General features: G+C 42.9%; 51 protein-coding genes, 1 tRNA gene and 2 pseudogenes (1 of these 54 running past the window's edge). 32 read left to right on the top strand and 22 right to left on the bottom strand.

The annotated features are described in order from the left end of the window. Positions 1–1,152, bottom strand: partial view of an MFS transporter gene (locus IKL48_02760; GenBank protein ID MBR3603595.1) — the 5' portion only. 171 nt of this gene lie to the left of the window's left edge; 1,152 of the gene's 1,323 nt are visible here — the first part of the coding sequence; the start codon lies at positions 1,150–1,152; the stop codon falls past the left edge of the window. A gap of 153 nt (positions 1,153–1,305) precedes the next feature. Here IKL48_02760 and IKL48_02755 point away from each other — a divergent pair, with 153 nt between their 5' ends. The 3 genes from IKL48_02755 (at position 1,306) to IKL48_02745 (ending at position 3,832) form a co-directional block, all read left to right on the top strand. After that, a complete protein-coding gene (locus IKL48_02755) occupies positions 1,306–1,800 on the top strand; it encodes a YajQ family cyclic di-GMP-binding protein (protein MBR3603594.1) in 495 nt (164 codons plus the stop codon). Positions 1,801–1,808: 8 nt separating this feature from the next. Further along, on the top strand, positions 1,809–3,059 hold the full coding sequence (locus tag IKL48_02750; protein MBR3603593.1) for a tetratricopeptide repeat protein: 1,251 nt from the start codon (positions 1,809–1,811) through the stop codon (positions 3,057–3,059). Positions 3,060–3,178: 119 nt separating this feature from the next. After that, positions 3,179–3,832, top strand: a complete 654-nt coding sequence (locus IKL48_02745; protein MBR3603592.1) for a DedA family protein — start codon at positions 3,179–3,181, stop codon at positions 3,830–3,832. Positions 3,833–3,862: 30 nt separating this feature from the next. Here IKL48_02745 and IKL48_02740 read toward each other — a convergent pair whose 3' ends face one another. Continuing rightward, positions 3,863–5,455 (bottom strand): glycoside hydrolase family 3 C-terminal domain-containing protein, encoded by a 1,593-nt coding sequence (locus IKL48_02740; GenBank protein MBR3603591.1) that lies wholly within the window; start codon positions 5,453–5,455, stop codon positions 3,863–3,865. 49 nt (positions 5,456–5,504) lie between these two features. Continuing rightward, entirely contained in the window at positions 5,505–6,590 is a 1,086-nt protein-coding gene (locus tag IKL48_02735; GenBank protein ID MBR3603590.1) for a metallophosphoesterase, read from the bottom strand. Between the two features lie 112 nt (positions 6,591–6,702). Between IKL48_02735 and IKL48_02730 the strand changes: the two genes are divergently transcribed. The 3 genes from IKL48_02730 to IKL48_02720 are packed head-to-tail and all read left to right on the top strand — an operon-like array spanning position 6,703 to position 11,050. Beyond that, entirely contained in the window at positions 6,703–8,166 is a 1,464-nt protein-coding gene (locus tag IKL48_02730; GenBank protein MBR3603589.1) for a glutamate--tRNA ligase, read from the top strand. A 2-nt stretch (positions 8,167–8,168) separates the two neighbouring features. Beyond that, positions 8,169–9,905, top strand: a complete 1,737-nt coding sequence (locus tag IKL48_02725; protein MBR3603588.1) for a hypothetical protein — start codon at positions 8,169–8,171, stop codon at positions 9,903–9,905. A gap of 11 nt (positions 9,906–9,916) precedes the next feature. Further along, positions 9,917–11,050, top strand: coding sequence for a type IV pilus twitching motility protein PilT (locus IKL48_02720; GenBank protein MBR3603587.1), 1,134 nt, complete (start codon positions 9,917–9,919; stop codon positions 11,048–11,050). 59 nt (positions 11,051–11,109) lie between these two features. Here the strand turns inward: IKL48_02720 and IKL48_02715 are convergent, their stop codons facing one another. Further along, positions 11,110–12,456 (bottom strand): excinuclease ABC subunit UvrC, encoded by a 1,347-nt coding sequence (locus IKL48_02715; GenBank protein ID MBR3603586.1) that lies wholly within the window; start codon positions 12,454–12,456, stop codon positions 11,110–11,112. Between the two features lie 166 nt (positions 12,457–12,622). Here IKL48_02715 and rpsT point away from each other — a divergent pair, with 166 nt between their 5' ends. Continuing rightward, positions 12,623–12,937 (top strand): 30S ribosomal protein S20, encoded by a 315-nt coding sequence (gene rpsT, locus IKL48_02710; protein ID MBR3603585.1) that lies wholly within the window; start codon positions 12,623–12,625, stop codon positions 12,935–12,937. Positions 12,938–13,054: 117 nt separating this feature from the next. Here rpsT and holA read toward each other — a convergent pair whose 3' ends face one another. The 4 genes from holA to IKL48_02690 are packed head-to-tail and all read right to left on the bottom strand — an operon-like array spanning position 13,055 to position 18,100. Next, positions 13,055–14,068 (bottom strand): DNA polymerase III subunit delta, encoded by a 1,014-nt coding sequence (holA, locus tag IKL48_02705; GenBank protein MBR3603584.1) that lies wholly within the window; start codon positions 14,066–14,068, stop codon positions 13,055–13,057. Further along, positions 14,068–14,649 (bottom strand): hypothetical protein, encoded by a 582-nt coding sequence (locus IKL48_02700; protein ID MBR3603583.1) that lies wholly within the window; start codon positions 14,647–14,649, stop codon positions 14,068–14,070. Before IKL48_02700 ends, holA begins: the two co-directional genes overlap by 1 nt. A 9-nt stretch (positions 14,650–14,658) precedes the next feature. Then, positions 14,659–17,172, bottom strand: a complete 2,514-nt coding sequence (locus IKL48_02695) for a leucine--tRNA ligase (protein ID MBR3603582.1) — start codon at positions 17,170–17,172, stop codon at positions 14,659–14,661. 43 nt (positions 17,173–17,215) lie between these two features. Continuing rightward, positions 17,216–18,100, bottom strand: a complete 885-nt coding sequence (locus tag IKL48_02690; GenBank protein MBR3603581.1) for a tyrosine recombinase — start codon at positions 18,098–18,100, stop codon at positions 17,216–17,218. Between the two features lie 176 nt (positions 18,101–18,276). On the opposite strand from IKL48_02690, the pseudogene IKL48_02685 reads away from it, so the two are divergent. The 5 genes and pseudogenes from IKL48_02685 (at position 18,277) to metG (ending at position 22,577) form a co-directional block, all read left to right on the top strand. Further along, positions 18,277–18,396, top strand: a pseudogene (locus IKL48_02685) (prepilin-type N-terminal cleavage/methylation domain-containing protein). 440 nt (positions 18,397–18,836) lie between these two features. Then, complete coding sequence (locus IKL48_02680; GenBank protein MBR3603580.1) at positions 18,837–19,439, top strand: HAD hydrolase family protein; 603 nt, start codon at positions 18,837–18,839, stop codon at positions 19,437–19,439. Positions 19,440–19,441: 2 nt separating this feature from the next. Beyond that, positions 19,442–20,080, top strand: coding sequence for a dTMP kinase (tmk, locus tag IKL48_02675; protein MBR3603579.1), 639 nt, complete (start codon positions 19,442–19,444; stop codon positions 20,078–20,080). Next, positions 20,059–21,060, top strand: coding sequence for a DNA polymerase III subunit delta' (gene holB, locus IKL48_02670; GenBank protein ID MBR3603578.1), 1,002 nt, complete (start codon positions 20,059–20,061; stop codon positions 21,058–21,060). Before tmk ends, holB begins: the two co-directional genes overlap by 22 nt. Before the next feature lie 11 nt (positions 21,061–21,071). Continuing rightward, on the top strand, positions 21,072–22,577 hold the full coding sequence (metG, locus tag IKL48_02665; GenBank protein MBR3603577.1) for a methionine--tRNA ligase: 1,506 nt from the start codon (positions 21,072–21,074) through the stop codon (positions 22,575–22,577). Positions 22,578–22,620: 43 nt separating this feature from the next. Here the strand turns inward: metG and recG are convergent, their stop codons facing one another. Next, a complete protein-coding gene (gene recG, locus IKL48_02660) occupies positions 22,621–24,708 on the bottom strand; it encodes an ATP-dependent DNA helicase RecG (protein MBR3603576.1) in 2,088 nt (695 codons plus the stop codon). 46 nt (positions 24,709–24,754) lie between these two features. Between recG and IKL48_02655 the strand changes: the two genes are divergently transcribed. Next, positions 24,755–25,435, top strand: a complete 681-nt coding sequence (locus IKL48_02655; protein ID MBR3603575.1) for a hypothetical protein — start codon at positions 24,755–24,757, stop codon at positions 25,433–25,435. 30 nt (positions 25,436–25,465) lie between these two features. After that, entirely contained in the window at positions 25,466–26,905 is a 1,440-nt protein-coding gene (locus IKL48_02650) for a hypothetical protein (GenBank protein MBR3603574.1), read from the top strand. A gap of 43 nt (positions 26,906–26,948) precedes the next feature. On the opposite strand, the gene IKL48_02645 is transcribed toward IKL48_02650, so the two are convergent. The 11 genes and pseudogenes from IKL48_02645 to IKL48_02595 all read right to left on the bottom strand — a co-directional run bounded on the left by IKL48_02645 (position 26,949) and on the right by IKL48_02595 (position 41,497). Further along, positions 26,949–28,658: a sigma-70 family RNA polymerase sigma factor gene (locus IKL48_02645; GenBank protein MBR3603573.1), complete on the bottom strand. Its 1,710-nt coding sequence runs from the start codon at positions 28,656–28,658 to the stop codon at positions 26,949–26,951. Positions 28,659–28,661: 3 nt separating this feature from the next. Then, the gene (locus IKL48_02640) at positions 28,662–30,443 is read right to left on the bottom strand and encodes a DNA primase (protein ID MBR3603572.1); all 1,782 of its coding nucleotides are present in this window, start codon (positions 30,441–30,443) and stop codon (positions 28,662–28,664) included. A gap of 107 nt (positions 30,444–30,550) precedes the next feature. After that, positions 30,551–30,745, bottom strand: a complete 195-nt coding sequence (locus IKL48_02635) for a 30S ribosomal protein S21 (protein MBR3603571.1) — start codon at positions 30,743–30,745, stop codon at positions 30,551–30,553. Between the two features lie 130 nt (positions 30,746–30,875). Then, positions 30,876–31,934: a recombinase RecA gene (gene recA, locus IKL48_02630; protein ID MBR3603570.1), complete on the bottom strand. Its 1,059-nt coding sequence runs from the start codon at positions 31,932–31,934 to the stop codon at positions 30,876–30,878. Between the two features lie 27 nt (positions 31,935–31,961). Next, positions 31,962–34,490, bottom strand: coding sequence for an ATP-dependent Clp protease ATP-binding subunit (locus IKL48_02625; GenBank protein ID MBR3603569.1), 2,529 nt, complete (start codon positions 34,488–34,490; stop codon positions 31,962–31,964). 284 nt (positions 34,491–34,774) lie between these two features. Then, positions 34,775–36,493, bottom strand: coding sequence for a proline--tRNA ligase (locus IKL48_02620; GenBank protein MBR3603568.1), 1,719 nt, complete (start codon positions 36,491–36,493; stop codon positions 34,775–34,777). A gap of 1 nt (position 36,494) precedes the next feature. Further along, entirely contained in the window at positions 36,495–37,589 is a 1,095-nt protein-coding gene (gene ispG, locus IKL48_02615) for a flavodoxin-dependent (E)-4-hydroxy-3-methylbut-2-enyl-diphosphate synthase (protein MBR3603567.1), read from the bottom strand. Next, positions 37,589–38,722, bottom strand: coding sequence for a site-2 protease family protein (locus IKL48_02610; protein MBR3603566.1), 1,134 nt, complete (start codon positions 38,720–38,722; stop codon positions 37,589–37,591). Before IKL48_02610 ends, ispG begins: the two co-directional genes overlap by 1 nt. A 9-nt stretch (positions 38,723–38,731) precedes the next feature. Then, positions 38,732–39,931 (bottom strand): 1-deoxy-D-xylulose-5-phosphate reductoisomerase, encoded by a 1,200-nt coding sequence (locus IKL48_02605; GenBank protein MBR3603565.1) that lies wholly within the window; start codon positions 39,929–39,931, stop codon positions 38,732–38,734. Beyond that, positions 39,928–40,743 carry a phosphatidate cytidylyltransferase gene (locus IKL48_02600; protein ID MBR3603564.1) on the bottom strand — a complete coding sequence of 272 codons (816 nt, stop codon included), beginning with the start codon at positions 40,741–40,743 and terminating at the stop codon, positions 39,928–39,930. Before IKL48_02600 ends, IKL48_02605 begins: the two co-directional genes overlap by 4 nt. A 625-nt stretch (positions 40,744–41,368) precedes the next feature. Further along, positions 41,369–41,497: pseudogene (locus tag IKL48_02595) on the bottom strand (prepilin-type N-terminal cleavage/methylation domain-containing protein). 347 nt (positions 41,498–41,844) lie between these two features. Here IKL48_02595 and IKL48_02590 point away from each other — a divergent pair. From IKL48_02590 to IKL48_02580, 3 genes are read left to right on the top strand one after another with little or no spacing between them, the layout of a single operon-like run. Then, positions 41,845–43,485 (top strand): acyl-CoA dehydrogenase family protein, encoded by a 1,641-nt coding sequence (locus tag IKL48_02590; GenBank protein ID MBR3603563.1) that lies wholly within the window; start codon positions 41,845–41,847, stop codon positions 43,483–43,485. 9 nt (positions 43,486–43,494) lie between these two features. Then, positions 43,495–44,283, top strand: a complete 789-nt coding sequence (locus tag IKL48_02585) for an electron transfer flavoprotein subunit beta/FixA family protein (protein MBR3603562.1) — start codon at positions 43,495–43,497, stop codon at positions 44,281–44,283. Further along, the gene (locus IKL48_02580) at positions 44,280–45,476 is read left to right on the top strand and encodes an electron transfer flavoprotein subunit alpha (protein ID MBR3603561.1); all 1,197 of its coding nucleotides are present in this window, start codon (positions 44,280–44,282) and stop codon (positions 45,474–45,476) included. The genes IKL48_02585 and IKL48_02580 overlap by 4 nt, the downstream gene beginning before the upstream one ends. 455 nt (positions 45,477–45,931) lie before the next feature. Here IKL48_02580 and IKL48_02575 read toward each other — a convergent pair whose 3' ends face one another. After that, positions 45,932–46,198 carry a hypothetical protein gene (locus tag IKL48_02575; protein ID MBR3603560.1) on the bottom strand — a complete coding sequence of 89 codons (267 nt, stop codon included), beginning with the start codon at positions 46,196–46,198 and terminating at the stop codon, positions 45,932–45,934. Between the two features lie 146 nt (positions 46,199–46,344). Here IKL48_02575 and IKL48_02570 point away from each other — a divergent pair, with 146 nt between their 5' ends. From IKL48_02570 to IKL48_02505, 14 genes are all read left to right on the top strand, one after another. Continuing rightward, positions 46,345–48,048 carry a sensor histidine kinase gene (locus IKL48_02570; protein ID MBR3603559.1) on the top strand — a complete coding sequence of 568 codons (1,704 nt, stop codon included), beginning with the start codon at positions 46,345–46,347 and terminating at the stop codon, positions 48,046–48,048. Further along, the gene (locus IKL48_02565; protein MBR3603558.1) at positions 48,045–48,755 is read left to right on the top strand and encodes a hypothetical protein; all 711 of its coding nucleotides are present in this window, start codon (positions 48,045–48,047) and stop codon (positions 48,753–48,755) included. Before IKL48_02570 ends, IKL48_02565 begins: the two co-directional genes overlap by 4 nt. Beyond that, the gene (locus IKL48_02560; GenBank protein ID MBR3603557.1) at positions 48,752–49,363 is read left to right on the top strand and encodes a 3'-5' exonuclease; all 612 of its coding nucleotides are present in this window, start codon (positions 48,752–48,754) and stop codon (positions 49,361–49,363) included. The genes IKL48_02565 and IKL48_02560 overlap by 4 nt, the downstream gene beginning before the upstream one ends. 53 nt (positions 49,364–49,416) lie before the next feature. Continuing rightward, the gene (locus IKL48_02555; protein MBR3603556.1) at positions 49,417–50,964 is read left to right on the top strand and encodes a 2,3-bisphosphoglycerate-independent phosphoglycerate mutase; all 1,548 of its coding nucleotides are present in this window, start codon (positions 49,417–49,419) and stop codon (positions 50,962–50,964) included. Positions 50,965–51,007: 43 nt separating this feature from the next. Continuing rightward, positions 51,008–51,235 (top strand): DUF167 domain-containing protein, encoded by a 228-nt coding sequence (locus IKL48_02550; protein ID MBR3603555.1) that lies wholly within the window; start codon positions 51,008–51,010, stop codon positions 51,233–51,235. Positions 51,236–51,405: 170 nt separating this feature from the next. Continuing rightward, positions 51,406–51,723: a 30S ribosomal protein S6 gene (gene rpsF, locus IKL48_02545; GenBank protein MBR3603554.1), complete on the top strand. Its 318-nt coding sequence runs from the start codon at positions 51,406–51,408 to the stop codon at positions 51,721–51,723. Between the two features lie 10 nt (positions 51,724–51,733). After that, positions 51,734–52,183: a single-stranded DNA-binding protein gene (locus tag IKL48_02540; protein ID MBR3603553.1), complete on the top strand. Its 450-nt coding sequence runs from the start codon at positions 51,734–51,736 to the stop codon at positions 52,181–52,183. A gap of 159 nt (positions 52,184–52,342) precedes the next feature. Beyond that, positions 52,343–52,519, top strand: a complete 177-nt coding sequence (locus IKL48_02535) for a 30S ribosomal protein S18 (GenBank protein MBR3603552.1) — start codon at positions 52,343–52,345, stop codon at positions 52,517–52,519. 18 nt (positions 52,520–52,537) lie between these two features. Next, positions 52,538–53,029 (top strand): 50S ribosomal protein L9, encoded by a 492-nt coding sequence (gene rplI, locus IKL48_02530; protein MBR3603551.1) that lies wholly within the window; start codon positions 52,538–52,540, stop codon positions 53,027–53,029. 171 nt (positions 53,030–53,200) lie between these two features. Continuing rightward, entirely contained in the window at positions 53,201–53,488 is a 288-nt protein-coding gene (locus IKL48_02525; protein ID MBR3603550.1) for a hypothetical protein, read from the top strand. Positions 53,489–53,503: 15 nt separating this feature from the next. Next, positions 53,504–53,785: a hypothetical protein gene (locus IKL48_02520; GenBank protein MBR3603549.1), complete on the top strand. Its 282-nt coding sequence runs from the start codon at positions 53,504–53,506 to the stop codon at positions 53,783–53,785. A 106-nt stretch (positions 53,786–53,891) separates the two neighbouring features. Further along, positions 53,892–54,269, top strand: a complete 378-nt coding sequence (locus IKL48_02515; protein ID MBR3603548.1) for a RidA family protein — start codon at positions 53,892–53,894, stop codon at positions 54,267–54,269. Between the two features lie 11 nt (positions 54,270–54,280). Beyond that, positions 54,281–55,864, top strand: a complete 1,584-nt coding sequence (gene malQ, locus IKL48_02510) for a 4-alpha-glucanotransferase (protein ID MBR3603547.1) — start codon at positions 54,281–54,283, stop codon at positions 55,862–55,864. After that, positions 55,857–56,789, top strand: coding sequence for an NTP transferase domain-containing protein (locus IKL48_02505; protein ID MBR3603546.1), 933 nt, complete (start codon positions 55,857–55,859; stop codon positions 56,787–56,789). Before malQ ends, IKL48_02505 begins: the two co-directional genes overlap by 8 nt. Position 56,790: 1 nt before the next feature. Here IKL48_02505 and IKL48_02500 read toward each other — a convergent pair whose 3' ends face one another. Continuing rightward, on the bottom strand, positions 56,791–57,324 hold the full coding sequence (locus tag IKL48_02500) for a hypothetical protein (GenBank protein ID MBR3603545.1): 534 nt from the start codon (positions 57,322–57,324) through the stop codon (positions 56,791–56,793). Between the two features lie 206 nt (positions 57,325–57,530). On the opposite strand from IKL48_02500, the gene IKL48_02495 reads away from it, so the two are divergent. Further along, positions 57,531–57,602, top strand: a tRNA-Lys gene (locus tag IKL48_02495). The last annotated feature ends 69 nt before the right edge of the window (positions 57,603–57,671 follow it).

Below are 57,671 nucleotides of genomic sequence, written 5' to 3'. Positions count from 1 at the left end.
ATAGGCGTTGACAGTATTGTTGACAAGTTTATCTACAATTTTCTGCGCACCCAGCATACCGATGGTAGCACCCACACCGTTGGTCATCAAGATAAATAAACCTTGTGCGCTGGAGCGGATAGATTCATCGGTTTCTTTTTCCACAAATAAAGAGCCGGAAACGTTAAAGAAGTCAAAGGCTACACCGTATACAATCATGGAAAGCACGAGCAAGGTAATCCCGCCCAAGCTGACCGGATTGCCTAAACCGAACAAACCAAAGCGCAATACCCACGCAAACATACTAATGAGCATAACTTTCTTGATGCCGAAGCGTTTTAAGAAGAAAGGAATTAACAAAATACAGAACGTTTCGGAAATCTGAGATAAAGAAATTAAGGCATTGGCATTGCTGGCACCCCAAGAGCCGGCAAGCCCTTGCAAACTGTTATAACTGTGAATGAAAGGATTTGCATAGCCGTTAGTGATTTGTAAGCAGCTGCCAAGCAAAATGGAGAATATAAAGAAAATTGCCATTTTTTTATCTTTAAACAAGGCAAATGCTTTTAAGCCCATGGCTTCGGCAAAAGATTTCTTTTCTCCGGATTTGGCGGTGGGGCATTGAGGCAAAGTAAAACTATAGATAGCCAACACAATGCCTAAAGCAGCAGATAAATACCATTGGGCAAAAGTGTTTTGGAAGCCCGTAAAGTTAGAAACCAACATGGTGCAGATAAAGCCAATTGTACCCCAAATACGAATCGGCGGAAATGCGGAAACGGGGTCTAAGTTTACCTTGTGCAAGCTGGTGTAGGCCACAGAGTTGGAAATACCTAACGTGGGCATATAAAAAGCCACACTCAAGGTATAGCAGGTATAAATGGCTTTAAAACTGACTTCGGCTTGAGAGCCAAAATAAGCCGCACCTGCCATAAAAACTGCCGTCAAAAAGTGGCACACGCCCAACATTTTTTGGGCAGGCAACCAACGGTCAGCCAAAATACCGATAATAGCCGGCATGAAGATAGACACAAAACCTTGTGTGGCATAAAAGAGCCCAATGTATTGTGCCAGCCCCACGTTTGCTAAAAAAGCACCCATGGAGGTTAAATAAGCACCCCAGACGGCAAACTGGAGGAAGTTCATGATGATGAGGCGAAGTTTCATGTTCATAAGTGTATTTTACGACTGTGAATCAGTACATTCTCCTAATTTTTGTCGGATTTTAGGTAGGTACGGCATTACATCATCTTACCAACCCTATTGTACAAAAAATATATAATATGTGTAATACAGATATTTCCGCATAGGAAACAGGAGGAAAAAATGGCTGATTACAGTTTTGACGTCGTAAGCAAAGTAGATTTAAATGTAATTTCTGAGGCGGTGACTGCGGCAGACAAAGAAATTGCCAACCGCTATGATTTTAAAGGCAGCAACTCCAGCATTGAACTCAATGAAAAAGACAATGAATTGAAACTTCACTCCAGCGATGAATATAAAGTGGCTTCTTTGCGCGATGTGCTTTTTACGCGTTTGGCCAAACGCGGTGTGGCTCTTAAAAATTTAAATCAGGGCAAAGTGGAGGCTGCTTTGGGCGGTAATGCCAAACAAAGCATTAAAATCCAACAAGGCATTCCCTCAGATAAAGCCAAAGAAATTTCTAAATATATCAAAGATGCCAAACTGAAAGTGGCGGCCTCTATTCAAGGCGATCAGTTGCGCGTATCTTCCAAATCTAAAGACGAACTGCAAGCCACGATGGCCAAATTGCGCGAAAAAGATTTTGGCTTAGATTTGCAATTTACCAACTATAGATAGGTATCTGTATGAAAAAAATTATTTCAGTCGCTTTGATGTGCGCGCTATGGTTGCCGGCTTTTGCGGAGAATGATGCTACACTGAATTTTTATCAGAGACAATCTTTAACCAAAGGAAATACCTCCGGAGAAGACCGCGCCTTTGCCGCTGCCTTAGCCAGAGATACCGCCTTGTGGATTGCGGCTCATCCGCAAGATCCGGAAGTGAAGACGGCTCTTTTAATGCAAGCAGATTATTATTTGCGTGCTCGGCAAGAAGCAAAAGCATTGGTGGCTTTATATCAAGTGCGTTTTTACTTCCCTTCTATGCAGGATTTATCTTTGCTTTCTTCTAATGTAGAGCAAGCGATGGATCATTTGAGCCGTTCTCAAAAGGCTCAAGCCTTACGTATTTTGGCTACGGATACTTCTGCATTAACCCAAAAACAAAGAGAAACAGCCTTGCTTGAAACTTTGGTGAAAGGAAAGTTAGAAAAAATCTATGAGCCGGTGTGTGGGTTGTTTGAACAGTTTTTTACCAAAAACCCTGATTATGCAGGAAACGATAAATTAACCCTGTTGTATGGGGATTGGCACCGCCAAAACGGCAACTACAATGCTGCTATTTTGGAATATAAAAAAGTAAATGAATTGTTTGAAGATACCCCGTATAAAGCAGCCGGATTGCGCATGGCGGCCGACGTGTACGGCGGAGATTTGAAAGAATATGAAACAGCTGTGTTCATGTATAACCAAGTGTTAAAACAATATCCTGATTCAAGTGAAAAAGGAATTGTTTATAAACACATGGCTGTTTTAGAAGAAAACCAAAAAGATTACGGAGCTGCTTTGGCTTACTATCAAAGAGCCATCACCGAACTTGGCTCCAAACCGGCCGCTTATGAAGCATGGATTGGCAAAGCAGATGTTTTGATCAAGAACAAAGAATATCAAGCTGCCTATGATACGCAAGTAAAAGCAGCTGAAATATTTGCTTCAAAAGAAGATAATTATGTGTCTGCTTTAACTGCAGCGGCAGATACGGCCCATCGCCGTTTGAAGGACCCCGCTCAAGAGGCGGCTGCTTTGGACAAAATCTTATTGATTTATCCGCAAACTCAAACGGCTCCTGAAGTGATGTATGATTTGGGCTATGCTTTGGAGAAACAAGGCAAAGATGCCCAAGCCATTGCCACTTATAAAAGGCTGATTATCAACTATCCGACGGATCGCTTGGCTAATCGCGCACAGAGCCGTATAAATAAATTAGCAAAACAATAGTGCTTTTTGAGTTGTTTTGATTTATACACAGGGTAAAACATGAGGTTTTACCCTGTCTTATTTTAAAGTTAAAATCGCTTGCTGTTTTTAAGAATTTCTGATTTGCTAAAATATATATTATGGAACTATTTTCTCAAGTAATGGATATTTTTTTACATTTAGATGCGCACCTCAATGCATGGGCCGGTGTGATGGGGGCTTGGTTGTATGTGGTGCTTTTTGTCATAGTATTTTGCGAAACAGGGTTGGTAGTGACACCATTTTTACCGGGTGATTCTTTGCTTTTTGCTTCCGGTGCTTTGGCTGCGATGGACGCAAGCCCTATTCATTTGTGGTTGTTGATACCGTCTATTTTTGTAGCCGCCGTATTGGGAGACAGCGTAAATTATGAAATAGGCAAATGGCTGGGACCAAAAGTGTTTAGCCGTAAAGACAGTTGGCTTTTAAATCAGGACCACCTGCACAAGGCACATGCTTTTTATGAAAAATACGGTGGTAAAACCATTATTTTGGCGCGTTTTATCCCTATTATCCGTACGTTCGCACCGTTTGTGGCCGGTATCGGTAAAATGAGTTATTTTCATTTTATTTCTTACAACGTAATCGGCGGTTTGGCATGGGTATTGCTTTTTGTAGGGGGCGGATATTGGTTTGCGGACTTGCCATTAGTACAAAATCATTTTCATTATGTTATTGTGGCCATTATTGTGATTTCGGTGCTTCCGGCCATCTATGAGTTTTGGTCAGAACGAAGAAAATTAAAGAAAAAATAAATTAAAACCCAGCCGAAAAGGCTGGGTTTTTTATTGAGTGACAGGTAAAGAAACCGGCAGTTTGCCTTGTGGCTTTAGATTGCCCAAAATGATATCCGCCGCCGTTTTTAGTACATATCTGTTAAGCCCGTAAGTAGCCAATACGGTATTGGCGTGCGGATAATTGGCGATATCATAGGGACTCATGGTGGAGATAAATACATTTCTCGGATTTTCTTTGAAAAGAGCCTGAATGGTGTTTTTTTGATTGATATTCGTTTTGTCGGCCCATTGTAAACTGGTGACCACCAATAAGTCTGCCCCGTTGGCACATTCTCGGGCACGCTTGGCGTCTACTGCCTTAGGTGTCAAAGCCGCATTATATCCGCGCACCTCCCAACCCTTTTCCATAAAAGGTTGGGCAAAGTTGGGCAATTGGTCTGCAAATCGTGAAGGAGAAAAGAAAATAGCACAGACGGTGGGTTTCTTGCCGCGCAATACTTCCGGATTGAACGGGAGCAGATTAACCCGGTCTCTTACGAGAGTGACGGCACGATTGCTGATTTTTTCCAATTCTTCTCTATAAGCTTGATCAATGGGTGGTGGAATAGTGGCAGAAGCATCTAATAAACCTAATTCTTTTTTTAGGTTAAAAATTTTTTCGGCTGCTTCATTGACGTGTGCAATACTTTTTTTGTTGGTAGAAATTTGTTTGTAAATGCGCGAGAAGGTGGTTTGCGGTTTAATATAGCGTCCCAATAAAATTAGGTCTGACCCGGCATTTAGAGCGCGTACAGCGCAGTTAGCAATCGTGCAAAATTGAGTGGCAGCCTTCATGTCCAGACTATCCGTCACCACCAAACCTTTGTATCCTAATTTCCCTCTTAATAAATCTTGTACGATGGGCTTGGAAAAAGTGGTAATGTTTTTGTTATCCAAAGCCGGATAAATAATGTGGCTGGTCATTACACCCTGCACACCGTGTTCGATGGCTTTAGCAAAGGGGGCGATGTGGGTTTTTTCCAATTCTTGGTAAGATGATTTTACAACCGGTACCTGATAATGCGAATCAACGGAAGTATCTCCATGACCCGGAAAGTGCTTTACCACACTTACGATACCGGCCGCTTTAAAACCATTCATCAAAGAAATGCCCATCTTAGTGACATTGGCCGGATCTGAACCAAAGGATCGCACGCCGATAATCGGATTGTGCGGATTGCTGTTAACGTCCAACACCGGAGAAAAGTTGATATGCACACCGGCTCTTTTGAGTTCAAGCCCTGCTAAATAAGCAATAGTAGCGGCGCCTTCTTCATCTGCGGCGGCGGAAAGCATCATATTAGTCGGCAAATAGTCAAACCCCAAAGTGATGGGGGTATAAACGGTGCCGCCTTCATAATCAATGGAAATGAGAAGGGGGATTTTGTGTGGGCTTTTGGCGGCCCAGCTTTGCAATTTGGCAATTAAATCTTTTGTTTGGGCCAAAGAATAATTGCCCCATTGAATAAGCGCCCCACCCACTTTTCCGCTTTCGATAATAGGGCGGAAAATGTCGGCACTGTCTATATCTACAAATACGGTTAAAGTTTGCCCTAGTTTTTCTTCCAAAGACAAGTCTTCAAACCGGATTTCTTCAGCCATTGCCGTCCATCCGGAAAAGAGAAAAATAAATAAAAAAATTAATAATTTTTTAATCATGATTTTTTATATGCAAAAGCGGAATTTCCGCTGTTGTTAAGAAACGTAAAGGCATTCCCCAGTAAAACATTCCTGACGTCACATACAATTGGGATTTGTCAGAAAGATTGTACCGGCCGTATATATATTTATATCTTAATTTTACAAAGAAATTAAAGGGGAATATTTGCCCATTATGTGTGTGGCCGCTAAGCATCAACGGAATTTGATACGCTGCAGCCACGTGTGTTAGCAAGGGTTGATGACTTAATAAAACTCGCGCGCGATCGGGGTGAGAGTTTTTTAACAAATTTTCTAATTGAGAGGCTTGCACTCGAGAGGTAAGGATATCATTAACTCCGATAATTTCCAACCCATTGGGTAAGAGGTGTATTTTGTTGTCCAAAAGGTGAATGTTGGCCTGTTTGTAAAATTCGAGGGATTTTTCTAACCCTACATAATATTCATGATTTCCCAATACGCCAAACGTTCCGTATTTTGTTTTTAAATCAGCCAAAGCCTGTGCGTATTGCTGCCGATGAGGACCATACTCAAACAAATCTCCCAACACGAAAACGGCATCCGGATTTTCTTGAGAAATTTTGTTCAAAGCCTTTTTAAATCGATCAACAGATACTCCTACCCCTAAATGCGCATCAGATAAAACGGCAATTTTCATTTGAGGAGCATGTGGCATAGAAATCTCCACATGCTTTATCACAGGGGGTTTGATTCCACCCAGCATGGAAAGAACCATCACTACACTCAATGTCGCCATACTGCTATATGTAATGAATGTTTTGCTCTGCCAGTGGAAAAGGGCACATAAGGCTTGTAATAAGATAAAGGCCAAAATAATGAAAAAGAAGATAAACACAAGACCAGCCCACGTATATGCCAAATAATAGGCGATTTTCTCCCAAAAACCATAGTGGCTGCGTGTATAGGATAGGGTAAACAGCATTAGTAAAGTTAATGAAAAAGGTACAAGCAGCGAGGGGATTTTCCAGCCTAAAGAAGGAAAGGAAAAATAAAACCAAATCCCAATAACTATTTGCATGATGAGCAGAATTAAGCCGGCTACTGCAAAAAACCCCATAAAACCTCTAAAAAAAGAAAAAAAATATCTTCATTTATATTTTAAATAATTTCCCAATAATAAGTATAATATATCTATATGCAATAATTTATTTTTATCGAGGAAAACAGATATGACAGTTAGAGTTCGTTTCGCCCCTTCACCGACGGGATTTTTACATATCGGAGGAGTGCGTACTGCCCTTTTTAACTACCTTTTTGCCAAAAGAAATAATGGCACTTTTTTGCTTCGCATTGAAGATACGGACGAAGAAAGAAGCACACAAGCTTCCACCGATGCCATTTTTGAGGGTATGCAATGGATGAAACTAAATTGGGACGAAGGCCCAATGCCGGACGGCACCAACAAAGGCCCGGATACTCCCTATTATCAAGCCATGCGTGCCGATCAGGGAATTTATAAAAAATATATTGACCAATTGATTGCGGAAGGCAAAGCCTACAAATGCTACTGTACGGCAGAAGAATTGGAAGAAAATCGCCAAAAATGTATTGCAGAGCATCGCCCTCCCAAATATAGCGGAAAATGCCGCGATTTGACACCCGAACAACAAAAAGAATTGGAAGCGCAAGGACGCAAATATGTCATTCGTTTCCGTATGCCTGAAGAAGGAGACGTAGAGTGGGAAGATATGATCCGCGGTCATGTGAAGTTTGCCAGCAAAGATTTGTATGATTTGGTAATTCAAAAAACCAGCGGTTATCCGACGTATAACTTTGCCGTAGTGGTAGATGACCATTTGATGCGTATGACACATGTGGTGCGTGGGGATGACCATATTTCCAACACGCCGGCCCAAATCCAAATTTACCGCGCTTTGGGGTGGAAAGAGCCTGTTTTTGCTCACCTGTCTATGATTCATGGACCCGATGGAAAAAAACTCTCCAAACGTCATGGGGCCACCAATGTGGTTGAATTCCGCAATATGGGTTATTTGCCCGAAGCCTTGAAAAATTACTTGGCCTTGCTCGGTTGGGCTACCAGTGACTCTCAACAATTGTTTGCTGAAGGGGAGTTGGAGGCCAAGTTTGATATCGCCGGTTGTCAGCCAAGCCCTGCCGTCATGGACCCTGAAAAATTAAATTGGATGAATGGCGAATATATCCGCCAAACCCCCATTTCTAAATTAACCGATTATGCCTTGCCTTTTATCGAAAAAGCCGGCATTGATATCAGCCAAGTCAGCCGAGAACAATTGGAAGGCATTGTAGGTTTGGAACAAGAAAAATATAAATTGTTGACCGAAATTCCGGACTTGATTCGCTTTTTCTTTGAAGCCCCTGTTTTTGAACAGGAAGCCTTAGATAAAGTATTTGCCAAACCGGAAGCAAAAGCCGTATTGGAAGGTATTGCTAAAACTTATAGCGAGTTGGCAGACTTTACGGAAGCTTCTTTAGAAGCGGCCACTCGTGCTTTTGCCAAAGAAAACGGCTATAAAGCCGGTCAAGTGTTCCATCCGGTGCGCGTGTCCGTATCCGGCCGCACACATGGACCGACCTTATTTAAAATGCTTGAGTATATGGGCAAAGAAACGGTGGTAGCCCGTTTGCAAGCGGCACAACAATATTGTAAATAAATATGAGAAAATACTGTCTCTTTGAGGGTGGAGATGTGGTGGGACCTTTCTCGGCGCAAGAGTTGTTGGCGCGCGCAGGGTTTGGTGCGCACAGTTTGGTTTGTCCCGATGAGTACAGTGATGAAGAATCTTATTGGAAGGAAGCCGGAGCCTATGAGGAGTTTGGCTTCAGCTCATCTGTGAAAGAAGCGGAAGAAGAAAACGAAGATGCCGTCACTACGGCTCAGTCTGAGCAGTTTTTAAGGGCAATGGATAATGTTATGTCTGAATTGTCTTCTCTGGAAGTTGTGGAGAAACTGCCGATCCCAACAGATGCTGCCTCTTTCCATTTACCGCAAGAAACAACCGATTCTCAAACAAGGGAGCCTCAAAAAACAGAAAATTTGCCTCACGTGGAAGAAGCATCATCTGTTCCCACGTCTTCAACGGGGCGTAAAATTTCTGCATTATTGTTGCAGGCTTCGGAAGAAATGAAGAAGCAAGATGAGCCGGCCGAGCCAAAAAAGGCCGAAGATTCTTTGAAATCTTCTTCTCAAATGCCTCTTTTGCAACCGGCGGAAGAACCTGCACCGGAAGATATACAGCCTAAAGAAGAAACAAATTGGGAAATGGAACCCGTTGCTCGTACAATTTCCAAAGTAAATCCGTTGGAAGAATATTTTAATACGATGCGCAGTGGGGATTTGGGAAATATTTTAGGTATACCCGACCCGAAAGAGAACTCAGATATGAGTTTGTCTCGCGCTATTCAAAATCAGTTTGAAAAATCAGAACCCGGCATTTCTCCGTCTTCCGAAGTGGAAGACCCGTTTGATGAGTTTGCCCCCAAATCGGCACCGGAAGAATTGGACGAAAATTTATTTTCCGATAAAACATTGATAGAATCTGATCAAGAAACGCAAGAACGTTTGATGCGTTCTTTGCCGGATTTACAGCAGGCAGCTCCTTTAAAAGTGGTTGGGCAAGGGCCTTCAAAATTAGAGGAACCGCTTCCCCCGCATCAGTTGGAAATTGCCCCTGAGCAAGACCCCGAAAAAACAGAGCCGCCCACTGAGCAAGAATTGATTGTGCCGGAACAAGAAGATGACCCCAACGATCATACCGTAAAAACAATTTTAGAGGGGACCTTGCGGGTGGATACGCAACGAAGCGAAATTCCGGAGCCGATAAAAGAAGTTCCTGCTGAAGCGACCAAACAGCCTGCAACGGCAGAACAGGCAGAAGATAGCCTGCAACACAGAGTGGTCAAACAGAAGCCTCAAAGCAAATGGAAGATGGTAGTGTTGTTGGGTGGATTGTTTGTGTTGAGCGGTATTGTTTTGAATTTGCTTATACCGGAAGAAGAAACGGTGCAACAGCCTGGCATTGAAAAGGTAGAGGTAAAGCCGGAAAAGCAAAGCCCTGTTTCTGCTAAAGAGCTCATCGCGGCGATGCAGAACCAACAAACAAAAAACCCTGTGGAGTTGGCTAAGGAAATAGTGCAACAATATTTTTTGACGCAAGAAAATGTGACGATAAGTGAATATTTGCAACAACGTTATCAAAATGAACTGCAAAGCGGTTATGCAGCCTCTTGGTCTGCAGAGCCTTTGCATAAAGATGTATATGTAGTGAAGTATCGCTTAGCCAAAACGCGGAAAGAACCGATAGTATATGTCTTTCAGGTAAATGTGGCTAAGAAAAAATTGACCGGTGCTTTAAATAATATTACACTTGATTTAGTGGGTAAGATCAGATAAGAGAGGGTTTTATGTCAGAAAACGTGCAACAAACTCAAACCGAAGAAACGGGTAAATATAAAACAATTATCATGGACGACTTGTTCCAAATAATGAAAAAGAACAACGCCTCCGATATTCACTTGACGGTCGGTGTGCCGCCGGTGCTCCGTGTGCAAGGTCGCTTGTATCAATTGGGCCAATATGAAGCCCTTACTCCGGAAACGGCACAACAACTGATTTACTCTATCATGACAGATGATCAACGTCAGACCTTTGAAGAAACCCTAGAGTGTGACTTTTCTTTCGGTTTAAAAAGTTTGGGCCGTTTGCGTGTAAACGTTTATAAACAGAAAGGTTGTGTCGCGGCGGCTTTGCGTTCCATTCCCAACGAATTTAAAACCTTTGAACAACTTGGTTTGCCGGCCGTTGTTTATAATTTGATGAAACTTAATAAAGGCTTGGTCTTGGTGACCGGTGCCACCGGATCCGGTAAATCTACCTCTTTGGCCAGTATGATTAACTATCTCAACGAAAGAGAAAGCAATCATATTATTACGGTAGAAGATCCTATTGAGTTTGTGCATCCGCATAAACGCAGTATCATCAACCAACGTGAAGTAGGGGCAGATACACATTCCTTCCAAGCGGCTTTGAAACACTTCTTGCGCGAAGATCCGGATATTATTCTGGTAGGTGAGTTGCGCGATATTGAAACTATTGAAGCCTGTTTGACATTGGCTGAAACGGGCCACTTGGTGTTTGCTACATTGCACACGAATGATGCTATCCAATCTATTAACCGTATTATTGACGTCTTTCCGCCCAATCAGCAACCGCAGGTTCGCACGCAGTTGTCCTTTGTGTTGGAAGCCGTTATCTCTCAACAACTTATACCCACTTTAGATGGAAAACGTGTTTTGGCGGCGGAAGTGTTGATTGCCAACTCTGCTGTGCGCAACTTGATTCGCGATGGTAAGGCGGAGCAAATCATGAGTACCATGCAAACCAATGCCGGTATCGGTATGGTGACGATGAACCAAACCTTAGGAGATTTGTATATTCAAAAGAGAATTTCCTTCCAAGAGGCTATGTTGCATAGTGCTGATCCCTCCGGCTTAAAGGGATACTTGACCCAAAAAACGGGACAAACTTCTTTTAAATAGAAGATCGAAACACTCTTTAAACCGCGTAAAACTTTCTGTTTTACGCGGTTTTTTGTGAATTAAGCAAGATGTCCTTTGTTGGAAAGGGTGGCTTTGTCGCGCAGTTTGCGGTGATAGGTGACGGCGAAGCGATGTACTTCATCTCGAATTTCCATGAGCATATTTAATGCAGGGTCTCCCAGAGGAAGTTTGATACTTTCTTCTTGTCCAGGCACATAAATACCTTCGTGCGTTTCTGCCAGAGAAATCATCGGAATATATAATCCCGCTTTTTCACAGGCATTTAAAGCGGCTGTAATTTGACTTTTTCCGCCATCTAATAAAATTAAGTCCGGTTTTTGTGCGGGATCTTTTTTGATTTGGCGTAAACGGCGGTATATGCTTTCCTGCATCATAGTAAAATCACTTCCGCCTTTTTCGGGCAATTTGGAGCGAATTTTAAATTTGCGATAATGTTCGTGATTTTTCTCCCCATTAACATAACATACCATGCACCCCACTGCTTCTCTCCCGAACAAGTGAGAATTGTCAAAAGCCTCAATATGCGCCGGTAATCGCGTTAGTCCAACAATGTGTGCCAAACGTTTTAATTTGTCCGAGTTAGCAATGGCTTGTGATATTTTTTCATCTTTATATTCTCCCACAATTACACGCTCTCTCATGTGGTCTAAGGCTTGTAAAAAGTTGCGGTAGACGGCGGCTTGTTCGTATTTCATTTCATCGGAAGATGCTTTCATTAAAGAGGTGATTTGTTGGGTAATATCTTTAAAATCTCCTTCTAAAAATAGGGCCATTCGTTGAGCCACCTGCCGGTAGTCTTCGTAGGAAATTTTACCTGTGCATGGGGCAGAACATTGCCCCGTGTGAAAGTAAAGACACGTATTTATCTTATGTGGTTGCAGTTCTTTTTCGCGTGAAAAATTCCACTTACAAGGACGCAACGGGGCATATTTGCTTTTCCATAAAAAGCGCATCAAATTGCGTACGATGCTGGCTTTTGGATAAGGACCGAAAAACAAATCTTTTCCCACTGTTTTTCTGCGTACAACACTTAGGCGTGGGAAATCCTCACTCATGGATAGTTTTAAATAAGGGTATTGTTTGCCGTCTTTTCCGAGTGAATTAAAAAAAGGTTGATACTTTTTGATCAGTTTTTCTTCTAAGACTAAGGCATCGCGTTCCGAAGCGGTGGTCACATAATCAATTTTCCAAATCATGGGGAGCAGGCAGGGCAATTTCCAACCGCGAGAGTATAAATTGCTGTCTTGAAAGTACTGTTTTACGCGGTCAGCCAAGTTTTTGGCTTTTCCGACATAGATAACCGTGCCCTCTTTAGAGCGCATGATATATACACCGGCTTTTTTAGGCAACAACTCTATTCTCGGGTCCATGCCATATTCTAGCATTTATACCATTTGCCAAACAGGGGGAAAAAATGGTTTAATATACATAAGAACTGACGGGGCTTCTGGTGTGTGAAGCGGCCCGGAGTTTGATTTTCGGTTGACCCCCGTCTATAAAATAGGGTAAAATATATACCAAGAGAGATTTCTCGCGAGGAATTAATTAAAAATGGCAAAATTGAAAACTGGTAGACATACCGGCGCTTTAAAAGCGCAAAGACAAGCTGAGAAAAGAAATTCTCAGAACAAAGGCCTGATGAAAAAAGTGCGCGTCACCACCAAGAAAGTGCTCGCCGCTGTAAAGGCCGAATCCGCCACCGTAGCGGAAGACTTGAAATTGGCTGCGTCCAGCATTGATAAAGCCGCTAAAAAGAAAACCATTCATTGGAAAACTGCGGCCCGCAAAAAATCCCGCTTGGCCAAAGCCGTAAACAAAGGCGTTAAAGCTCCGGTCAAAAAGACTGCTGCTAAAAAAGCCAAATAAGTCTAAACGGATAATTTAAACCCGCCTGAAAAGGCGGGTTTTTTGTTGAGTTTTATTTATAGATTAATAAAACCTCCTGTTTTGAGGAGGTTCGGATAATAGTTTAGAGATTAATGGTTAACGACCCGGAAAAAGGGTCATTATAATTGATTTGAGTGTATTTTTGGGATCTGACGCAGTAGAGGTTTTAAAGGATTTGTCAGCCTCTATAATTTTATCTAAGGTTTTTAAAAAAGTGTCTTCGCTCGGGAAATTGCGTGCATTATTGACAAGAGAGTTTTCCCAAAACATGAGTCCAGCTGCACGTGTAATTTCGGCCGGAGCCATGCCGGCATTAGCCATGCGTTTAATACGTGCCATTTTGAGCACCGGATAAGAAATTTTGCCTAAGACACCCACAGGGTCCTCTCCGGAGTCTAAAAGTTTTTCTATCAAGTCGATGGCTTTGTTCTTGTTCATATACTGAACGGCGTTGGATAAATCAAACGGATTTTCTTCTTTTGAAAATCCAACCCCGGCCAAAACATCGCTTTTGGAAATGTTTTTGTTTTCTCGATCAGCCGTATAAAGGGCTAATTTTTCTATTTCCTGTGATAAAGCATTTAAATCTGCTCCCACTGCTTCACACAAGGTTTCTACCGCTTCAAATTCGCCCGTTAATCCTTTTTCTTTAAGGCGCTCTTTCACCCAAATAGCCAGATCGTCTCTTTTCAATTCATCAAAATTTACCAATTCTCCGTGATCGGCCGCTACTGAGGAGAGTACTTTTTCTGTTTTGAATTTTTTGCTGTCGTCATGAGTTAAAATAAGAACAGTAGTTTCTAGCGGGTTTTGCAAATAGCGGATAATAGCTTCTTTGGGATCTTTGCGCAGTTTTTCAATGCCGGTCAATATCACAAGGCGCCGTTGTGAAAAAACAGGTGCCGTATTGGCCAGAGCCAAAACTTCGGTCAAATCGGCTTTATCGGCAGAAGAACTGAAAATATTAAAATCGTCCGGTTGAACAATGGCCGTAATTTTCTTGATGATTTCCTGCTTGCGGAAAAGATCTTCCCCCGTTAGTAGATAAACGGGGGAGACCATGCCTTTAGCTAAAGATTGTTGCAGTTTGGAAATCGTAGATTTGGACATTATTGTGTGATGGTGGTGTATTGTGGGTTCTGCATGACTTTCTTTTTGCTTTCGCTCATAACAGAACCAAAACCGTCTACCGTACGTTTGACAATATCTTTGGAAAGTTTTTCCCAAATACGTTCGCGGGCTTGTTGTTCGGTCAGGCCACCCGGCAAGGTAGAGGCGGAATAAGTCTGCGTGCCTAAGAAAGCCGGCTCTCTCCAGACAGGAGTGTTGGTGGATTTGTCCATCAGCACTACATCAAGCCATACGTCCATTTTGTAGACGGTAGGAATGAGCTGGCTATCGTATTGAATAGGTACGTTTAAATAGCGCGTGATGGTGGATACGATAACCCCTTCGGCACCATTGTTTTCATTGACTACTTGATAACTGCCATTTTTTAAAAACTCATCATATAAACGAATATATAATTTGTCTTCCATAGCAAAAATTTCTGTTTTATTTAAAATAGGGCGGATAGCGATTTTGCGTATATGCTGCGGCATAATTTGGGCTTGAGGTTTATAATAGGCCCCCTCGCTGGCACAACCCACGACGCACAAAGCACATAAAACAGATAATATTAGTTTTTTCATCAAATTCTCCTATTTTTTGGGCGCTGCAATAATGCTGATAATACGCGCCGGTACCACGATGATTTTTTTGATTTCACAACCTTCCAAGTATTTTTGTACTTTTTCGGAGGACAGGGCGGCTTTTTCCATTTCTTCTTTAGAAGCAGTGGCCACGACTTTAATGCGATCTCTTACTTTTCCGTTTACCTGCACACCCACTTCTACCATTTCTTGAGCAATGATATCCGCATCGGCTTTCGGCCAAGTTTGCTTGACCAAGAAGTCTGCATGTCCGCTGGTTTGCCAAATTTCTTCGGTGATGTGTGGAGCAAACGGATGCAGTAGTTTTAAGAACGTTTCAAACGTATCTTGACTGACAGATTGCAATTTGCTGATTTCATTAAACAACACCATCAAAGCAGAAATAGCCGTATTGAAATGGAAATTTTCAATATCTTCTGTTATCTTGGCGACGGTCTTATTTTTCAAAATTTCAATTTCTTTAGGGTTGCTGGCAGTAGTTAATTTGACAGAGTCGTTCCAAGCCACAATACGGCGTAAGAAACGGGCAATGCCTTCAATCCCTTTCATGTCCCAAGGTTTGCTGGCTTCAAAGGGGCCCATAAACATTTCATACATACGGAAAGCATCGGCCCCGTATTGAGAAAGAATATCATCAGGATTGATAACATTCTTTTTGGATTTGGACATCTTTTCCACCATGGGGGATAGTTCCTCCCCAGAGGTTTTTAAGAAGGCTTTTCCATCTTTGAAATCAATTTCCTCATAGCCGTGATAATTCCCCATTTTGTCGCGGTAAGAAAAGGCCAAAATCATGCCCTGATGGCGTAATTTCTGGAAAGGTTCTTTGGTATGTACTACACCCAAATCGTAGAGTACCTTGTGCCAGAAACGAGCATATAACAGATGCAATACGGCATGTTCGGCACCGCCGATATAGCAATCCACCGGTCCGTAGGCTTTTTCAATTTCAGGATCTACTAAGGCTTGGTCATTATGAGGGTCCATATAGCGCAAATAATACCAGCAAGAGCCGGCCCATTGGGGCATGGTGTTGGTCTCACGCAAGGCAGGGCCTGCGCATTGTGGACAAGTGGTGTGTAGCCATTCTGTGGCATTGGCTAACGGAGATTCTCCGGTGCCGGAAGGCTCAAAATTTTTCATCTCGGGCAAGCGCAAGGGCAGCTCTCTCTCGGGCAAAGCCACTACTCCGCATTTTTCACAGTGGACCAAAGGAATCGGTTCACCCCAATAACGTTGGCGGGCAAACACCCAATCTCTGAGTTTATAAGTAGTCTTTCCTTGTCCAACCCCTTTTTCCTTTAACCATTCAATCATTTTGGCTTTGCTTTCGCGTACGCGCAAACCATTTAAAAAGCCGGAGTTAATCAATTCTCCGTCTCCGGTGAAGGCTTCTTCTTTCACTCCTTTTTCAGACTGAATGACTTCAATAATATCTAAGCCGAATTTTTTGGCAAAGGCATAGTCTCGCTCATCATGAGCAGGTACGGCCATAATGGCCCCTGTGCCATAACCCATAAGCACATAATCAGACGTCCAAACAGGGATTTTGTTTCCGTTGACCGGATTAATGGCATAAGCACCGGTAAATACACCGGTTTTGTCTTTATTGAGGTCGACACGTTCCAAGTCACTTTTATTAGCAGCAGCAGCCTGATAGGCGGCTACGGCCTCTTTTTGTTCGTCGGAAACGATGCGAGTCAAAATCGGATGTTCGGGAGAAACTACCATATAGGTAGCGCCGAACAAAGTGTCTGGACGGGTGGTAAAAACGGTCAATTTATCTTTAGTGCCGTCAATTTGGAAAACAACTTCCGCCCCTTTGCTTTTGCCAATCCAGTTTTTCTGCATGGCCAATGTGCTTTCCGGCCAATCTAAACCTTCTAAATCTTCCAAGAGTCTTTCGGCATAGGCGGTAATTTTTAAAATCCACTGGCGTAAGTTTTTACGTTCGATTTGACTTCCGCAACGTTCACATTTACCGTTAAATACTTCTTCATTAGCTAAGCCCGTTTTGCAAGAGGGACACCAATTTATAGGTACAGTGGACTCGTAAGCAAGGCCTTTTTTGAATAATTGTAAGAAAATCCATTGTGTCCATTTGTAATATTCGGGATCGGTAGTGTTGGTTTCGCGCTTCCAATCATAAGCTAAACCCAGAGATTTAATTTGACGGCGGAAATTGTCTACATTTTTTTGGGTAGTTTCTGCCGGATGGATACCGGTGGCAATGGCATAATTTTCTGCCGGCAAGCCAAAAGCATCCCAACCCATCGGGTGCAGTACATCAAATCCGTTCATCAATTTATAACGTGTTAAAATGTCAGAGGCGGTGTAGCCTTCGGGGTGTCCTACGTGTAAGCCCACACCTGACGGATACGGGAACATATCCAGACAATAGAATTTTTTACCTTTCGGCAGTCTGGGGGTAGAGAAAAGGTTTTCCTTTTCCCAGCGTGCTTGTTGTTTTTTATCAATTTCTTGGAAGTTTTCAATAGTCATAATCTTTATTCTACCAAATCCTATAAAATTGCGAAGAAAAATCTTATCCGCGCGGATGATATTTTTTGTGTTTGTCTTTTAAATCGCCCACGTCCAAATGGGTATAAATTTGGGTGGTGGTTAAATTGGCATGCCCCAGCATTTCCTGTAAACTGCGCAAATCTGCACCGCCTTGTAAAAGATGACTGGCAAAAGTGTGACGGAAAAGGTGTGGGTGTAATGGTTGAGAAATACCGGCCTTGCGGCCCAAAGCAGCCAAATCTTTCCATACGCTGACGCGACTGATTTTAGTGCCTCTATTGTTTAAAAAAAGTTCAGACCCCACTATTTTGCTGGCAAAATGAGCCTCTCGGACTGATAAATAATACTTAAGCCGTTGGCAACATGCAGGGTGCAACGGTACAAAGCGTTGCTTGCCTCCTTTACCAAAAGCCAACACCCAGCCTTCTTGCGTATTTACATTTTCTAAGTTCAGGTTAATCAGTTCGCTCACGCGAAGGCCGGCTGCGTACAAAAGTTCTACAATAGTTAAGGTGCGGATTTCATCAAATTTTTCTGCCGGATAAGAGAGCAACCGTTCCATTTCTTGACGCGAAAGTTGCTCCGGCAAGGATTGAGGCAATTTGGGGGATTTTAAAAAACGGGTTGGATCTTCCTGTATTTTCCCTTCTATCAGTAAGAACTTATAAAAACACTTCACCGCTTCTTGTTTGCGAAAAACACTGTTAATGGATAGTTTTTCATTTTGCTTTAATTGATAGGTATAACTGTCCAAAAACTGAGGGGGTACTTTTTCGGGAGAGAGTTCGTTGGCGGTGCAATATTCAAAATAATGTGCCACATCAGCCACGTATGCCGCAAGAGTATTGGGGCTGAGTTGACGTTCAAAAGTTAAATGATTTTTAAAATCTTCCAGCAATGCGTCCATAAAAAACCTAAATAGTTAACATAATATTATAAATATTATAGATTTTTTGGCCTTTCTTTGCTAAAAAGTACTTTAATTTTTAACACGTTTTTTTGGTACAATCTTGGAAATATGCCGAATAATCAAATTTAAAAGACTGGTTGGTGAACTTTAAATGGGTTTAAAAGGAGAGAAAAATGAAAAAAGGTTTTACTTTGATAGAACTGTTGGTGGTGGTGCTTATTATCGGTATTTTGTCGGCAGTAGCCTTGCCGAAATATACTTTAGCGGTGGAAAAAGCCCGCGCAACGGAAGTGTTGGCAAATATAAAAGTAATTGAAGACCAAATGAAACTGTATTTAATGTCTTCTACGTCCGATGCTTGTTTTTCCAATTTTACGACAGTTGATTTGGGGATAAAATTAGAAAGAGAGAACGGCGGGGGAGGCAACTGCCAAGGTTTCTTTGGTGAGTATTTATCTAAATATTTTTCTTATTACCATCCCTATATTCATGACAACGGAAAGATGTATATTGAGGTGAGCAGATTATCAGACAGCCCTTATTATAAATTTTATGTTGCAGGAACTCCCGATAATCTAATCCGTCAATGTTATACAGGACAGGATACATACGGGCGCAAGATTTGTAAACAGTTGGAAAGTTTGGGCTGGGAATATGTAGATGCTGATTTTTAAAGTTTTTTGGCTTTATTTTCGCCCCGCTTGATAGCGGGGCTTTTTGCTATAATAAAAGTATGAATGAAGATCTCTTGGCGCGTGCGCGCAAAATCAAAGTAGTCCTAACTGATATAGACGGCATTTGGACGGATGGAAAACTGCATTTTTTTCTTACGCCCGAAGGTCGCGTGGAAGAAATCAAATCTTTTAATGCCCAAGACGGCATTGCCGTTATGATGTTGCGCAGCAGTGGTATCAAAAGCGGAGTCATCACCGGCCGTCGTCATGAAACCACCATCACTCGTGCGCGTAATTTGGGCATGAACTACTTTTATCAAGGATTTTTAACAAAGTTGGGTCCGCTGGAAGATGTGCTGAAAAGGGAAAAAATTACCGCTGAAGAAGTGGCCTATATGGGAGATGATTTAACCGATTTGCCGCTATTGGAAAAAGTGGGCCTTGCCGTCACTGTGCCCAATGCCGTTGCGGTAGTCAAAGAAGCGGCTCATTTTATTACTTCCAGATGCGGCGGAGACGGAGCCTACCGCGAAATGGTGGATTTGATAGTTTCTGCACAAGAAAAAATGGAACCTATGTTGGCCGATATCCGCGCCAGCCGTTGGACGCGTCCTGCCGCAGAAGAATTGCAAATCGTCACATCTGAAGAAGGGATTTCTTAATTATGAAAGGAAAATTTATTGTTTTAGAAGGGCCGGACCGTTGCGGTAAATCGACCCAAGCCAAACTGCTTTACAACTATTTGTTAGAGCAAGGTTTTGATGTGGTACTTACGCGCGAACCGGGCGGTACGCCGGCGGCTGAAAAAATTCGCCAAATTGTGCTGGAGCCGGATTTGGATATTCGTCCTGTGGCGGAGTTGATGCTTTATGAGGCCAGCCGCGCCCAACATACGCAGGAAAAAATTATCCCTGCTTTGCAAGAGGGGAAAATTGTTATTTGCGAGCGTTATACTATGTCCACCTGTGCTTATCAAGGGTATGCGCGTGGGCTGGATTTGAAAATGATTGAAACGCTTAATGACATTGCTACTACAGGAATTAAGCCGGATTTAACACTGGTATTTTTGATGTCTGATAAATATTTTTCTTCTCGCGGAGAATATTTATTCTCCGACCGTTTGGAAAGAGAAGACCGCGAATTTAGAGAAAACATGAGACGCGGATATAAAAACATGTTGGGCCGTACCGAAAATGCTCACTTGATTGATGCTGACGGCGATGTAGATGTCATTCGGGAAAAAGTGATTTCTCTGTTAAAAGAACACCATATTACAGATTTATGTCCTTCAATGAAATCTTAGACCAAGCGGCCGCTACGCAGTACCTCAAAAAAAGTGTGATGGGGCATGTGCCCCAAGCCATGCTTTTCTGTGGTCCGTCCGGCGTAGGAAAGAAAAAAGCCGCTTTGGAGTTTGCCAAAGCACTTAATTGCCAAGATTTTATTGCTCGGCAGGAGGGGGACTCTTGTGGTGTGTGTGAGCATTGCCGCGCTATAGCAGCCGGCAGATATGCCGATGTGGTGCTGGCAGATTTTTTATATCAAGCCAGGCTGGAACTTAAAAAAGACCCCAACGATAAAAATTACGAAGAAGAATTAGAAAAGGAACTAGCCAAACAACAACGCATAAAAGTGGACACTATTCGTGATATTACGGCCAAAAGCCAACAGAAAAGTGCCATAGGCGGTTGGAAAGTATTTATCGTGGATGAGGCCCAGAGTATGCAGGCTGAAGCGGCCAATGCCTTGCTTAAATTTATAGAAGAACCGCCTCAAAAAACAGTATGGATTTTGCTAACAGATAAAAAGGCCTCCATGCTTAAAACCATTTTATCACGTTGCCAGCCTTTGCAGTTTGCACCGTTGCAGCAAAAAACGGTGGCACAACTTTTGGAGCAAGTGTCGCCAGAAACGGAAAATGCCGCGTTGGCGGCTCAATACGGGCAAGGCTCCATTACGCGGGCCCGTTATGCTGCACAAGCATTGGAACTTTTGCAATCGGCCTCACAGGGCCCCGCTTGGCCGGCTTCAGTAGCGGCTGCATTGCCGCGTACGATGGTGGCTGCGCGTCAACAGGCACAAGCAGTGCTTGATGTGCTGATTCTGGCCGTACATCAGGCGTGGGTAAAAGAGGAAAACTATTCCCAGCGCCAAATATTACAACAGATTTTAAAGAAGTTAGAAAATTACAAAATAGCCGTTTTGCGCAATGTATCCCCTGCGTTGACGGTGGAAACAGCCTTGATGAGTTTGGATAAATGCCCAATAGATCTTTTTGGCTGACGGAGAATAAAATGAGTAAGAAATTTTTTGTGACAACCCCCATCTATTACGTAAATTCCGTACCGCATATCGGTCATGCTTATACGACGATTGCTTTGGATATTTTGGCTCGTTATAAACGTCAACAAGGGGTGGATGTGCACTTCTTAACAGGTACAGATGAACATGGTGCCAATATTGAAAAATCGGCCGCCGCACAAGGGGTTTCCCCAAAGGAATGGACAGATAATGTATCGGCTCAGTACCAAGCGATGTGGAAGGTTTTAAATATTTCTTATGACGATTTTATCCGCACAACTGATGCCAAGCATGAACATGTGGTGCAGGCTATTTTTGAGAAACTCTTAAAACAAGGGGATATTTATAAAGGTTCTTACTCAGGTAAATATTGTTTGTCTTGCGAGCAATATTACGATGAAAGTGAAATGTTGGAAGGCGGTATTTGCCCTGTCCATAAACGTCCGTTGACCGAAGTGCACGAAGAAACTTATTTCTTTAAACTTTCCAAATATCAAGATGCTTTACTTAAATTCTATGCCGATAATCCGGACTTTTTAAGTCCTAAATACCGCGCTAATGAAATCATTAATTTCGTGAAAGGCGGTTTAAGAGATTTATCCGTCACCCGCACCAAAGTAAAATGGGGGGTACCGGTGGTGTCTGACCCGGCACATACTGTATATGTATGGTTTGATGCTTTGATTAACTATGTCTCCGCTACCGGAGCAGGAACGTTGCTTTGTGAAGACAAGTCCGAACATGAAGAACATTTAAAGAAAGTAGGTGCAGAAAAATTTGAAGATTTTTGGCCGGCTAATTTGCATATGGTCGGTAAAGAAATTTTCCGTTTTCACAGTGTGATTTGGCCTGCTATGTTGATGGCATTGGGCCTTCCGCTACCCAGCAAAGTGTTTGCGCACGGTTGGTGGACGGTAGAAGGGGAAAAAATGTCCAAATCTTTGGGCAATGTGGTAAACCCGGTAGAACTAGCTGAAAAGTACGGTGTTGATCCGGTGCGTGCCTTTTTATTCCGCGAAGTGCCCTTCGGTCAAGACGGTGATTTCTCTATGCAGAGTTTTAAAAATCGCTATAATTCCGATTTGGCCAATAATATCGGCAATTTGCTTTCCCGCACGTTGAATATGGCTGCCAAAAACGTAGGTGATTTGCCCGAAACGGCTGCCGCTGATTGCGCTACCGAAAAAAGAGCATTGCAAGTGGCCGCCAATATTGATGCTCAATATAATGAGCTGGCTTTTGATAAAGTATTGGAAAGCATTTACGGATTTGCCGGTGAACTCAACAAATTGGTAGATGAAAAGAAACCGTGGGAGTTGGCTAAAACCGATAAAGAGGCCGCTTCGGCAGTTTTGTTGGAATTAGTGTGCGGACTTCGTTTTATTTCTAAGTGGATTGAGCCCTTTATGCCGACGGTGGCCCAAGAAATGCAACGCCGTTTGGCGGCAGGGAAGATCGAGAAATATGCTCCGCTGTTTCCCAGATTGGAAGATAAATAAATCTTACTATAAAAAGCCTCCTTTTGGGAGGCTTTTTTATTTTTTAACTTAAATCTATTAAGTGCCAATTTTTTTGATACAATTCTATGAGCCTTTGTTTAAAAGGGGCATGTTCCTGTTTTTGAAGCAGAGGGTCTTCTTTTAAAAGTTCATCTCGGTCCTCTATAGCCCATTGTAAAATATTGTGATCTTTTAAAAGGTCCCCTGCTTTAAACTCCAATTCTCCGCTTTGGCGCGTGCCCAAAATTTCACCCGGTCCGCGCAGTTGCATATCTCGTTCACCTATTTTAAATCCGTCGCAAGTATCACAGATAATGCCCAATCTTTCACGTGCTAGGCTTGACTTGTGCTGAGGCACCAAAACGCAATGACTTTCGTGCTTGCCTCTGCCTACCCTGCCGCGTAATTGGTGCAAACTTGCCAAGCCGAAACGCTCTGCGTTTTGAATAACCATGACGGTGGCATTAGGCACATCTATGCCTACTTCAATGACGGGAGTAGCTACTAAAATATCCGTTTTATGGGCGGCAAAGTCTTGCATGACACTTTCTTTTTCACTGCGGCTCATTTGTCCATGTAGCATGGCTAATTTAAACTGCGGAAAAGTTTTTTGTAATTTTTCAAATTCTTCCGTGACCGCTTTGGCGGAAATGCTTTCGCTTTCTTCAATTAAGGGATAAACAATATAGGCCTGTCTTCCTTTTTTAATTTCATTTTCTACGATATGATTGGCCTGAAATTCGTCGGCTTGGCGCGTTTGTATGGGTTGGCGTCCGGGTGGCAGTTCTGTCAGCGTGGAAACGGCCAAATCTCCGTAAAAGGCCAAGGCTAATGTGCGCGGAATAGGGGTGGCGGTCATGGTTAAAAGGTCTAAGCGGGCGGTTTTTTCTTTCAGCTTTCCGCGTTGCTTTACTCCAAAGCGATGTTGTTCGTCTATGACCGCTAAAGTTAAATTTTTAAATTTTACATCATCTTGTATCAGCGCATGAGTGCCCACTACGATGGAGATGGAGCCATCAGAAAGTCCGGCTAATATTTTCTTGCGTTCGGCTGTTTTGGTACTTGAGGTTAATATAGCCACAGGTACTTTGAGTTTATGAAGGATTTTTTGAAAGGTTAAAAAATGTTGCTCTGCCAATATTTCTGTAGGGGCCATCAGCGCGCTTTGAAACCCGTTTTCCACCGCCAGCAACATCGCCGAAAGAGCTACTATCGTTTTGCCTGAGCCGACATCTCCTTGTAATAACCGATTCATCGGCAACGGAGATTGCAAATCGGCAAAGATTTCATTAATCACTTTTTTTTGGCTATTGGTAAAATCAAAACCCAAATTTTGACGAAAAGGGGTGAGTAAATGTTTTTGGATTTGGTAAATATAATTTTTGGTGGCTATTTTATGTTGGGTGCGTTTGATACCCCAAGCGGTAGCCAAGAGTAAAAATTCTTCATATGCCAAACGGGAGCGGGCATTTTCCAACTCGGCTAGACTGTTTGGGAAATGAACCGCGCGCAAGGCTTGGTTGCTGGCCAAAAATTTGCGCTTTTGCGTTAAAGAGGGGGGTAAAATGTCCGGCTCGTTTTTGGCCTCACTTTCTTGCAAGGCTTCTTGCATAAATTGACGGAACTGTTTGTTGGTCAGGCCTTCTGTCAGACTGTAAATAGGGGTGATTCTGCCCGCATGCCACGCGCCGGCCGGATCGGAAACGGGGTAATATTCTTCTACCGTTATTTTATTGTCAAAAAAGTTGTTTCTGTTTTCTTTTCTTCCGATTACCCAAATCTCCGCATTGATTTTGAAATCTTTTTTTAAAGCAGCAAAAGGATCAAAGCGGAAGGAACCAAAAGATCGTTTTTTAAACCAAGTACATTCTATTTGACGGTTTTTTTCATCTGCCAGAAATGCTTTAAAAATTAAAACCGAACGAGCCGGAATATTTTGCACACGCAATACGCGCCCTTTAAATACCAGCAATGAAACAGGATTTAAACCGGCATTGGGGGCATTTTCTCGACGGTCTTGATAGGTGCGTGGATAATAATGCAATAAATCCGCAACGGAAAAAATTTCCAAGCGTTCAAATAATTTGGCTTTAGCCGGTCCGATTCCTTTGAGGTATTGAATGGTGCCCATACGTTTATTTTACAAATATTTGATAAAATACAAAAAAGGAGGCACTATGAATTTTGAAACCATTTCCGTAAACGTGAGTGAACATTTGATTTCTTTGGCAGAACAAACCGGGCGTGTATTAGGCTCTTTATTGGCGGCGATACTGATTTTGGTAGTAGGGCTTTATTTGTCTCGTTTTGTGGGTTCTTACGTTAAGAAATTACTTAATAAAATCTCTTTTGACGATAAAACCGCTAAACTTGGCGTGAATGAATTGTGTATGCGTTTCGGGTTGGGAAAATCTCCTACCTATATTATTTCTTTTGTGTTGGCGTGGGCGGTTATTTTTTATGCGGTGGTGCTGGGGGCCGATGTTTTGCACCTGACAATTATCCGCGATTTGTTTACTCGTTTCTTAGAGTTTATTCCTACTCTTTTTGTATCGGTATTAATTTTATTTGCCGGTTTGTTGTTGGGTAAACTGCTCTCTAATATTATGGAAAATTCGGCTAAAGTCAACGGTTTGAAAGGCGGTGTGGTCATGGCACGGGCCGTTTATGGTTTTGTAGTGTTTTTCTTCGGACTTGTGGCAGTGGAAAATTTGGGTATTGCCAGCCAAATTGTCAATAATGTAGCCGTAGTGATATTGGCTTCTTTTGGTTTGGCTTTTGCAATTGCGGCAGGACTAGGGGCTAAACCTTTGGTGGAAGATTTTCTGCGAGAAACATTTAAAAAAGATGAAAAATAAAAAATTAAATCTAAAAAATAGATTTTTTAAATGAAGAAATGGCTAGTTTTTCTTTTGATTTTCTGTGGTATGAATGCTCTTTTTGCAGGAGAGTGGGGTGCCTTGCGGGATTATCCTTCTCAAACAGACAGTGGTGTCAACGGGGAAAAGTATTTGATACACAAAGTATTAAAAGAAGAACAAATAGTGGTAGACTTGATCCTGGATGTTAGAGATGTGGATAAACGGGAAAAGATGGAAAAAATGATTTGGGATTCTTATTACCAATGGTTTGCCTATCCAGCACAGAAAATTAAAGAACAGGAACGAGAGGAAGAATTTGCCGATATTTTACCATTGTTGAATAAAGAAGTGAGTGTTCGTTTTTCTATAGATAATCCGGATATTTATATTGCGGTTGTGGATCAAGACTTTGTAATTCAAACCTGCGGTGAAGGAGCTTTTGGTTGCTATCATGCTCACAGCGAGTATAATCCGGATATTCCCATAATTTATATAGCAAGAAATGACTTTCGGTTGAAAATTTCGAAGGGATTAAATTATTCTAAAGAAACCATTGCCCTGCATGAAATTGGTCATTCTTTGGGCCTAAGCGATCAATATGATTTGGGCAAAGATGCCACGACGCATTCTGTGTATCATTCTACTTCTCCCCGCAGAAGTATTATGCGCCAATCCACAAAACTCACCTGTGACGATGCTGACGGAATTATTAATTTAATAGATATTGCGCGCGGTACTAGCCGCGGTGGTGAGACCGGTTGGCGAAGTTTGTGCAGAAAATCTAAAGATTACTATAGTCATGGAAAAACCTTAACCAACGCTTCGTATCATATTGATTTTAATCAAGAAGATTTAACATGGACTTTGATGTTCCAGGATAACAATGGCTTGCAAAAATATGTTTCTTTTCGGCCGGAAACACAAAAAACGATGAATCCTTTTTCTGACATAGCAGAAACGGTACTCGAAACAGATTCTTTCCAGCGTCCCGTACGGGCCCATTTGGCTACAGGGGAAGATGTTTATTATAGTTATGGTTATGATAAAAAAATTCGCTTAGTGGCTAATCAAGCAAAGGCTCTGCTGGTAGAAGGATGGAATCAGGTTCGGAAAAAAACGAGATATAGTTATATTTATGGAAAAAAATATGAAGCCTATTTTGGAGGAGATGGCGAGTTTAAAACTTTTTCTGCGGTTTATTACCCCCGAAAAGGCGGTGCTTTATCTTATGAGGAAGGGGAAAATTTTTTCGAAAGGGACCGTTATGTAGAGATGAAGTTTGATGGAAAAAGAAATTTAAAAGATGAGTTTTGGTCAGAGGCAAGCATCACTCCGCCCGCCAAGCCAAAGAATGTTTCTGCGGAAAGATTGGATAAAGTAGAAATGCTGTTTCAAGCAGAAAACACAGAACGTGCAAAACAACAATTACGCAGCAATTTACTTAAATGGTATCAGAAAGTAAAATAATTTTTAAAATAAATCCCCCCGCTTTTGGCGGGGGGATTTGTTTCTACTCTTGATAATCTTTTAACATCTTGGTGCGGCTGGGGTGGCGCAGTTTGCGAATGGCTTTGGCTTCAATTTGGCGCACGCGTTCGCGCGTCACATTAAACATTTTGCCCACTTCTTCCAAGGTGCGCGGATAGCCCGAATCAATCCCAAAGCGCAAGCGGATAATTTTGGCTTCACGCTCAGACAGAGTGGCCAATACGTCGGCCACTTCTTGCTTGCGCAAGAAATCAGCCGCAGACGTAGTAGGCGTCGGTCCGCTCTTATCTTCAATAAAATCTTCCAGGTTGGAGTCTTCGTCTTCACCGATAGGGGTGGAGAGAGAAATCGGATCCTGCATGATTTTGAGTACACTTTTTACTTTTTCCACAGGTAAACGCAATGTTTTTGCATAATCTTCCAAAGAAGGTTCCTTGCCGTGTTCTTGGCGGAATTTGTTGGTCACTTTGGTCAGTTTGGAAACTAATTCTTTCATGTGTACCGGAATGCGGATAGTATTAGCCTGATCTGCGATAGCGCGGTTGATGCTTTGGCGAATCCACCAAGTGGCATAGGTAGAAAATTTAAAACCGCGTTTATATTCAAATTTCTCTACCGCTTTCATCAACCCCAATCCACCTTCTTGAATCAGGTCAGAAAGTTCTAAATTAGAATTGACGTGCTTTTTGGCAATAGAGACCACCAAACGCAAGTTGGCTTTGATGAGTTTGAGTTTGTCTTGCAAAATCATGTTTTCAAAGAAAACGATGCGGTCATTGAAGGACAAAAATTCTCTTTCCGTCATCGGCAAGGCCTCCACCATGCGTTCATGACGGGCGCGAACTCCCTCAATATTCGTCAAGGCTCTTTCCAATTCTTCAATAGAGAATTTGGTTTTCTTTTTAAATTCTTTTTCGGAAATCTTTTTGTTTTTATAAGAATTGACCAGTTTTTTGACGTTTTCATATGTGCCGAAATATTCATTAAAGCGGTTGATATCACCGGAAGTTTCGGTCAAGCGGTCGGCCAAATTTTTAATTTTATTGGTTAAACGTTTAATTTTATTTTGGTTTAAGTTAAGTTTAATAATGCGCGCTACCACTTCTTTTTGTTTTTCTTCCAAAAGTTCAATATTGCGATTGCGTTTTTTATCGGAGATGTTTTCATCGCGCAATTCCTTCATCAGCTTTGTGATTTCTTGTTCGCGTTTGCCGATAAACTGAGCCGCTTCTTTGAGTTTTTTACGCATATTATTGAGCTCACGCGTAGTGCGTTTACCGCGCGGCATCAATTCTTTGGTGGTCATTTCCTCTTGGTCTACGAGTTCTTCCCAATTGCAAATTTCGCGCATGGTGATGGGGGACTCTAACACAAGTTTGCGCAGTTCTTTTTCGCGTTCGCGGATATTGCGAGCTAAAGTGATTTCTTCGTCGCGGGTTAAAAGAGGTACACGGCCCATTTCAGACAAATACATGCGGATAGAGTTGGAAATGTCCGGACTGGAGGACCAATCTTCAGTCAATATTTCTTTTTCGGCGGAGCTGGATTTAGACTTCTTTTCATCTACTACTTGGATACCTTTGTCTTCCAAAGTACCCATCAAGCCGTCAATTTCTTCGGCACTCATCAGGTTGGAACTTAAAGAACGGTTAATTTCGTCTAAAGAAATCATGCCGCTTTCTTGGCCGATTTCTACCAATTCTTTTAATGCTTTATTTCCGGTATTTGCCATTTGTTATGTACCTCTATCCGTTAATTTTTTTAATCTGTTTTGTAGCTCAGTCATTTTTTTGAGCAACTGCGCAGGTACCTGTCCGGCACCGGCAGTTTTGATTTGTTGTCTAACGGCATTAAGTTGCCGTTGCAGGGCTTCTCTTTCTACGGCCTTGCGGCACGCGGAAATATCACGCTGCGGTTCAAAATCTTTGGGCAGTTCCGTCATCATGAGCCTGGTGGCTAAGTTGGCCGTTTGGGGAGCCAGCCGACACACACGATCTATAAATCCTTCCGAAGATGAATTTTCTGCCGCTGCTTGGCAGATAACTTTTAAAAGAGCCGCCAATGCTTGACTATCAAACAAATCTGCTAAATGGTTGCTTTCCGCTGCGTATTGCGGATAGCGCAACAACCATCCTGTTAAATTTTCTTCTGCAGCATTATGTGTTTGTTTTTCCGTAAAGTGTTGTTGCACCGGTTTTTGCTTTTGGAGACGATGTTGAAAGCGCGTGGATGCATATTCTTTACTGCGCAATCGTTCTAATACCAAAGCCTCCTCTACTCCCACTCTTTCGGCTACATATTTTACCCATTCTCTGCGCACAATCGGGTCCGGTTGTTTTAAAAGGGTTTCCACAAGTTCATTGACAATAGCCGTTTTGGCTTGTGCTTGCAAAGGTTGCGGATATAAATTCAACTGTAATTGGGTGTGAAACTCTATTAAATCCTGTGCTTGGTCCAATACGCAGTTAAAGTTTTCTTTTCCGTATTTGGTGATATATTCGTCTGGGTCTAACCCCTCAGACAAAGACGCTACCTTTACAAATACCCCTTGCTCAATTAAAATTAAAGCCCCACGTAATGCTGCTTTAATACCGGCTGCATCGGGATCAAAAAGCACGACCACATTATCAGTATAACGTTTAAGCAGACGGGCATGATCTTCCGTTAAACTGGTGCCTAAAGGAGCCACCGTATTTTCAAAGCCGGCCTGATGACAGGCAATCACGTCCATATATCCTTCTAAGAGTAGGGCCCTGCCTGCTTTTCTGATGGCGGGTCCTGCAAAATTGATACCGTAAAGCACTTGGCTTTTGTTAAAGAGCAACGTTTCGGGGGAGTTTAAATATTTCGGTTCTCCCTCTGCCAAAATACGCCCGCCAAAACCAACGGTTTCCCCACGTTGGTTGATGATGGGGAAAATTAAACGACCGCGAAAATAATCACGCGGACCATAAGCGGTAATAACCCCCAGCCCAACCTCTTTGAGTTGTTGGGGGGTATATCCTGCACTTTGCGCTTCTCGGCACAAAGCCGTAGCATCATTTTTGGCAAAACCCAACTCAAACTTAAGCGCGGTTTCTTTGGTCAGATTGCGCCCTTTTACATAATTGCGGGCGAACTCCCCACCGACGGACATTAAATTTTTATGAAAAAAGTTTTTGGCAAAATCCAATGTTTTGCGTGCATCAATACGCTTTTGTTCATCTGCTGAAAATCCATGCGTAGGCTTGTACTCCACTCCGGCAATATCGGCTAATTTTTGCAACGCTTCATGAAAAGAGAGATTTTCGATTTTCATCAAAAATTCAAAAATATCTCCGCCGGATTGACAGCCAAAACAGTAAAACAAGCCTTTTTCGCTGCTGACGGTAAAAGAAGGGGTTTTTTCTTTATGAAAAGGACAACAAGCCTTCCACGTTTTGCCCGCTTTTTTAAGATGTGGCACATATTGGCGGACAAAATCCACAATGTCGATGCGTTGTTTTATTTTTTCAGCAACGTTTTGATCAATAAACATAGTTTACCGTCGAAGTATCGTACGCGCGTATGCGCTCGCGCGCGCACATGCTAAAGAAGGCAATAGCCCTCGGTTGCCCTTGGACTATTGCCTGAAAACTACTTGAATTAATAGCGCCGACGTTTGGTGCGGCGAGCGCGACGTTGCGCTTCTTGAGATTTAATTTTGCGCTTCACGCTGGGGGGCATATAAGTCTCGCGGCGTTTGATTTCCTTGAGAATGCCGTTTTTTTCGCATTCGCGTTTGAAGCGTTTGAGAGCCTCTTCCAAGTGTTCGGCATCTCTGACTTTCACAAAAACCATTTACTTTTTCACCACCTTCTGTATAACCAGCAAAAAATCGGTACGAAAAAACTTCTTATTTATTATATAAAATTTGACCTTTAAAATCAAAATACCCCACTGTTTGTGGGGTATTTTGTGAGTTTAAAACTTATTTCTTGCCTTTTTTGGCAGGAGCCGTTTCTGCTTCGGCGGCATTAGGAGCTTTGGAACCGTCGTAATGGTGGCCTAAATATTTGACGTATAATTTGTCTTCTATTTCGGCGGCCAATTGCGGATTGTCTTTTAAATACTGACGGGCATTTTCCGCACCTTGACCTAGTTTTTCATCACCATAGATAAACCAACTGCCGCTCTTGTCTAAAATGCCGGCTTCCACCCCTTTATCGAGCAGACAGGCCTCACGAGAAATGCCTTCTCCGTGCAACATGGTAAATTCGGCTTGGCGATACGGAGGCGCCACTTTGTTTTTGGTCACTTTGGCGCGCACGCGAGTGCCGATGATTTCATCCCCTTTCTTCAAGTTTTCGATGCGGCGCACGTCAATGCGTACAGAGGAGTAAAATTTTAAAGCCAAACCACCCGGTGTGGTTTCGGGGTTGCCGAACATGACACCGATTTTTTGGCGAAGTTGGTTGATGAAAATAATACTCGTTTTGGTTTTATTTAAAATGCTGGTGAGTTTGCGCAGGGCTTGGCTCATGAGTCTGGCTTGTAGACCGACGTGAGAGTCTCCCATTTCTCCCTCGATTTCCGCGCGCGGTACAAGGGCGGCTACGGAGTCTATAATGATCAAATCGATAGCGCCGGAACGGACCAATTTTTCCGCGATTTCTAAGGCTTGTTCGCCACTGTCGGGCTGAGAAATTAAAAGTTCATCTACATTTACACCGATAGAAGTAGCATATACGGGATCTAAGGCATGTTCGGCATCAATAAAAGCCACCACGCCTCCATTTTTTTGTGCTTGGGCTGCTACGTGCAAAGAAAGGGTGGTTTTGCCGCCGGCTTCGGGTCCGTAAATTTCAATTACGCGTCCGCGAGGAATACCACCTACTCCTAAGGCTAAGTCTAAGGACAAAGCTCCCGTAGCAATGGCATCTACTTTTTTAACATTGGCGTTTCCTAAAATGGAAATGGCTTCTTTGCCGAAGGCTTTTTCAATTTGGCCTAAAGCAAGGTCTAATGCTTTTTGTTTGTTTGCGTCCATAAATCCTCCAAGATAGATCAAAAATAATTACACGGCGGTCGTTTCTACTGCGCGTGCAAAAGCAAGTTTATTGTTTTCTTTTTCTAAGTCTACAATAATTTGAGTGCCTGCAGGGTACTGTTGTACCAAAATATTTTCTGCTAACGGGTCTTCCAAAAGGCGTTGTATCGTGCGCAACAGGGGACGCGCGCCGTATTTTTCATCATAGCCTTCTGCAATTAAGAAGTCTTTGGCTTCTTGCGTCAGTTGTAAGGTTAATTGACGTTCGGTCAGTTTAGCCTCTACATTGCTGAGCAAGAGATCTAAAATTTGGCCGATATGTTGTTTGCCCAAAGAGTGGAAAACCACAATTTCGTCAATACGGTTAATAAATTCAGGATTAAAGGTCTTTTTCACTTCGTCCATGACGTGTTGGCGCATTTCAGCATGTTGTTGTTCCTCTGTGGAAGAAGCGGTAAAGCCCAAACTGTTGCCTTTGTTGGTGATTTGGCGTGCACCGACGTTTGAAGTCATGATAATGACACAGTTTTTAAAACTTACTTTATGCCCCAAATTATCGGTTAAAGAACCTTCATCTAATACTTGCAACAAAATATTATAGATATCGGGGTGGGCCTTTTCTAACTCGTCCAGCACGACAACGCTATAAGGGCGGCGGCGTACGGCTTCGGTCAGTTGGCCTCCTTCTTCATAGCCTACATAGCCCGGAGGGGCCCCGATTAAGCGCGATACGGCAAATTTTTCCATATATTCGGACATGTCCAACCGCACCATCGCTTCTTCGTCACCGAATAAGAAAGTGGCTAAACTTTTGGCAAGTTCCGTTTTTCCTACACCGGTAGGGCCTAAGAATAAAAATCCCCCAATGGGACGGTGCGGGTTTCCTAGCCCCGTTCTGTTGCGGCGAATGGCCTGAGAAACGGCGCGTACGGCTTCTTCTTGACCGATAATGCGTTTATGCAAATGATCTTCCATGTGCAAAATTTTGTCGGTTTCGCTTTGCGTCAGGCGCGTCACGGGAATGCCGGTCCATTTAGAGGCTACGATAGCAATATCTTCTTCCGTCACTTCCACACGGCGATTATTGCGTTCTTCCTGCCACTTGGTTTTCAGTTCGTCCAATTGTTTTTTTAAGGCTTCTTCATTGGCTTTGAGTTGGGTGGCTTTTTCAAATTCACGGTTGCGAATTGCTTGGTCTTTTTCGGCCACAGCGGCTTGATATATGCGTTGTTGCTGGCGCACATCATCGGGCATGGCAGAATTCTTCAAGCGAGCGCGCGCACCGGCCTCGTCAAAAAGATCGATGGCTTTGTCCGGCATGGCGCGATCAGTGATATAACGGTCTGCAATGGCGGCCGCAGCGCGAACAGCACCATCTGTAAAAAATACTTTGTGGTGCTCTTCAAATTTAGGGCGTATGCCAGATAAAATGGTGACCGTTTGCTCTACATCGGGCGGCTCTACCGTGACGGGTTGAAAGCGACGTTCAAAAGCGGTGTCAGATTCAATATATTTACGATATTCGTCGAAGGTTGTGGCACCGATGCATTGTATTTCTCCACGTGCCAAAGCCGGTTTGAGCATGTTAGAGGCATCCATAGATCCTTCTGCTGCGCCTGCTCCGATAAGAGTATGCAGTTCATCTATAAAAATAATACTATTGCGGTCTGCGGCGGCTTCATCAATGATATTTTTAAGACGTTGCTCAAATTCACCGCGATATTTGGTGCCTGCCACTACAGAGGCCAAGTCTAGGCCCAGCAATCGTTTGCCGCTTAAAACGTCGGAAATATCACCAGTGGCCATTTTTTGTGCAAGACCTTCTACAATGGCGGTTTTACCTACGCCCGGTTCACCAATTAAGACGGGATTATTTTTGGTGCGGCGGGCCAAAATTTGGACCAAACGTTCAATTTCTTCTTCTCTGCCGATAACAGGGTCCAAAGAGCCTTTTTCCGCCAGTGCCGTTAAATCTCGGGTATATTCATCTAGCGTAGGGGTTTTGCTTTTGGTTTCTTTTTTGGAAGTGCGTTCTACCACTATTTCTTCTTCAACATCTTCTTCATCGGATTCTTGAGAGAAATCAGAGGTGGAATCTTCTTTTAAATCAGACGGTTGTGCCCCTTCTAAAAAAGTAAGGGTGCTTTCTCGTACGGAATCCAACGTGACGTTTAAATTTTGAAAAATGGTACTAGCCATGCCTTCTTCTTCACGTACAAGACCTAGTAGAATATGTTCGCTACCGATGTGCTCCGTACCTAGACTTTGCGATTCTTCCACCGCAAATTCCAGCACTTTTTTCGCACGCGGCGTAAATGGGATTTCTCCCAAGAGCATTACAGAATCTCCTATACCGACCATCTTTTCTATTTCTAAGCGTACCTTTCGAAAGGTAATGCCTAAAGAAGATAATATTTTGTTGGATACAGTGCCGTCTAGTGCTGTTAACCCCAGCATAATATGTTCGGTGCCGACGTAATCATGATTGAGCCTTTTGGCTTCTTCTTGCGCGATGAGAATAATTTTTTGCGCATTTTCCGTAAATCGTTTTGCCATCTTAAACCCCTTTTTGATAAGTACTTACATTATATAAAAAAGAGGGCATCTTTAGAGAAGGAAAAAGGCTTATAGAGTAGAAGTTAAAAATCTGAAAAGAAAAGGCAGAATTTATGTGAAGAAGTAGGTATAAGTGATTATCTCTTAGCAGAAGGGGTATGCAATGAGGGAAGGACTCAGCGATCCTCTGCGTTGAATTTTTATTGTATCAAAAGATACTCTTTCAAGAAGTTAAAATTCAAAAACCCCGCCGATTTGGCGGGGTTTTTGCGTCTGTTTAAAACTTATTTTTTCAGTTCGGCTACAAAAGTATCCATGTCGGATAGGTTCTTGCGCACAGCCTCTTTGTCTGCGCGGTGTTTGTACTCAAACTGACTTTCTTTGACGGTGCGGCTGCTGATGACCACGCGGTGGGGCAGACCCATGAGGTCGGCATCTTTAAATTTCACACCGGGTCTTTCGTCTCTGTCGTCCATGAGTACGGTAAGTCCCGCGTTTTCCAACTTGGCCGTTAATTCATCAGCGGCTTTTTTAACATCGGGGTTAGAGTCATAATCAATGGCCACTAAAGAGACGTTAAACGGAGCAATCGGCTCAGGCCAAATAATGCCATTTTCATCGTGGCTTTGCTCAATGGCGGCAGCCACCACGCGGCTAATGCCAATGCCGTAGCAACCCATGATAAAAGGCTCAGAGGTTTGTTTTTCCGTTAAAAATTCCGCTTTCATGGCTTCGGAATATTTGGTACCCAATTTGAAGATGTGGCCTACTTCAATACCGCGTGTAAAGTTGAACTTGGCACCACATTTGGCACAGCAGTCACCCTCAGAAGCGATTTTAAGATCACAATAAGCATCTACTTCAATATCGCGTGACGGATTGACATTGATAACGTGTACGTCAAATTCGTTGCCGCCGGCCACACCGTTGACTACGCCTTTGACATAATTGTCAGCATAAATTTTTACTTTTGGATTGCGTTGTTTCAGCCCTTGCGGACCGGCAAAACCTACGGGAGAGCCCGTCACTTGGGTATAAACTTCTTCACTGGCTTTTTCAAGTTCGGTGCATTTCAAAAGAGCGCGCAATTTGGGTTCATTAAGTTCATGATCACCGCGCACTAAAGCCACCACCGGTTCGCCGTCAGCGGTAAAGACCAACAGTTTGATTAATTTATCCGTACCGACGTTTAGCATCTTGGCTACGTCTTCTACGGTATAGGCTTTGGGGGTATCTCTTTTTTCTATTTCTTTAAATTCTGCTTCATTTATAGTAAACTCAGGAACTTTAATTTCCGCTTTTTCGGTGTTGGCGGCATAATCGCAGGACGGACAATCGGCAATAACATCTTCGCCATTGTCGGCCAATACCATAAATTCATGAGAGAAATTACCGCCAATGGCACCGGTATCGGCTTCTACGGCTTTGAATTTAAAACCGCAACGTGTGAAAACGCGCTGATAAGCATCATGCATTTTCTGGTACCACTCATTGGCTTGCTCATCAGTAGCAGCAAAAGAATAAGCATCTTTCATATAAAATTCGCGTGCACGCATCACGCCAAAGCGAGGGCGAATTTCGTCGCGAAATTTGGTGCCGAACTGATACAAACAAACGGGAAGTTGTTTGTAAGAGGAAATATCTTTTCTGGCTAAATCCGTAATTACTTCTTCGGCGGTAGGGGCCACACAAAATTCGGCTTTTTTGCGGTCTTCAATTTTTAAGAGCTGATTGCCGAAATGTTCCCAACGGCCTGTTTCACTCCAGAGTTCTTTGGGTTGCACCACCGGCAACCATACTTCACACGCACCGGCGCGGTCCATTTCTTCGCGCACAATGTTTTCTACTTTTTTAAGTACTTTAAATCCTAACGGCAACCATTCATACAGTCCACTGCCCATTTTGCGAATGAGTCCTGCACGGATCATCAGTTTGGCAGAAAGGTTGTCTGCATCTTTGGGGGCTTCTTTTAAAGTAGGTACATAATAGTTAGAGAGTTTCATTTTATTTTCCTTCTTCTTTTTTCCAAGTATTTATTTTATTGATTAAAAATTCTACCCAGCGGTCTTGCGGGAGTTTGAACATCGTTTCGCCTTTTTCAAAATACAATCCTTCCCCTTTTCCGCCGGCAATGCCAAAATCTGCATCGCGCGCTTCACCGGGTCCGTTGACGATACAACCCATCACCGCAATTTTAAGACCGGTGGCCTTTTCTAACAAATCTTTGTTGGAGTAGATGCGCTTTTCCAATTCGCGCACTGTTCCGGCCACATCTACTTGCGTGCGTCCGCAGGTAGGGCAGGAAATCAAGTTTGGCCCATATTTACGCATGCCTAAGGCTTTTAAAATTTCATAGGCGGTGCGTACTTGCAAGGCAGGGTCTTCGGTTAGAGAAACACGAATGGTAGAGCCGATGCCCTTTTGCAAAAGAGTGCCTAAAGCAATAGAACTTTTGACCGTTCCGCTCAGGAAACTGCCCGCTTCTGTCAGCCCGATGTGTAAGGGAATGTCGCTTTGAGAAGCAAAAAGTTCATTGGCTTTTAAAGTACGGGCAAAATCGTCCGATTTTAAAGACACCACTACGTTTTTGAAATTTAGTTGCTCTAAAATATTGGCTTGTTCTAAGGCTTCGTTAACCATCACTTCAGCCCATTTGTCATCAGAAAGTTCCACTTGCCCTGAGACGCTTTTCAAATATTTAACAGAGCCTGCATTAACCCCGATGCGAATGGCTACATTATGGTCGGCACACGCTTTGACCACTTCTTTGGTGTTTTCAATCGCACCGATATTGCCGGGATTAATGCGTACTTTGTCTACGCCTTGTTTGATGGCCTCTAAAGCCAATTTATAATCAAAGTGAATGTCTGCCACCAAGGGGGTATGAATGCGTTTTTTGATTTCGCCCAAAGTTTGGGCCGCTTGCATATCCGGTACGGCTACGCGGTTAATTTCACAACCCGCATTTTCTAAAGCATTGATTTGATCAGCAGTGGCTTGTGTATCGCGTGTATCGGTATTGCACATGCTTTGCACGCGCACAGGGTTGCCCGTACCTAAAGTATAGGGGCCTACTTGGACTTGTCTGGTTTTATACATTATTTTTCCTCCTGTGCAACTGCCTCTTGCGTTGTGGCAGGTGTTTGCTTTTCTTGGGTTTGCTCTATGGTTGCTTTGGGTTTAAAGAAAATACGTTTAATGTCAGAATAAGACGCATAGACAACCAAGATCATTAAAATATAAAAGCCTACATTGGCTGCACGCATAATCATTTTGGTGGAGGGGAGTTTGCCTGTCAAGCCTTCCCACAAAAATACGAGCGCATATCCGCCATCTAATATAGGAATAGGGAATAAGTTAAACATACCCACCGCCAAAGAAAGCATGCCGATTAAGAAAATAAAATCCATCCAACCTTTGTGTACCGATTGATGAATAATGTTTACAATGCCGATAGGTCCTGCCAAATCCGGTGCTTTTTTATGTGTGATGCTTTGCCAAATGGACACAAGAGAAAATTTGCTCCAGTACCAGCATTGATACAGGCCAAGTCCTACAGCCGAAATCAAGCCTACGGGTTTGAGTTCGTTGTGTACGGCAATGCCGATGATTGTTGGATTTTCTGGTGAGAAATAGGAATCTTTAATAGAAAGCTGCAAAGCATTTTCTCCACGTTTAACCGTCAAAGACAAGTCCCCTTGTCTGGCTTTGAGGGCTTGATTAAGTTCTTGCCAATTTTGAATATTTTTACCGTCAATAGATGTAATCAAATCCATTTTTTGCAGGCCTGCTTTTTCAGCCGGAAATTCAGCCACCACTTCTCCAACGACGGGGGCAAGTCTGGTCGGGTCATTTTCCGGCATACCACGCAGAAAAATAAGCAAGGAGAAGATAAAAGCCGCCAATACATAGTTGAAAAATGCCCCATTGACTACCATAAACAATTTGGCATACCATTTTTTGGCGCCGAATTCGTTTCCTTTGGGTTTTTCGGTTTGACCATCTTCGGGAAACATTTGTCCTTCCGGCTCTACAAATCCGCCAAAAGGAATGGCGCGAATTTGAAAATCAGTTCCTTTGGAAGACTTTTTGTGCCAAAGAATTTTTCCAAATCCAAAAGAAAACTCTTTTACCCCGATGCCGGTTAAGCGACACGCGATAAAATGCCCAAATTCGTGGATAATAACAATCGGACTGAGCACTACAATAACGGCTAATGCAGAAAGCAACATAAAAACTCCTTATAAAATAGCTTTGGTGTATTTCTTTTCAGCCAAATTAGCCAAAGCCTTTTCCCGTCCCCAAGCATCGGCTTCGGCCGCTTGGTTTAAGGTAATGTGTTCGGTGGAAGTACCATAGGTTTCTTTCAAAACACTATAGATTAGTTTGGGAATATCGGTAAAACGGATTTGCTCTTTTAAAAAGGCATCTACCGCCACTTCATCGGCCGCACTGAGCACTGCCGGAAAAATACTTCCTTTTGCTTGTGCCGCAAGGGCAAGCTCCAAACAGGGAAAACGCTCAAAATCCGGCTCAAAAAATTCTAATTTTTGCGCTTGAAATAAATTAAGCGGTTTGACAGGGCTGGGCATGCGCTTGGGATAGGTGATGGCATACTGGATGGGAATGCGCATATCCGGTTCACTCATTTCGGCCAAGATAGCACCGTCTACATATTCTACGGCAGAATGAATTAAAGATTGAGGGTGAATAACAATTTGCACTTTTTCTTCCGGCAAGGAGAAAAGGTTCATAATTTCAATGGCTTCAAAACCTTTATTCATTAAGGTTGCGGAATCTATGGTAATTTTTTTACCCATTTTCCAACGAGGAGGATTTAAAGCCTCTGCCGGTGTCACGGTGTCTAAAGAGTCTGTTCTTTTGGCAAACGGCCCGCCGGAAGCAGTGAGAAACACACGAGAAATGGATTTGTTTACTTGGTCATAACTGTTGGCATCGGTGCCTTCCATACATTGAAACATGGCCGAAGGTTCGCTATCCACCGGAATAATGGTGGCATTCCAACGGCGACATTCTTGCATAACGGTTTTACCGGCCATCACCATAGGCTCTTTATTAGCCAAAGCAATGGTTTTGCCTGCCTTAATAGCAGCTACTAAAGGCTTAAAGCCTACCGCTCCGACCAAACCGTTAATAATTAAATCAGCCGAAGGCAAAGAAGCCAAAAAAGTTAAACTTTCCATTTCCGGCGGTAAAAGTTGCGTGCCTTGAGGCATTTGATTTTTTAAGGTTTCGTAAGCGGCGCTATCCAATACGGCGGCAAAGCGGGGCTTAAAAGCATGAACTTGCTTTAAAAAAAGTTCCGCATTTCGGTTAGCGGTTAAGGCTAAGACGCGGTAATCCGGCCCTAATCCTTCCATCACGCTTAAAGAAGAAGTACCGATAGATCCGGTAGAGCCTAAAATGACGATGTTTTTCATAATACGTACAGAGCCACGTAATAAAATACGGGAGCTAATAATAAGTAGGAGTCAAAACGGTCCAAAAAGCCGCCGTGTCCGGGAAGAAGATTGGAAGAATCTTTAACACCGGTGCTTCTTTTGAGTACAGATTCGGCTAAATCAGATACTTGGCCCACAACCGCTACCAAAAGACCCAACCAAACGGCAGCCTGCAAAGTTAAAGACGGTAAAAATAAATGACGCATTAACAAAGCACCGCCCACAGCAAGTAAAGTACCTCCGACAGATCCTTCCCACGTTTTTTTCGGGCTAACTTCTTTGTTCAGTTTGTGTCTGCCTAAAAAACGACCTGTAAAATACGCACCGGTATCACAAATCCAAACCGTCACAATCATAAATAAGGTTAAATACTCACCATTGGGTTGCAAATCACGTATATTAATAAGGTGAGCCAAAGACCAAGGAATTAAAAACACACCTGTTAAGGTGTTGGTGACGCGGTCCCAACTGCGACGCGGGGTAATGACTTCCACAAACAAAACACCAAACAAAACAACACTGATGGCAAAGGGATAAAGATTATCCGGCAGTTCTAAAGAAGGAATTTCCGTTCGTCCGGCAATGGCTACCACCGCCATTAAAAGGCCGAAGAAAACCAATGAGAACATATGCACCGGTTTTTTGCCGGAACGCAACACCAACCCGTACTCATATAAGCACAAAGCGATGACACAGGCCACAAAAGCCATATACACCAGACCGCCAAAATGAATGGCAGCCAAAATCACAGGGACGCCGATAACGGCAGTTAATATACGCGGTAATAACATATAGGTATTTTAGCATATTTACGACTTTTTCATTTGCGGGGCTGGGTTTGGGCAAACTATTTTCCATATTTAGTTTATTTTGCGTTGCCTTACCGCTCGCCGTACCTGGCAGTACTTGCCTCGGGTAACTTGCAACGCAAACTAAACTTAAATCTGAAAAATCATGCAGCGAACATAGGGTTTTCATTTGTTGCGAACGGCTTTAAAAAAACCGTCTGTAGAAACAGGCGGTTAAGATAAGTTAACAATTTTCACAAGCAACAAAGCCATTGCCTTGCTTTTCCAGCATTTTACATAGCTTCTCGCCGATGGGAGACACATCTGTATAATAGTCGCATTCGTCTCCATGCCAACCGGGAGAATCACGGAGCCAAGTAATGACATAGGAACTTTCGGGTTCGCGAAATACCATAACCCAACACCTTGATGGCCAGCAAGACGCCGCATAACTAAAGTTTTTGCTTTTACATCTCTCTTCTGCGGAACAATCTAAGCTTCCCTCAAAGTCAAGCAACAACTGTCCGGAACCGCTATTTTTTCCAAGGAATTGAATCTGTTGTGAAGGATATCCATTTTCCAGCAACCATATATCTATGGCTTTTTGCAAAGAACCGACTGTTTGTTCTGCTTCTGCAAAGCGCGCTTTTTCTACCGCAAAGGTATATTGTGGTAAGGCTACGGCAGATAGAATGCCGATGATTAAAACGACAACTAATAATTCTATGAGGGTGAATGCTTTTTTGTTGTTTTTCATAAACGCTCCTCATTCTGTTATGAAACCCAACAAAAACGGCTGCTTCTTGCCTGAGAGTATGCTCACCTTCAACCAAGAACAGCCGTAGTTTATCGCCAAAACGATAAACATTTGGCATAAAACAAACGGGTAATTAGTCCGTTTATCCTATACCTAAACGACTGTTTTCGGAGAGCATACTCTTGCCTGACGGCAAAGGTCCGTTTCCAAAACGGTTCCAAAAACAGAATAAATTGTAACTACATTTTTAGTATAACAAATTTTGATTTTTTGATTTTCTTTTTTGCCCCTGTTCCCCTAAAATTGGTATCATTATATATACCTTATTGTAATGGAGATTATACCCCATGGCAAAAAATGACCTGATTACTAGGAACCTGATGTTGGACAGTTTGAAGCAATATGCCAAGAACAGGATTTCCCACGAGTTTCTCCGCGAGTATGATGCGAAGAACGAAATTCCCTTGCAGATTTTGAAAGAGATGTATGACCATGATATTTTGGGTGTACACCTTTTGCTTATTCCGGAAGAATATGGCGGTTTGGGTGGCCAAACTACCGAAATCTATCGCGTTTGTGAGCAGTTGGCGCGTATTGATTTGGGTATTGCCACCGGTGTGTTTGCCACGTTTTTGGGCAGTGACCCGATTAACGTCGGCGGTACGCCGGAACAAAAAGCCAAATGGTTTCAAAAAATCGCCCATGAAAACAAATTGGTCGCTTACGGTGCCACAGAAGCCGATGCCGGCTCTGACTTAGTCTCCTTGCGCACTCGTGCTGACCGTGTGGAAAAAGACGGTAAAATTGTCGGTTATAAAATTACCGGTAGTAAAATGTGGATTTCCAACGGAGGCGTGGCCGATATTTATACGGTGCTAGCCTTAGCTCCCGGTGGTCCGAGTTGGTTTATCGTAGAAAAGGGTACTCCCGGCTTTACCCAAGATGCCCATGAAGATAAACACGGTATCCGTTTGTCCAATACGGCGGGACTTGCTTTTGACGAAGTCTATGTGCCGGCCGAAAATTTAATTGGTTTGGAAGAAGGTAAAGGATTCTTGCAGGCACAGGCGGTATTTGGTTATACTCGCTTGATGGTAGCTGCGTTTGGTTTGGGCGGTGGTGAAGAAGCGGTGGAAACCGCTTTAATGTATGCTCAACAGCGCATTCAAGCCGGCGGTCCTCTTTCTGAAAAACAGGGCTTCATGTTAAAACTTATTACCCCTCACTATGTACGTTTTGAAGCCGCGCGTGCCTATATTGATTGGACGGCCAAACAATTAGAAGTCAATAATCATGGCTTAGCCACCGAAGGTGCTATTGCTAAACTTTATGCTACTGAATCCGGCAACAAAGCCGCCGAAGATGCCATTCAAGCGATGGGTGGTTTCGGTTATACCAAAGAATTTGCTGTTGAGAAAATTAAACGTGACGTAAAGATTACCTGCATTTATGAAGGCACCAGCGAAGTGTTGGAGATGACCATCTTCCGCGGACGCTGGCAGGAGCACCTCAAAAGTCGCGGTCAATACTATATTAAACAAGCTGAAGAATTTGAAGCCTTGCATACGCAACACCCCGATGTTGGTGCCGATAGTGTGGCTTTAGGTTTTAGAGCATTGGCCCGCGTATTGGAAGATTGCCGCTTGCAAAAATTGACCCGTCACCAATATATTACCTTTATGTTGGGTGATTTGATCAGTGAAGCAGAAGTAGCGGCTGTTTTTGCTCGCCAATGTGCTGAAGGCAAAGTGACAGAAGGAAGCCGCTTTGACTTAAATACCTTAAAAATCATGTCTCGCGTCAATGCCCGCTTGAGTGCTTTTAAAGTGGCTACCGAAGGCATGAAACTGATTTTGGGTGTGGGTGCAGCCTCTGCGCAAGACCTTTCCCAAGCGGTCAATTTAGTCGGTATTGAAGAAAAAATGACCGGCATTATTGAAGATGAAGATTTGGTATCTGCCAAACTCAGAGAAACTTTTAAAGCATAAGGAAATCCCATGAATATCATCGTATGCATTAAACAAGTACCCGATTCTACCCAAGTCAAGGTAGACCCGAAAACCGGCACCTTAATTCGTGCCGGCGTGCCCAGCATTTTAAATCCGTATGATCACTATGCATTGGAAAAAGCCTTAGCCATCAAGGCTAAAACCGGTGCCAAAGTGACGGTGCTTTCTATGGGCCCTGCTCAAGCCGTAGCGGTGCTTCGCTTGGCTTTGGCCTTAGGTGCTGATGAAGGGGTGCTCCTTTCGGATCGCGCCTTTGCCGGATCTGATACGTGGGCTACTTCTTATGCGCTGGCTACGGCCGTTAAGAAAATAGGTTCTTTTGATATGATTTTGTGCGGTCAAATGGCCATTGACGGCGATACCGCACAAACCGGCCCCGGTATTGCCTATCATTTGGGCATTTCTCAAATTACGTTTTGTGACAGTGTAGATAGTGACGGTCAACGTGCCGTAGTGAAAAAACTTATTGAGGGCGGTCATCAGATTATGGAGGCGGATTTACCCGTACTTATTACTATGACCATGCCGGTAGATTATGCTCCTAAGTATCCGTCTTTCATGGCAGCTCACAAGGCTCAAGATAAGCAAATTTCCACTTGGACGGCAGCCGATATTGGAGCGGATTTGCATAAGTTGGGATTAGAAGGCTCTCCCACTCGTGTATCTCGCATTTTCCCTCCGGCCGCGCGTGCCAAAGGGGAAATGATTTCCGGCTCTGCGGAAGAAATGGCCGCGAAATTTATTGAAATTTTGAAAAAGGAGAGTTTTGTCAAATGATTCAAGTAGGATCTAACTGTGTAGGTTGCGGAAAGTGCGTAAGTACCTGTCCGTTTGGTGCGCTCTCCTTAGTAAACCGCAAAGCGGTGGCGAGTGCAAGTTGTACTATGTGTGGGGCTTGTGTGAGTGTGTGCCCTGTTAAAGCCTTGTCTTTGCCAACGAATAGTGCCGAGAAAAAAGACTTATCCTCTTATAAAGGGGTATGGGCTTTTATCGAAATTTCTGATGACGGTAAAGAACAAAAGGTTCGCCCTGTAGGTTTTGAGTTGTTATCCAAAGGTCGTGAACTAGCGGACCAATTGGGTGAAGAATTGGCCGCAGTGGTCATTGGCGAGGGAGTGGAAAAATATTTTGCGGAGTTATCCTCTTACGGTGCCGATAAAATTTATGCCGTCAGCGGTCCTGCTTATCGCGATTATAATACTGCCGCTTATGCTAATGCCATGATTACTTTGATTAAAAAGTACAATCCCAGCATTGTCTTGTATCCCTCCACATATATCGGGCGGGATTTGTCTCCGCGTATTTCTTCGGAATTATTTGTGGGATTGACGGCAGATTGTACGGGGCTTTCTATTGCAGACGGCTTATTGATTCAAACCCGTCCGGCTTTTGGCGGTAATATTATGGCAGATATTAAATGTCCTGATTATCGTCCGCAAATGTCTACCGTTCGCCCGAATGTTTTTAAGAAAGTGGTTAGCAGACCCGGTAGCATGGCCCAAGTTATTAGCGAAACTGTCGCCCTTCCTGCCGCCGCCGGAAAGGTGCGCATTGTGAGCCGACACTTTGATGATAATTCTAATCAAGAAAAATTAGATGAAGCCGAAGTGGTGTTGGCCGGTGGACGCGGATTGAAAGATAAAACCGGTTTTGCTATGTTGCAAGAATTGGCCCAAGAATTGGGTGGTGCGGTGGGTGCTTCCCGCGCGGCTATCGATATGGGAATTCTGCCAAAAGAGAAACAAATCGGTCAATCCGGTGTGACGGTGGCCGCCAAACTCTATATTGCAGCCGGTATTTCCGGTGCGGTACAACATATTGTGGGTATGGAACACAGCGATGTAATTATCGGCATTAACAAAGATGCCAACGCTCCTATCTTTAATGTGTGTAAGTACGGCTTTGTAGCTGATGCGCGCCAACTCTTGCCCAAAGTGGTAGACGGCGTGAAAAAAGCCAAACAAAAATAAGTTTGTACCCAATAAAACCCCGCTTTTAGGAGCGGGGTTTTTTATTGGAATTTCTGCTTTTTTTTAAATCTGCGTCACATATTTTGCTGACTAGAAAAATCAAAGCTCCGCTCCATAAAAGGATTAGCATTATCATCGGGTCTCGACGGTAATAATAGCCAATAAGGGGTTCTAAATTGTTTTGATTGATCAGCAATACCCAAAAAAGAATGCCGTGCATCAGAAAAAATCCGATGATGGGTAAGGGTTTGATTTTAATGAAAAAAACCCAAAAAAGATGTGCCACTATCCATATATAAATCAATTCACTCATAATGTTATTGTACAAATTTGGAGAAAATAAATGGATGGTTGGGGTTATAACAATAGTGAACTATAAAAAACCCCGCATTTGATTGCGGGGCTGTGTAGGAGGATATGAAAAAATTTAAAGGTCTGCGCTGAAGCGTGGGTTTTTAACGTCCGACGTGCAGTGCATAGGCACTGCCTCTATTGGGCATGGTGTGTAAAAGAGCGGTCCAGTCTAAAGTCGGGTTCAAGCGACGTTGACGGGCGGATTTACGCATGAGCATGCGATTGGTTTGCATATTTACATAATCTTTTTCTTCGCTTGTCAGGTCAACAGTTTTGCTGGACGATAAGTAAGAGTCAAGCAAAATTTCTTGGCGGCGGATATGATATAAACGAAAAAATTGTTTAAGTTGGAGTATTTTGTTCTTCATATATACAGTGTATGGTTTTTGAGGTTTTTTCAACAGAGTCTTTTGGCCTATAAGACCTTGTTTTTTGGACCCTTTTTCAAATAGGTCTTTTTGTGCAGAGAAAATAGGTCCTCTGGCCTAGGGAATTGCTATAATGATAAAAAGATATGTCTATATTTTCTAAACTTTTTAAACTCTTTATCGCCGTAGTCTTGATGCCGTTGATTCCCATGACGGCCTTGCTGGCTTTTTATCAAAATCGCCAAAAAGATACGATTTTGGAAAACCACTATAATTTGGCTGAAGTGGTGGCCTCTGATCTAAATCATTATGCGGAAGATTTAAATTGGCGTTTGTCTTTTGCTTCTTCTCTGCAAAATCTTATAGGACAAGACGTGCAATTGCAAAATGAATTTCAGAAAGTATTAACACAACAATCCGATATTAATGTGTTAGGACTTTTGGATCAAAACGGGAAAAATTTAATCCGTTTAGAAAAAAGTGATTTATATGCTACTCCCCACCGTTTGACAGAGGATGTTTTGGCTGAAATGGCCAAAAATCCGCGCATTTATATTGCTCCTTTTGAAACACTGCAAGGGTCTTTGGAATTTGAATTTGTAATGCCTTTTAAAAATGGATATTTTTTATATGGAATTACGGAACTTTCAGACTTGGCAGACCGTTTGCAACAGATGCGCATAGGGCGGAGCGGACAAGTGTTTTTGGTGTCTGCCGATGGAGTGGTGTACAGTGCTCCTTCACAATGGTCTGCTCAGATAGCACCTGAAAAATTAAAGGTTGCCTTTGAAGGAAAATCCCGTTTGTTAAAATCAATTAAAGGGGCAGAAGACAAGTTTGTCGGAGGCTTTTCCGCTGCGAAACCGTTGGGTATGTATGTGGTTGTTTTGCAACGGAAAGATGAGGCATACCGAAGTTTGTATTTTTCCAATATTGTTTTATTATTATTCTTGTTGGCTATTGGCACCTTATCTTATTTCGGGGCGCTCACTTTTTCTCATAGTTTAGGAGAGCCTATTTCCGCTTTGCTAGAAGGCGCGAAGCAAGTCAGTCAAGGCAATTTGGACCATCGCGTTAAAGAAGAAGTGGGTTGGGGGGAATTTAGAGAATTAATTTCTTCCTTTAATAAAATGACATCTGATTTAAAAGATTATCAAGCCTTACAATTAAAAAGCCAAGTAAGTGAAATGAAGGAACATATTTTCCGATCCGTAGCTCATGATTTGCGCGCGCCGTTGCTGGGCTTGCAAGGGTATATTTATATTTTATCCAGCGGCAAAATCAATGCCCAACAACGCGAAGAATATTTAGCTCGCATGAAAGAAGCAGCACAGGATTTATCTTCTTTGTTGGAAGATGTGTTGGCAGTTTCTCGTGTACAAGCCGGTATGACTTTGCCTCAACGTCAACGCATCGAATTGGCGCCACTTTTGCAAAGTTTGGTTAATACGCAGGAGGCTGTGGCAACTGAAAAGGGGCTTTCTTTAAGTTGTGAAGCGGGTGAGTCTTTATGCGTCTATGCCGACCCAAAACTTTTGCGTCGAATTGTGAATAACTTACTTTCTAATGCGCTTAAGTTTACCACTCAAGGCGGCATTGAAGTGAAGGCATGGGAAGAAGAAAATAAAACCTTTATATCTGTTAAAGACACAGGAGTCGGACTTACTGAAAAAGGATGCCAAGAAGTTTTTGAAAAGTATCGTCAAGTAGATGAAAATGCAGACGGTTATGGGCTGGGCCTTTTTATCAGCCGTCAGTTGGCCCGTGCGCATGGAGGAGATTTGAACGTTGTTTCTGCATTGGGGCAAGGCAGCACTTTTACGGTTTGGCTGCCTAAGGAGGGAGCATGATAGTTTTTTGGCGTTTGCTGCTGGTGTATTATATATTAGCTGTTTTATTTTATAATCGTCCTTTTTTTGCTTGGCGCAATAAACGGCCGTTAATTAGTGCGGTAGTGCAAGTTGGGGCGTTTTTATTGCTTGCAACCACAATTTTGTGGCCCTATTTGGTGATTAAATGGCCTTTCTTTCATTTCTTTTCTTTGCATGGCTGGCAAAGTATTATTTGGTTGTCTTTATTTTATGTTTTTATTGACAGATTGTTTGTGTTTAGAGCCGGACAAATAAAATATCATAGCCTTACTTTTTTAACACATGATTTTTTGGCGGTTTTGTTTTTCTTTTTAGCTTCTCCGCTAGATGTTCTTTATCAAACCGGAAATTGGGTGGCTGATTCTTGGGCGGTGTTTTTGGTGGGGGCTTTGGTAGTGACTAAAATGTTTAGTGTATTTATCTATATGGTGGAGCAAGATATCTACGGGCGCGACTACCCTACCATAGATGAAAGTTTTGTGACGATGCTCATGCGTTTGATTTTCTATTTGATTGTATTACTGCCCGGTTGGCGCTGGTTGCTATGGTTTTTAGTGTGGTTGTGGGCTTGCCAAGTTGCCCGTAAAAACCGTTTGATGGATTTTTCTCGTTTTGCCCTGTATTTTGGAATTTTTGGGGCCAGTGCAGTCGGATTTTTAGCAAAATGGAGTTTTTACTGGAAATGACCCTATTATCAGAAGTAAAGTTTGCTTGTTTAGATACGGAAACGACGGGGCTTTCTCCTGTCGACGGAGGAAGAATTTGTGAAATTGCAGTCTCTGTCACGCAAAACGGTCGTAAGATAAAGGAGTTTTCAACTTTATTAAATCCCGAAATTCCTATGCATCCTAGTGTTGTTGCTATTCATGGTATTACCAATGAAATGGTGGCTCAAGCCCCTAAATTTTCTGATATTTTGACAGGCTTGTTTGATTTGTTGGAAGGGTGTGTGCTGGTGGCTCATAATTCAGAATTTGATTTAAGTTTTTTACGTGCAGAAGTGCAGAACTGTGGCAGGCAACTGCCTGAATATCCGGTTTTAGATACATTAAAGTTGGCGCGTAAGAACGGGCGTTTTGAGCGCAATAACTTAGGCGTTATTGCCACGTCATTGGGTATCAATGCAGAGGGTGCCCACCGCGCGATGGCAGATGTTCGCATGACCGAAAAAGTGCTTTACCGTTTTTTGCGTGATTTTGCAAATGCCGGTGTAAACACATTAGAAGAACTGCAATCCTATCAAACCAAAAAGCATGGAACGGTAGTGTTAGGACAAAAAACACTGTTTGAATGAATTTCATATAATATAAGTAAGAAAATTTATCACCATATAAAAAGGAGTGAAACATGAAGAAAGTAGTTTTGATTATTCGTGATGGTTGGGGTGATGCAAAAGCAGGTCAGCACAATGCCGTCAGCAATGCCAAAACCCCGAATATGGACAAATATTTGGCACAATGGCCGCATACCCAAATTGAAGCCTCCGGTGAAGAAGTAGGTTTGCCGGCCGGCTATATGGGATCTTCCGAAGTAGGCCATTTGAATATGGGTGCCGGACGTATTGTGGTGCAAGAGTTGAAACGCTTAAAAGACACCATTGAAGACGGCTCCTTGTTTCAGTCCGCTCCTTTTTCTGCTGCGATTGATAATTGCGTAAGTAATGGCAAGGCCTTGCATTTGATGGGACTGGTGCAAGATGAAGGGGTGCACGCTCACCAAGACCACTTGTTTGCTATTGTTAAATATGCCGCCGAAAAAGGCATTAACCAAGTGTATATCCACTTTTTTGCCGACGGTCGCGATACTCCGCCGAAATCCTCCATCGGTTTTATCCGCCAATTAGAAGAAGTCATTAAAGAGGCCGGCGTAGGCCAAATTGCCACCATTCAAGGGCGCTATTACAGCATGGACCGCAGCGAAAACTGGGCCTTGACCGATCAAGCCTATGATTTAATCGTGCATGCCAAAGGGGCTCATGCTGCTACTGCCGAAGAAGCCGTACAAACCGGTTATGATACCTTGAAAACTCCGGACGGTGGTCCGATGGTGGACGAATATATCCCGCCCACCGTACTTGGTGATTATAAAGGTATGGCCGAAGGCGACAGTGTGATTTTCTTCAATTTCCGCCAAGATCGTGCTATTCAGTTAACCAAAGCCTTTATTGACTCTGAATATGCCGGCAACGTAAACCGCGTGAGTTGTGTGTATTGCGGACTTACCAAATATTACGATTCTTTCCCGTACAATGCCTTGCCGTCTATGACGGATGGCGGCGGTATGGATAATTTGCTTGGTCAAGTGATTTCCAAAGCAGGGCTGAAACAATTGCGTTTGGCCGAAACCCAAAAATTCAAACACGTCACCTCTTTCTTCAACGGTAAACAAATTCAACCGTACGAAGGGGAAGAACGCATTGAAATCAAAGGCCGTTTTGATCCTGCTACATTTGCCGATCATCCGGAAATGGAAGCCTACCGTGTAGCGGAAGAAGCCGTTAAACAAATCAGCGAAGAAAAATATGATTTCATGGTGATCAATTTTGCTAACGGAGATATGGTCGGACATACCGGCAATTTTAACTCTGTTGTCAAGGCTATTGAAGTGGTAGATGAATGTGTCGGCCAAGTGACCGAAGCGGCCTTGTCCAAAGGATATGCCGTCATGATTACGGCCGATCATGGTAATGCTGAAGAAATGTGGGATAGCAAAATCAATATGCCCAAAACGGCACATACCACCAACTTGGTAGATTTTGTCTACGTCAACCCTGATGACGCGCAAGCCAAAATGGCCCAAAGCGGCAACTTGGGCGACATCGCCGTCACGGTCTTAGATGTTATGAACGTAGAAAAACCTGCCGACATGACTGCCAAAAGTCTGATTGTGAAATAACATTATTATAATGGGGGCACTGACAATAGGTGCCCCTTTTTCTATGGAAAAATACATTAAAGTAAAAGTACACGCGGACGAAAAAAAGGAAAAGTTGGTTGAAAAATCCGCCGATACTTTTGAAATTTGGGTCAAGGCTCCCGCAGAACGCGGTCAAGCCAATGCCGCCGTGCGCAGTGTGTTGGCGCGTCATTTAAACTTGCCTGAAAACAAACTTTCTTTAATAAAGGGTGCCACCAGCCCTGCCAAAATTTTCTTGCTTAGAGAATAGTCTTGCCAAAAATCTTTTTAGTTTGTTATAATATCTACAAGGAAAGAGTCGCCGGGGCCGCAGGTGAGTAAGAGCCCGAAAGAGACTTAATGAACCTAAACGAGGCGGTAAAATAACGCCTTGTGAGGTTTTTTGTCTGTAAAAAATCAGAGAATAAAAAGTAAATAATTATGAGAACCTACGAAACAGTAACGATTGTAAAACCGCAGCTTTCCGATACGGAAGTGGCGCAATTCGTAACCACGGTTAAAGAACTGGTTGCCAAACACGGTGGCGAAGTCACCAGCGAAGAAAAATTGGGCAGAAGAAAATTCACCCACGATGTAAAACACGTGCGTGACGGCTTCTACCTCTATTTGAAATTCAAAGCCCAGCCGAACTTTGTAAAAATCTGGGAAGACACCATGAAACTCAACGAAAGAGTGTTGCGTTCTATGGTTATGTTGGCCAATGAAGTAAAGGTCAAACCGGCCCCGGTGGCCAAATAAGGCGGCGCTTATGGCAGGCCAAGTCAGACTTCCGGAGCAGAACCAAGTCCTCATTTCGGGGCGTTTAACGCGTGAGCCGAATGTAGCTTTTACCCAAAAAGGGCAGGCAGTGTGCCGCTTTGATGTGGCCGTGAACCGCCGCTATTTGGATCAAGCTACTAGTGAGTGGAAAGACGATGTGGTCTACGTGCCCGTTGTAGTCTGGGGCCAAGGTGCCGAGCGCGCCAAAGACCGCCTGAAAAAGGGTACCCCCGTTTATGTAGACGGTCGCTTGACCAGCAGCGAATATACGGATAAAGCCACCGGCCAAACCCGTCGTTCCTTGCAGGTCACTTGCCGTCGCTTACAAATTCTGGAAAGCGGTATCACCGGCGGTGATTATGCCCAACCGGCTGCCAAAGACGATATTCCTTCCGTAGACGTGGATCAACCCGTTATGGAAGATGATGTGCCTTTTTAAAATTTAACAAATACGAGGGAAGTAAAAATGTCCGAAGAAATTAAAACCAATGTTGCTCCTGCCGCTGCTGCGGCTGCCAGACCGGAAAGACCGGCCAGACCGTTTGGTAAAAAACGCTTTGAAAGCCGCCGCAAAGTTTGCAAAGTTTGCGCGGAAAAAATTGACAATGTAGATTACAAAAATTTCCAATTTGTCAAATCTTTCACCATGGAAAGCGGCAAAATCTTATCCCGCCGCATTACCGGCACTTGCGCCAAACACCAACGCCAAATTACCAAAGCCATCAAACGCGATCGCAATTTGGCCATTTTGCCGTACTCTTTGCCGAAGAAATAAGTTTTAGGAGAATTTAAAATGAAAGTTATTTTAAGAGAAAACGTAAAAAACCTCGGCATGGCCGGTGATATCGTAGAAGTAAGAACTGGCTACGCCAGAAACTTTTTAGTACCTCAAGGTTTGGCCGAAATCGCCACCCCGGGTGCTATTAAAAATTGGCAATTAGGTGCCGAACGCCGCGCCAAAAAAATTGAAGCTGAACTTAAAGAAGCTCGTGCTATTGCTGAAAAATTGGAAGGCGTGGTGTTGCCTTTCACCAAAACCGTTAATAGTGACGGCGTAGTATTCGGTTCTGTAAACAAAGCCGACATCTTCAAAGCCTTGACCGCTTTAGGTCATAAAATCACCAAAGACAATATCGAACTTAACATGCCGGTAAAAGCCTTAGGTGAAACTGAAGTAGGCATTTATTTGAAACCGACTGTCACCGCTAAAATCAAAGTAAAAATTGAAGCTTTGACTGAAGTGGAAGAAAAAATCGCTGACGCCAAAGAAGAAGTAGCGGCTTAAGAGATACAGCGGTAGTTCTCTGATTTATACCCCGAGCGGAGTTTATTCCGCTTGGGGTTTTTTTATCTTTTTTTCTTTCGTTTGAGATATAAGGAGTCAAAACTGATGAAATACTTTTTTTTAATTTTGTTTTTTACTATTCTAATAGGATGTCAACAGGAGAATAAAAATATGAAAGACGATATGCTATGGTTTGAACAAGGCTTGCAGACATATGTGCAAAAAGTACCTGTTTTTAATAATGCGAAAAATATTCATTCGCTCGCTCCAGAAGTTTTGTTTGGTTATGCCAATTATTTATTTGAAAATAATGAAAAAGAAAAATCAGTTTTTGTATTTTATCTAGCACAATTACGTGTTCGTATTTTATTGCAGGCGCGCACTTCTATAACGCCTATTTCTAAGGAATATTATGAAGAATCAAAAAAACAAGCCGGTCTGTTAATCTTAGGGCAATAAATTTACCTTTCATCCATGACGCGCGAAGAATTGTATTTTATGGATATTTTGGAGGGTTTGGGGTCTGTAATTAATGGCTGGGCAGGGACAGAGCCGGATTTGTGGGTAAAGCAAATGAAGGCCGCTTTAGAGTATGAGAACAATCACCCCTTTGTTGCGCAAGATGTGCTTCCAGCAGAAAAAATAACAGATCCGAAAATAGTTAAAAAAATCTCTCAAGAGCAAAAAGAAGGATTAAATAGCCTTATACAGATGGTAGAAGCCGAGATTTTAAAAAAACGTGAAAAAAATTTTTGATCTTGCCAAAGAGCTTTTGATGAAACCCCGCTTGGTTTGACATGCCACGCGGGGTTTTATACTATATAATAATATAGATTTTATACTTTTATACGAGAGGAATTTTATGAAAAAAATCATCAACTCACCCCAAGCCCCCAAAGCCATCGGACCTTATTCTCAAGCGGTGGAAGACGGCGGTTTTATTTTTACGTCCGGTGTGTTGCCGGTGGATCCTGTGACGGGCGAAATCGGTGGCGGGGATGTAAAAGTGCAAACGGAATTAGTACTGAAAAATTTAGAAAATGTATTAAAAGCAGCCGGAGCCCAATTAAAACATGTTGTAAAAACCACCGTTTTTATGACGGATTTAACTGCCTTTGCGGAAATGAATAATGTGTATGCCTCTTTCTTTAAAGAAAATCCGCCTGCCCGTACCACAGTACAAGTGGCTGCTTTGCCCAAAGGAAGCAGTATTGAAATTGAAGCCATTGCGCGTAAATAACAGGTGAAAAAATGGCAACCGTACATGAAGAACTTTTAGCCACGCGCACAAATGGTATTTTGATGCCTGTTTCCGCCATGAAAACGGAGCAAGATTGGGGGGTGGGGGATTTTTCCTCCCTGTGCCAATGGATAGAATTTTTGGGTGGATTAGGGACGAAAATTATTCAAATTTTACCCCTGCAAGAAACGGCCCCCGGTCAGAACTGCCCTTATTCTGCTTTAAGTGCGTTTGCCATAGATCCCGTTTATATAGACGTCAATCAGGTAAGAGAAGTTAATCTTTCTCCGTCGGTGCGCCGATTGGTGCACGACATGCAGGGAGATATAGCCGCGTGGAGGCTTTCTCACAAAGCTGCTTTTAAACCTGTCAAAGATGCCAAACTAAAAGTACTTTGGCAAGCCTATCAATTTTTCTTAGAAAATGAAATGGCTAATTCTTCCCCTGAATATCATGCTTTTGAGGCCTATTGCAACCTTAATAAAAGTTGGTTGCGCAACTATGCCATTTTCCGTGCTTTGAAAGATTTTTATCGTTGGCAAACGTGGCAAGATTGGCCCAATGGACTTAATGAATTTAAAAAAGAAGCGGTGGACGCTTTTGAAGCTAAATACAAAGAATATGTAGATTTCTTTGCTTATGTGCAATGGCAAGCAGATATGCAACTGCGCAATGCCAAAGTTTGTGCGCAAAAAGCGGGGATCTTTTTGTTTGGGGATATTCCGTTTGGAACCAATTTGGACAGTGCCGAAGTGTGGAGCGAACGGGAAAATTTCCGTTTGGATTATTCCGTCGGTGCTCCGGCTGACCAATTTAGCGATAAAGGCCAATGCTGGGGCTTGCCTGCCTATGATTGGGATTATATTCAAGCAAATAATTTCAACTTGTGGAGAAGAAAAATCCATCGTGCTGTGGAACTGTATGACTTGTTCCGCTTGGACCATTTAGTAGGTTTTTACCGCACGTATGTGTTTGCTCCCGGAGATGAAAAAGGCGCATTTGACGTGCAAGATGAGCAGGCACAAATTGATCGCGGATATCGTTTCTTAAGCATGGTGTTAGAAGCAGCACACGGCGCTATGCCGGTGGGAGAAGATTTGGGGGTTATCCCTAATTATGTACGTCGTATGTTGGTAGATCTGAAAATAGCCGGCTATAAAGTGTTGCGGTGGGAACGGGAAGATAACGGATACTATCGCGAGCCTCGCAGTTATCCGCTTGTTTCTCTGGCTACCACATCTACTCACGATACGGAAACGGTACGCGGTTGGTGGGAGACAATGCCCCAATATGAGCGTGCGAATATGTGGGAAATGATTACCGCTCAAAAAACGGACGGCAATGTGCCCTTTGATTTAAATACCCAAAAAGCCATTTTTCACCGCGTTTTAACTTCCGGTTCTGCGTTGACTATGTTTTCCTGGCAAGATATTATCGGTACCTTAGACCGAATCAATGTGCCGGGTACAGTGGGAGAAGAAAATTGGACCTACCGCAGTCCTTATACGCCGGCTGAAGCGTTGGAAGTATATCGTGCGCAACTAGATGCTTACGAAGAATTATTAAAACAAACACAAAGAGCAAAAAATGTCTGATTATACTGCCATTATCCCCGTAGCCGGAAAAGGATTGCGCTTGCTTCCATATACTGCGCATATGCCCAAAACGATGCTTTGCGTAGCCGGCAGGCCTATTATTGCTCATATTTTAGAGCAAATAGAGCAATGCGGGATTAAAAAGGTGGTGTTTGTGGTCGGTTATCAAAAGCAGGTGTTAATGGATTATGCTCAAAAGCACTATGCCCATTTGCATATAGAGTTTGTGGAACAAAAGGAACCTAAAGGATTAGGGCATGCTATTTATCAAGCCAAAGAATTTGTAAAAGGTCCGTGCTTAATTGTGCTTGGAGATACCATTATAGATGGGAATTTGCGCCCACTTGTGCAAAGCGGCAAAAATTGTGTGGGGGTAAAAGAAGTAGAGGATCCCAGACGTTTTGGTGTGGTACAAATACAAGATAATTGTATTGTAGATATGGAAGAAAAACCGGAAAATCCAAAAAGCAATATTGCTTTAATCGGGGCCTATTCTTTTTTGGATTCACAACAACTCTTTGATGCGATTGAAAAAGTTATTTCTTCCGGAAAAACCGTCAAAAATGAAATTCAATTAACAGATGCTCTTGCGCTATTGTTGAAACAAGCGGTCTGTATTACGCCTGTTTTTATGACAAATTGGTATGATTGCGGTACGGTGGAGGTTCTGCTTCATACCAATCAAATACTTTTAGAAAAAAAATCTTATGTTCCGGAAAAGTTTTTGAAAAATAATAAAATTATTGCACCCTGTTGGATAGATGATAGTGCCATTGTGGAAAATTGTGTACTTGGGCCTAACGTGTCTGTGGCGGAAGGGGCTGTATTAAAAAACAATGTAATAGAAAATAGTATTATCTCGGCGGATACTTACTTATTGGACAAAAAGCAAAGCCACAAGATTTTTGATAAATACAATTGCTGATTTATTTGTTTTTGTTCTCGGCGATGCTGGGGATAATCTCGGCAGTGGCAGTTTGTGTAGAAGCGGTAGATTGTTCCGCCGAAGAAACAGGTTCTTCCGCTTCTGTTATGATGGGAAATAAAGTGTTAGCCAGATTTTCAGTGGTGGCTTTGGCGGTAGCATAGTCAGATGCTGCTTTAGAGAATTGAGGAGTGATTTGAGTTCCTCTTACGTTCTTGGCAATTTCTGCTTCGTAAATATATCTTTTTAATTCAAAATCCTGCAAAGTTAAAAACAAGGAAATTTGGTTGAACAAAAGTTCCTTTTCTTCTTCTACTACGGCCGGACAAGTTGACAAGGCTTGGGTAAGCTCTTGCAAATTTTCTTGTGCGCGGAACAAAGTGCTTTCATCAATGGCGGGATTTGTGCGGTCCAAATCTGGCACTGCTACGACGGAGGACAGGCTGCTGCTGGTGGTGGGTACATAGCGGTTTCCCACCAACATTCCTCCTGTAAAAACAAGGCCTAAAGTAAGTAAATAAAGAATATATCTCATATACACATATTGTAGCAAAAAGTATTTGAAAAAAATAAATTTGTATGAAAAGTAAAAAAATTGCTATAATAAATGTGTTGAAAGAATTTGTTTTTCCGAAAGAAAAAATAAAAACTTTTCAAAACGGAAAAAAATTTGTATAATATTTATGTTGAGGGTTTGACCCGAAGCAAACAAACCCTTAAAAGATCTTTGACCGTTTTTTCGCGCTCGTAGCTCAGTGGTAGAGCATCCGCCTTTTAAGCGGGGGGCCGTGAGTTCAAGTCTCACCGGGCGCATAATTAAAATTTTTGCCCTCTTCGTCTATCGGTTAGGACGTCGGATTTTCAATCCGAAAAGAGGAGTTC

This window comes from Elusimicrobiaceae bacterium, assembly GCA_017520185.1.
In the GTDB taxonomy this organism is placed as follows: Bacteria; Elusimicrobiota; Elusimicrobia; order Elusimicrobiales; family Elusimicrobiaceae; genus Avelusimicrobium.
This window is presented reverse-complemented; position numbering and strand designations above follow the sequence as displayed.

Coding starts and splice junctions, on each gene's coding strand:
- IKL48_02755 (MBR3603594.1), top strand. CDS start 1,306: ATGGCTGATTACAGTTTTGACGTCGTAAGCAAAGTAGATTTAAATGTA.
- IKL48_02750 (MBR3603593.1), top strand. CDS start 1,809: ATGAAAAAAATTATTTCAGTCGCTTTGATGTGCGCGCTATGGTTGCCG.
- IKL48_02745 (MBR3603592.1), top strand. CDS start 3,179: ATGGAACTATTTTCTCAAGTAATGGATATTTTTTTACATTTAGATGCG.
- IKL48_02740 (MBR3603591.1), bottom strand. CDS start 5,455: ATGGCTGAAGAAATCCGGTTTGAAGACTTGTCTTTGGAAGAAAAACTA.
- IKL48_02735 (MBR3603590.1), bottom strand. CDS start 6,590: ATGGGGTTTTTTGCAGTAGCCGGCTTAATTCTGCTCATCATGCAAATA.
- IKL48_02730 (MBR3603589.1), top strand. CDS start 6,703: ATGACAGTTAGAGTTCGTTTCGCCCCTTCACCGACGGGATTTTTACAT.
- IKL48_02725 (MBR3603588.1), top strand. CDS start 8,169: ATGAGAAAATACTGTCTCTTTGAGGGTGGAGATGTGGTGGGACCTTTC.
- IKL48_02720 (MBR3603587.1), top strand. CDS start 9,917: ATGTCAGAAAACGTGCAACAAACTCAAACCGAAGAAACGGGTAAATAT.
- IKL48_02715 (MBR3603586.1), bottom strand. CDS start 12,456: ATGCTAGAATATGGCATGGACCCGAGAATAGAGTTGTTGCCTAAAAAA.
- rpsT (MBR3603585.1), top strand. CDS start 12,623: ATGGCAAAATTGAAAACTGGTAGACATACCGGCGCTTTAAAAGCGCAA.
- holA (MBR3603584.1), bottom strand. CDS start 14,068: ATGTCCAAATCTACGATTTCCAAACTGCAACAATCTTTAGCTAAAGGC.
- IKL48_02700 (MBR3603583.1), bottom strand. CDS start 14,649: ATGAAAAAACTAATATTATCTGTTTTATGTGCTTTGTGCGTCGTGGGT.
- IKL48_02695 (MBR3603582.1), bottom strand. CDS start 17,172: ATGACTATTGAAAACTTCCAAGAAATTGATAAAAAACAACAAGCACGC.
- IKL48_02690 (MBR3603581.1), bottom strand. CDS start 18,100: ATGGACGCATTGCTGGAAGATTTTAAAAATCATTTAACTTTTGAACGT.
- IKL48_02680 (MBR3603580.1), top strand. CDS start 18,837: ATGAATGAAGATCTCTTGGCGCGTGCGCGCAAAATCAAAGTAGTCCTA.
- tmk (MBR3603579.1), top strand. CDS start 19,442: ATGAAAGGAAAATTTATTGTTTTAGAAGGGCCGGACCGTTGCGGTAAA.
- holB (MBR3603578.1), top strand. CDS start 20,059: ATGTCCTTCAATGAAATCTTAGACCAAGCGGCCGCTACGCAGTACCTC.
- metG (MBR3603577.1), top strand. CDS start 21,072: ATGAGTAAGAAATTTTTTGTGACAACCCCCATCTATTACGTAAATTCC.
- recG (MBR3603576.1), bottom strand. CDS start 24,708: ATGGGCACCATTCAATACCTCAAAGGAATCGGACCGGCTAAAGCCAAA.
- IKL48_02655 (MBR3603575.1), top strand. CDS start 24,755: ATGAATTTTGAAACCATTTCCGTAAACGTGAGTGAACATTTGATTTCT.
- IKL48_02650 (MBR3603574.1), top strand. CDS start 25,466: ATGAAGAAATGGCTAGTTTTTCTTTTGATTTTCTGTGGTATGAATGCT.
- IKL48_02645 (MBR3603573.1), bottom strand. CDS start 28,658: ATGGCAAATACCGGAAATAAAGCATTAAAAGAATTGGTAGAAATCGGC.
- IKL48_02640 (MBR3603572.1), bottom strand. CDS start 30,443: ATGTTTATTGATCAAAACGTTGCTGAAAAAATAAAACAACGCATCGAC.
- IKL48_02635 (MBR3603571.1), bottom strand. CDS start 30,745: ATGGTTTTTGTGAAAGTCAGAGATGCCGAACACTTGGAAGAGGCTCTC.
- recA (MBR3603570.1), bottom strand. CDS start 31,934: ATGGACGCAAACAAACAAAAAGCATTAGACCTTGCTTTAGGCCAAATT.
- IKL48_02625 (MBR3603569.1), bottom strand. CDS start 34,490: ATGGCAAAACGATTTACGGAAAATGCGCAAAAAATTATTCTCATCGCG.
- IKL48_02620 (MBR3603568.1), bottom strand. CDS start 36,493: ATGAAACTCTCTAACTATTATGTACCTACTTTAAAAGAAGCCCCCAAA.
- ispG (MBR3603567.1), bottom strand. CDS start 37,589: ATGTATAAAACCAGACAAGTCCAAGTAGGCCCCTATACTTTAGGTACG.
- IKL48_02610 (MBR3603566.1), bottom strand. CDS start 38,722: ATGTTGCTTTCTGCATTAGCCGTTATTGTAGTGCTCAGTCCGATTGTT.
- IKL48_02605 (MBR3603565.1), bottom strand. CDS start 39,931: ATGAAAAACATCGTCATTTTAGGCTCTACCGGATCTATCGGTACTTCT.
- IKL48_02600 (MBR3603564.1), bottom strand. CDS start 40,743: ATGTTATTACCGCGTATATTAACTGCCGTTATCGGCGTCCCTGTGATT.
- IKL48_02590 (MBR3603563.1), top strand. CDS start 41,845: ATGGCAAAAAATGACCTGATTACTAGGAACCTGATGTTGGACAGTTTG.
- IKL48_02585 (MBR3603562.1), top strand. CDS start 43,495: ATGAATATCATCGTATGCATTAAACAAGTACCCGATTCTACCCAAGTC.
- IKL48_02580 (MBR3603561.1), top strand. CDS start 44,280: ATGATTCAAGTAGGATCTAACTGTGTAGGTTGCGGAAAGTGCGTAAGT.
- IKL48_02575 (MBR3603560.1), bottom strand. CDS start 46,198: ATGAAGAACAAAATACTCCAACTTAAACAATTTTTTCGTTTATATCAT.
- IKL48_02570 (MBR3603559.1), top strand. CDS start 46,345: ATGTCTATATTTTCTAAACTTTTTAAACTCTTTATCGCCGTAGTCTTG.
- IKL48_02565 (MBR3603558.1), top strand. CDS start 48,045: ATGATAGTTTTTTGGCGTTTGCTGCTGGTGTATTATATATTAGCTGTT.
- IKL48_02560 (MBR3603557.1), top strand. CDS start 48,752: ATGACCCTATTATCAGAAGTAAAGTTTGCTTGTTTAGATACGGAAACG.
- IKL48_02555 (MBR3603556.1), top strand. CDS start 49,417: ATGAAGAAAGTAGTTTTGATTATTCGTGATGGTTGGGGTGATGCAAAA.
- IKL48_02550 (MBR3603555.1), top strand. CDS start 51,008: ATGGAAAAATACATTAAAGTAAAAGTACACGCGGACGAAAAAAAGGAA.
- rpsF (MBR3603554.1), top strand. CDS start 51,406: ATGAGAACCTACGAAACAGTAACGATTGTAAAACCGCAGCTTTCCGAT.
- IKL48_02540 (MBR3603553.1), top strand. CDS start 51,734: ATGGCAGGCCAAGTCAGACTTCCGGAGCAGAACCAAGTCCTCATTTCG.
- rplI (MBR3603551.1), top strand. CDS start 52,538: ATGAAAGTTATTTTAAGAGAAAACGTAAAAAACCTCGGCATGGCCGGT.
- IKL48_02525 (MBR3603550.1), top strand. CDS start 53,201: ATGAAAGACGATATGCTATGGTTTGAACAAGGCTTGCAGACATATGTG.
- IKL48_02520 (MBR3603549.1), top strand. CDS start 53,504: ATGACGCGCGAAGAATTGTATTTTATGGATATTTTGGAGGGTTTGGGG.
- IKL48_02515 (MBR3603548.1), top strand. CDS start 53,892: ATGAAAAAAATCATCAACTCACCCCAAGCCCCCAAAGCCATCGGACCT.
- malQ (MBR3603547.1), top strand. CDS start 54,281: ATGGCAACCGTACATGAAGAACTTTTAGCCACGCGCACAAATGGTATT.
- IKL48_02505 (MBR3603546.1), top strand. CDS start 55,857: ATGTCTGATTATACTGCCATTATCCCCGTAGCCGGAAAAGGATTGCGC.
- IKL48_02500 (MBR3603545.1), bottom strand. CDS start 57,324: ATGAGATATATTCTTTATTTACTTACTTTAGGCCTTGTTTTTACAGGA.